The organism is Flavobacterium calami (assembly GCF_038290035.1).
In the GTDB taxonomy this organism is placed as follows: domain Bacteria; phylum Bacteroidota; class Bacteroidia; order Flavobacteriales; family Flavobacteriaceae; genus Flavobacterium; species Flavobacterium calami.
The window spans coordinates 1-57671 of sequence record NZ_JBBYHS010000002.1; the positions used below are offsets into that span (position 1 = coordinate 1).

The 57671-nt window shown below is 36.5% G+C and carries 32 protein-coding genes (1 of these 32 running past the window's edge); 30 read left to right on the forward strand and 2 right to left on the reverse strand.

The window, feature by feature from the left end; genetic code table 11:
* The coding region (locus AAEO57_RS01575; protein WP_341688841.1) for a hypothetical protein at positions 1-207 on the forward strand (207 nt) is incomplete at its 5' end.
* Entirely contained in the window at positions 208-903 is a 696-nt protein-coding gene (locus AAEO57_RS01580) for a hypothetical protein (protein ID WP_341688843.1), read from the forward strand.
* Between the two features lie 309 nt (positions 904-1212).
* On the opposite strand, the gene AAEO57_RS01585 is transcribed toward AAEO57_RS01580, so the two are convergent.
* Complete coding sequence (locus AAEO57_RS01585; RefSeq protein ID WP_341688845.1) at positions 1213-2583, reverse strand: phophatidylserine decarboxylase associated domain-containing protein; 1371 nt, start codon at positions 2581-2583, stop codon at positions 1213-1215.
* Between the two features lie 427 nt (positions 2584-3010).
* Here AAEO57_RS01585 and AAEO57_RS01590 point away from each other — a divergent pair, with 427 nt between their 5' ends.
* The 10 genes from AAEO57_RS01590 (at position 3011) to AAEO57_RS01635 (ending at position 17964) form a co-directional block, all read left to right on the forward strand.
* Positions 3011-3553 carry an RNA polymerase sigma-70 factor gene (locus AAEO57_RS01590; protein ID WP_341688847.1) on the forward strand — a complete coding sequence of 181 codons (543 nt, stop codon included), beginning with the start codon at positions 3011-3013 and terminating at the stop codon, positions 3551-3553.
* Between the two features lie 134 nt (positions 3554-3687).
* Positions 3688-4845, forward strand: a complete 1158-nt coding sequence (locus AAEO57_RS01595; RefSeq protein WP_341688849.1) for a FecR family protein — start codon at positions 3688-3690, stop codon at positions 4843-4845.
* A gap of 207 nt (positions 4846-5052) precedes the next feature.
* Complete coding sequence (locus AAEO57_RS01600) at positions 5053-8325, forward strand: SusC/RagA family TonB-linked outer membrane protein (protein WP_341688851.1); 3273 nt, start codon at positions 5053-5055, stop codon at positions 8323-8325.
* Positions 8326-8358: 33 nt separating this feature from the next.
* Positions 8359-9798: a RagB/SusD family nutrient uptake outer membrane protein gene (locus AAEO57_RS01605; RefSeq protein ID WP_341688853.1), complete on the forward strand. Its 1440-nt coding sequence runs from the start codon at positions 8359-8361 to the stop codon at positions 9796-9798.
* A gap of 22 nt (positions 9799-9820) precedes the next feature.
* Entirely contained in the window at positions 9821-10576 is a 756-nt protein-coding gene (locus AAEO57_RS01610) for a DUF4843 domain-containing protein (protein ID WP_341688855.1), read from the forward strand.
* Between the two features lie 33 nt (positions 10577-10609).
* Positions 10610-12175, forward strand: a complete 1566-nt coding sequence (locus tag AAEO57_RS01615; protein ID WP_341688857.1) for a PKD-like family lipoprotein — start codon at positions 10610-10612, stop codon at positions 12173-12175.
* A gap of 81 nt (positions 12176-12256) precedes the next feature.
* Positions 12257-13411: a peroxiredoxin family protein gene (locus AAEO57_RS01620; RefSeq protein WP_341688859.1), complete on the forward strand. Its 1155-nt coding sequence runs from the start codon at positions 12257-12259 to the stop codon at positions 13409-13411.
* Positions 13412-13417: 6 nt separating this feature from the next.
* Positions 13418-14605, forward strand: a complete 1188-nt coding sequence (locus AAEO57_RS01625; RefSeq protein ID WP_341688861.1) for a TlpA family protein disulfide reductase — start codon at positions 13418-13420, stop codon at positions 14603-14605.
* Positions 14595-16253 (forward strand): S1C family serine protease, encoded by a 1659-nt coding sequence (locus AAEO57_RS01630; protein ID WP_341688863.1) that lies wholly within the window; start codon positions 14595-14597, stop codon positions 16251-16253. The genes AAEO57_RS01625 and AAEO57_RS01630 overlap by 11 nt, the downstream gene beginning before the upstream one ends.
* Positions 16254-16452: 199 nt before the next feature.
* On the forward strand, positions 16453-17964 hold the full coding sequence (locus tag AAEO57_RS01635) for a right-handed parallel beta-helix repeat-containing protein (protein ID WP_341688865.1): 1512 nt from the start codon (positions 16453-16455) through the stop codon (positions 17962-17964).
* 134 nt (positions 17965-18098) lie between these two features.
* Here the strand turns inward: AAEO57_RS01635 and AAEO57_RS01640 are convergent, their stop codons facing one another.
* Positions 18099-19469: a phophatidylserine decarboxylase associated domain-containing protein gene (locus AAEO57_RS01640; protein WP_341688867.1), complete on the reverse strand. Its 1371-nt coding sequence runs from the start codon at positions 19467-19469 to the stop codon at positions 18099-18101.
* Between the two features lie 436 nt (positions 19470-19905).
* Between AAEO57_RS01640 and AAEO57_RS01645 the strand changes: the two genes are divergently transcribed.
* The 18 genes from AAEO57_RS01645 to AAEO57_RS01730 all read left to right on the forward strand — a co-directional run.
* Positions 19906-22089, forward strand: coding sequence for an alpha-L-rhamnosidase-related protein (locus AAEO57_RS01645; protein ID WP_341688869.1), 2184 nt, complete (start codon positions 19906-19908; stop codon positions 22087-22089).
* Positions 22090-22273: 184 nt separating this feature from the next.
* On the forward strand, positions 22274-23956 hold the full coding sequence (locus tag AAEO57_RS01650; RefSeq protein ID WP_341688871.1) for a glycoside hydrolase family protein: 1683 nt from the start codon (positions 22274-22276) through the stop codon (positions 23954-23956).
* 177 nt (positions 23957-24133) lie between these two features.
* Positions 24134-25258 carry a glycoside hydrolase family protein gene (locus AAEO57_RS01655; RefSeq protein ID WP_341688873.1) on the forward strand — a complete coding sequence of 375 codons (1125 nt, stop codon included), beginning with the start codon at positions 24134-24136 and terminating at the stop codon, positions 25256-25258.
* 38 nt (positions 25259-25296) lie between these two features.
* A complete protein-coding gene (locus AAEO57_RS01660; RefSeq protein ID WP_341688875.1) occupies positions 25297-28659 on the forward strand; it encodes a glycoside hydrolase family 2 TIM barrel-domain containing protein in 3363 nt (1120 codons plus the stop codon).
* A gap of 291 nt (positions 28660-28950) precedes the next feature.
* Complete coding sequence (locus tag AAEO57_RS01665; protein ID WP_341688877.1) at positions 28951-32337, forward strand: glycosyl hydrolase; 3387 nt, start codon at positions 28951-28953, stop codon at positions 32335-32337.
* A gap of 80 nt (positions 32338-32417) precedes the next feature.
* Positions 32418-33842 carry a sialate O-acetylesterase gene (locus AAEO57_RS01670; RefSeq protein WP_341688880.1) on the forward strand — a complete coding sequence of 475 codons (1425 nt, stop codon included), beginning with the start codon at positions 32418-32420 and terminating at the stop codon, positions 33840-33842.
* 193 nt (positions 33843-34035) lie between these two features.
* Positions 34036-36393 (forward strand): DUF5703 domain-containing protein, encoded by a 2358-nt coding sequence (locus AAEO57_RS01675; protein WP_341688883.1) that lies wholly within the window; start codon positions 34036-34038, stop codon positions 36391-36393.
* Between the two features lie 2 nt (positions 36394-36395).
* On the forward strand, positions 36396-38849 hold the full coding sequence (locus AAEO57_RS01680; protein WP_341688885.1) for a pectate lyase family protein: 2454 nt from the start codon (positions 36396-36398) through the stop codon (positions 38847-38849).
* Between the two features lie 237 nt (positions 38850-39086).
* Positions 39087-41105: an aceric acid hydrolase gene (locus tag AAEO57_RS01685; RefSeq protein ID WP_341688887.1), complete on the forward strand. Its 2019-nt coding sequence runs from the start codon at positions 39087-39089 to the stop codon at positions 41103-41105.
* 141 nt (positions 41106-41246) lie between these two features.
* The gene (locus tag AAEO57_RS01690) at positions 41247-42236 is read left to right on the forward strand and encodes a pectinesterase family protein (protein ID WP_341688889.1); all 990 of its coding nucleotides are present in this window, start codon (positions 41247-41249) and stop codon (positions 42234-42236) included.
* Between the two features lie 16 nt (positions 42237-42252).
* Positions 42253-43035: a rhamnogalacturonan acetylesterase gene (locus tag AAEO57_RS01695; RefSeq protein WP_341688891.1), complete on the forward strand. Its 783-nt coding sequence runs from the start codon at positions 42253-42255 to the stop codon at positions 43033-43035.
* A 640-nt stretch (positions 43036-43675) separates the two neighbouring features.
* On the forward strand, positions 43676-47026 hold the full coding sequence (locus tag AAEO57_RS01700) for a SusC/RagA family TonB-linked outer membrane protein (protein ID WP_341688894.1): 3351 nt from the start codon (positions 43676-43678) through the stop codon (positions 47024-47026).
* A 16-nt stretch (positions 47027-47042) separates the two neighbouring features.
* Positions 47043-49022, forward strand: a complete 1980-nt coding sequence (locus AAEO57_RS01705) for a RagB/SusD family nutrient uptake outer membrane protein (protein WP_341688897.1) — start codon at positions 47043-47045, stop codon at positions 49020-49022.
* Between the two features lie 147 nt (positions 49023-49169).
* Positions 49170-50879, forward strand: coding sequence for a pectate lyase family protein (locus AAEO57_RS01710; protein WP_341688899.1), 1710 nt, complete (start codon positions 49170-49172; stop codon positions 50877-50879).
* A gap of 79 nt (positions 50880-50958) precedes the next feature.
* On the forward strand, positions 50959-51630 hold the full coding sequence (locus tag AAEO57_RS01715; RefSeq protein ID WP_341688901.1) for a DUF3826 domain-containing protein: 672 nt from the start codon (positions 50959-50961) through the stop codon (positions 51628-51630).
* A gap of 101 nt (positions 51631-51731) precedes the next feature.
* On the forward strand, positions 51732-53432 hold the full coding sequence (locus tag AAEO57_RS01720; RefSeq protein ID WP_341688903.1) for a polysaccharide lyase: 1701 nt from the start codon (positions 51732-51734) through the stop codon (positions 53430-53432).
* 89 nt (positions 53433-53521) lie between these two features.
* Positions 53522-56677: a DUF6298 domain-containing protein gene (locus AAEO57_RS01725; protein ID WP_341688905.1), complete on the forward strand. Its 3156-nt coding sequence runs from the start codon at positions 53522-53524 to the stop codon at positions 56675-56677.
* A 141-nt stretch (positions 56678-56818) separates the two neighbouring features.
* On the forward strand, positions 56819-57671 hold the 5' portion of the coding sequence (locus tag AAEO57_RS01730) for a glycoside hydrolase family 140 protein (RefSeq protein ID WP_341688907.1). Its footprint extends 548 nt past the window's final position; 853 of the gene's 1401 nt are visible here — the first part of the coding sequence; its start codon is at positions 56819-56821; its stop codon lies beyond the right edge, outside the window.

Consider the following 57671-nt stretch of genomic DNA (forward strand, 5'->3'; position numbering starts at 1 on the left):
ATTCAAATTAATGTAGCAATTGTGACTTACTGCTTGGTCTCTATAATAGCAAAAGATTTAAAAATCAATCGCTCAACCTACGAAATTCTACAAATTTTATCCGCATCATTACTCGATAAAACATTTATAAATGAACTACTTATGAAATCAGATTACAATAATATCAATGAACATAATACTAACCAGCTGGTTTTTAACTTATTTTAAGTGGACACTAGTGAAGATTTTTATAAAAAAAGAGTTGCTGATCGTGAGATAGATGGTGAACCAGACTACTATATTCGTCATGGAAATACGGTATTTCTTTTTGAGAATAAAGATGTGTTGATTTCAAAAGCTGTAAAATCTTCAGCCAATATAGATGAAATTAATGCGGTATTGCATGAGAAGTTTGTTCATGACGGTAAAAAAGCTGTTGGTATTGGACAGTTAATAAATTCTATTGAAGAAATTGTGAATAAAAGCTTTCAGCTAGATGAATACGTAAATTCAGAAAATAATCTAAACATTTTTCCAGTTTTGATAATTCAAGACAGGATTTTTCAATCACCGGGAATAAATTATAGATTAAATAGTTGGTATTTGAATATTGTAAGGGATAAATTTAAAGACAAGTATGAGCCTAATATTATTAAAGGATTAACTGTAATTGATATTGATACTTTAATTGTTTGGACACCATATTTGAAAGAAATAAATAATCGATTTGAAGAAATTATTAGCGATCATTTATTTCGTATGCAAAATCATAAAAAGATAAATGCGTCTACTTTGGAGGAAGCCAGAAATCAAGCAAATAATAATTTATATGAACAAATTAGTCCTATTTCCACTCGAAATATTCCTTTCCAAATTTCAGTAGATTTATTAGCTCAAAAACTTAAAGAAATTATTGTAAATTAAAAGTATATTATTATTTGAAACACTTTCCATTAAAATCGAAAAAGTTTTTTTATTTTATCATAACCAAGAACTCTTGAATATTAACCTTTAAATATTTAAAAATCTCATAAAGTATTTGAATAGAAGATTGAACTTCCTTCTCAAACATAGGGCCCTGCTCGTGCGGGCTTCGAGTTCGTACTCACAAACAAATTTAAACTGTCCGTTTTAATAGACATTATTCTTAGAACTTATTCATAAAAATCAAAAAGCCGCAAATCATAAGACTTGCGGCTTTTAGCGTTAGTAATTCCAGTTTGTATTTAATGTCTAAACCACTTTCGCAATCTGTGTATTCACACGAATATTATTAGGAGCATCTAATCCCGGTGTTTCATAAGTAGTGAATTCCAAATTAACGCCCGGTCTAAAAATCAGGCAATGTGTTGAACCTCCAAAATGAAACATCCCCAGCTCGTCGCCTTTTTTCACAATGTCTCCGGATTGTACTTTTATTTCGCAGCTGGAAACCTCTGCCATCCCTACAGGCATTACACACATAAGTCCAATGGCAGGATTATCTGCCTCAATAAAGATAACCGCTCTGGTGGCAACTGCCGTTAAAAAGGGCTGCGAATTGTTAGGCGCACTCGAATCGGCTCCCTCCGGATTGTAGAAACCCTGGTATAGATTTTCTAAATAATAAGAACCGTTTACAATAGCTGTTTTTACGATTCTGCCGTTTACAGGACTGTGCCAGCGGTGGTAGCTCAAAGCGCTCAAGAAAGCCTGATAAACTGTTCCACCCTCAAATTGAGGTACTAAGGGATCAAAATTCATCATATTTTCTAACGAATAAGGCTGTCCCTTTAACCAAAACTGATCCGACAAAGCCACATTTGTAGCCACTTGCAAAGGTGCCGACTCGCAGGCGTTTACAATAATCGAATCATCATCGGGCGCCGTAACAGGACGTACATCCGGACAAAACAATCTCGTGAAAAAATCGTCCCAGCTTTTGAATCCATAATATACATCATAAGGATTGGACTGAAAAACATCAGAAAATGTAGCGTTGACAGGAATCGGATTTGGTTCTAAACCTAAAGCCCCTTTGGCAACGTCCATCATTTCAGTTTGTGCCAGTTCGCTCAGCCATGCAATTACGTTTTCCGAAGGGTCATTTTCGATTAAAACATAACGGGAATCTTCTGTAACCAAAAATTTAGACCAGTAGTTTAATATTTTTTTCAGCTGCTGATTGACCAGTGCGTTTGAAAAAACATCATACCCAAAATTGGTTGCCATTGGCCATGCCAGAAGGGCATTAATAGGAAAACCAATCATACCTGCAGCAGTTTGATTTCCGGGAGCTCCGGTTTGGTAAGCTTCGGGAGCGGTTTGCATGATTCCGTTGAGTAAAACAAGGAAATCTTCAAAGTTCACAGGTTCCGGTTCCCATTGCAAAGGTGTGTTTTGTTTTAAAAAATGTGCTTCGGCAAACATCCCTTGCACATTTGCATACAAAACGGGGTCTGAATACACCATGTTTTGAAATTCGGCGATTTCAGGAATGAGCGGTGTTGGATTTTTTTTGACAAATTCTTTGAGTTTTAGTGTCCAGTTCTCTATAATTTGTGGGTCTTGCGGTAACCAGCTTCCCAATAATTGTTTTGCTTTGTTGAATGTAGTTGCTTCCATAATCTTTTGGGTTAAATTAATAGGGAAGGTACTTTAGAAAATAACTCAAAAAATGTATTTAGGTACAGAAGCGGATTTTTTTGTTATGGAAGAGCTTTTAGTGCAATTTTTCAACTCAAAGAGCAGTATCGAAATTAATAGACAAAGCATTCGGTAACCTTTTTTTTGATTAGCTCTGAAATATCAATCACCCTATTTTGACTAGTACAGATAATCTATCAAAACAAAATGATGCCTGCGTTGTTTCCTTAAATATGGCAGTATTATCAAATTGATACATAATTTCTTGTTTATATTCGAAAAATTAACTGTTCTGTCAAATTTATTAGTCTAAAATGCCTTTATCCAATTAAAATTTTATTTATTTGGCAAATAGTTTTGTGTAAAACTAATTTTGACCAGAATTCCTAATTTTCCAAAGGCAGAAATGAAAACATTAACATTAAAAGAATATAAGCATATATTCGACACTATGTATAGTAGTTTGTGCCTGTTTGCCAATAAGTATGTTGAAAATCTTGAAGCTTCACAGGATTTAGTGCAGGATGTTTTTATCAGGATATGGGAAGAAAAAATTGCCTTTCAGCATGACCAGGCTGTTAAATCATATTTATATACAGCAGTTAAAAATCAGTGTCTCGATTATTTGAAGAGTGTTTATGTAAGAACAACACAATCCCTCTATGAGGAAGACGTATTTCAATGGGAGACGGATCCGTTTTTTCATAGAGAAGTGGTTATCTCTGAAACAAATCATATATTAGAAAAAGCTATAACAACGCTACCTGAAAAATGTGCTCAAATTATAAAATTGAGTATAAAAGGCATGAGTAATCCGGAAATTTCTGAGGAACTTGGAATTTCTTTAAATACGATTAAACTACAAAAAAAGATTGCTTACAAGCGTTTACGTCCTCTATTAAAAGACTATTTCCTCTTATTTGCTTTTATAGCCGAATTAAAAAAATAGTTATATATTTTACGGTAATATCTTGATTTTGTTGTAGATATTTAGGTGTTTTGCAGAAAACATTAAAAAAAATATTTTTTTTTCTACACCCACTTTATCTTTTTTGTCGTCTTAGTAAAAAAAAAACGATACTAATGACGACTTTAAACAAACTTTATGAACTTTCAAGGCAGATTGCGCTATCGCTTGTCAAAGAAAAAGATCCAGAAGAACTAAAAGAAACGGATCTTTTTGAGCAAACGGACAAGGATTATATTTTTGAAAACATAACCAATCCTGAAAAAAGAAGACAGCGACAGTTATTATCGCAACAAATAGATAAAAAAAGGGGTTGGGAAAATATACAAAAAGCAATCGGCGCACCTGTAGATAAAACACCTATATGGAAATATGGGAAGTATGCCGCAGCCGCAGTAATTGTATTAGGAACTTTATTCTATTTTGCCCTCGATTCCACAAACAAAATTGAAACCACCGTTGCATCCGCTAAACCTGCTATTGTGCCTGGTACAGATAAAGCGACTTTAGTTTTAGGAAATGGGCAGACTATAGTTTTAGGAAACGGGAATGCGTATAAAGGTAATGGAGTAACTACAAATGATAAATCAGTTACCTATTCCGATAATAATGCAGCTATAGAGTACAATTACTTAACCATTCCGCGTGCAGGGCAATTCTCTTTGTTGTTAGCCGATGGAACTAAAGTTAGACTTAACTCTGAAACCCAGTTAAAATTCCCTAATCATTTTATCGATGGTAAGCCTCGTTTTGTAGAATTAGTGTATGGTGAGGCTTATTTTGAAGTTTCTCCAAGTTCAGCTCATAAAGGTTCACACTTCAACGTAAAAACCAAAGGACAAAATGTTGAAGTACTCGGCACCCAATTCAATATCAAAGCATATAAAGACGAAGATAATCTAATAACCACCCTGAAAGAGGGTAAGGTTGCTATTGATTACGCTAATAAAAAAGAAGAATTACGCCCTGGAGAACAATCTGTTGTGAATTCAGTTACTTCTTCTTTAAGAATTACTCCTGCGAACTTAGATACAGAATTGGCCTGGATAAATGGTCAGTTTGTTTTTAATGATTTGACATTAAAGGATATTGTAAAAGTTTTATCCAGATGGTATGACGTCGATTTTATCATTAAAGGTGAAACAATTAAAAGTGAAAAATTTAAGGGACAATTTAGCAAAAACCAAAACCTTGAAGTGATACTGGAATTAATCAAAACAACTAACCAAATTAAATCGTATGAGATAAAAGAGAAGACTGTAATTTTTAAATAAAAGTAAAAAGAGGGAAAGCATATAAACTTTGGCCGGTGTATAACAATCCCCCTTTTTGATTCATAATGACCAATTAATTTAATAACCAATCACCAAAACAAATTTATGAAAATTAACCAAACCATTTTTCGTCCCCCTTGCTGGGATCGATATTTTATTTTTATGATTCGAACCATACTGTTATTCTGCTGTCTCACGGCTTTTAGTATGTCACCTACAACCGTTTTTTCTCAAAATGAAAAAATTGTGATAAAGGAAGACGTGACAATTAGTGTCAATGAAGTATTTGACTTAATTATTCAACAAACCAATTACAATTTTATCTATTCTCAGAATTTGTTTTTAAACGCACCCAAAGTAAATTTAAAAAAGGGATCAGTTAAAATTTCAAATTTACTTGAAAAGTGCGTTACTGCTAATAAGCTGGAATTTTCATTAGCCGGAAATAACACTATTGTAATCAAATCTATTCCTGTAGCAATTTCCCGTAATGCTAGTCAGCAGGCAGAAATTCAGATATCCGGTACTGTAACAGATGCTAAAGGTTTGGCTTTGCCGGGAGTGAGCGTAACTTCAAAAAAAACAAAAACTACTGAAATTACAGACTTGAATGGCCAGTTTACTATGAAAGTTCCTGAAGATGATATTCTTCAGTTTTCCTATATAGGATATAAAACGAAAGAAGTTCAGATTAATAGTAATAAGCAAATTAAAGTAGCTTTAGAAGAAGATGTTACAGAACTTCAGGCTGTTAAGATTGTGTCTACCGGAATCTATACCAGAAATAAGGAAAGTTTTACTGGAGCTGCCTCTACATTTACTGCAGAAGAATTGAGAACAATAGGAAATCAGAACTTAATTCAAAGTTTAAAAGTACTCGACCCTGCATTTGTTCAAATTGATAATATAGCTGCAGGTTCCAATCCAAACATGTTGCCAGACGTACAAATCAGAGGAGCAAATAGCTTACCGGGCTTAAGCGGTGAATATGCAAATAACCCAAACTCCCCTTTGTTTATTTTAGATGGGTTTGAGACTACTTTGCAGAAAATTTACGATTTAGACATGAACAGAGTAGCTGCAGTAACCATTCTTAAAGATGCTGCTGCAAAAGCTATTTATGGATCCAGAGCAGCAAACGGAGTTGTTGTAGTAGAAACGAAAAGGCCGAAAAAAGGGAAAATGAGAGTGAGCTACACCGGAGATCTAAATGTAACGACACCGGATTTGAGCAGTTATCATTTAACCAATGCTGAGCAAAAACTTCAGGTAGAATTAAATGCCGGGAGGTATAGTTCTAATTTTTATTATAGTGAACAATTACTTAAGGAGCAATATAACAGAACCTATGCTGAGGTGGCAAGAGGCGTAAATACCTATTGGCTTTCTCAACCTTTAACCACAGCTGTGGGTCATAAAAGTACATTGTCTTTGGAAGGAGGGGACGATAATTTTACTTATGGTGCAGATTTAACGTATAATTCCATACCGGGAGTTATGAAAGAATCAGGGCGCAGAACCACTTCGGGCAATCTGTTTTTATCGTATCGTGTAAGCGATTTTATTTTTAGAAATATTTTGACAATCACTGGCACTCATGCCTATGATTCTCCGTATGGTTCATTTTCGGAATACACAAGATTAAATCCGTATTGGACTCCTTATGATGATAATGGCAATATTAAAAAATTATTAGGCCAATTTGATTCCGGATCAGGAACTCCTATAAACTATTATAACCCATTATTTAATGCTACGTTAGGAACTAAAAATTTTAGTGATTACACTGATATCACCAATAATTTTCAGGCAGAGTGGTCTTTGTCCAGGGCACTTAAAATTGTTGGTCGTCTGGGTTATACGCAAATTCATGAAACCAGAGAAGATTTTTATCCCGCCAATCATACCCGCTATGCTGAATATTCGGAAGAAGATTTTTATAGGAGAGGAGATTATACAATAACTGATGGGATAAGTCATTCTATTAAAACAGATCTTACGCTAAACTATTCCAAAACGATAAATAAACACCTTTTTTACTTAAATGCCGGATGGAATTTATACGAAGTGGGAAGTGAAAGCCACGGTGTACATGCTCAGGGCTTTTTAAATGACAGAGTGGATTATATCAATTTTGCAAGACAATATGCTCAGGATGGCCGACCATCAGGCGCTGATGCTCTTACTAGAGAAACGGGAATACTTTCTGCGTTAAACTATTCCTACGATGACCGTTATTTGGCAGATCTTACCTATCGTTTACAAGGATCGAGTGTATTTGGTGCCGATAACCGTTGGGGGAGCTTCTGGTCGGTTGGTTTAGGATGGAATATCCACAAAGAAAAATTTTTCAAAGCAGACTGGATCACACAATTAAAGTTACGTACCTCTACCGGATATACTGGAAGCCAGAATTTTAACCCGTATCAGGCCATGGCTACTTACAACTATTTTACAGATAGTTATTATGACAACATAGTGGGAGCCAAATTAATAGGTTTAGCAAACAACCAGCTAAAGTGGCAACAAACCCAGGATTATAACTTTGGTCTGGATTTAGGCTTATGGAGCAAATTATCGTTGCGATTTGATTATTACATAAGTCTTACAAATAACCTGCTTACAGAGGTAGCGATGCCGGGATCAGTAGGGTTTAGTACTATTTCAGAAAATTTAGGCGAATTAAGAAATAATGGTATCGATGCCACTTTAAACTATAAAACATGGAGTGATCCTTCCAGCAATAGTTTTGTGAATTTATTTTTAACAGTTGGGTCCAATAAAAATAAATTAGTTAAAATTTCAGATGCGTTAAATTCAGTTAATGATGAATTAGAAGCTGAAAGAGGTACATCTACAAAACCTTTTGTAAGATATCAGGAAGGGAAATCTACCACTGCTATTTGGGCCGTTCGATCTATGGGAATCGATCCTGCTACGGGCAGCGAAATTTTTGTGAAAAAGAATGGGGATCTAACTTATGTCTGGGATCCAAATGATCAGGTTGCTGTAGGAGAATCTACGCCGAAGGTCAGAGGAAGTTTTGGATTTAACGCACAATATAAAGGTTTTGGTGTCAACTGTGCATTTTCGTATCGTTTTGGAGGCCAGTATTACAATCAGACATTAGTGGATAGGGTAGAAAATGTAGATATTCAATATAATGTCGATGAACGTGTATTTACAGATACCTGGAAAAACCCGGGGGATAATGCCTTCTTTAAAGCCATTGGACGTACTCCGACCCGAACCAACCCAAGTTCCCGTTTTGTTCAGGATCTGGATGAATTATTATTGAATTCTGTGAATGTTTCTTATGATTTTAGAAATAAGAACTTTTTAGAAAAATCGCATTTAAGCCGACTAAGATTGACACTATTCGGCAATGATTTAGCAAGAATCTCAACTATTAGAGCCGAACGGGGATTAGATTTTCCTTTTGCAAGAACGTTTTCTTTTTCTCTCCAGGCATCATTTTAAGCGATACAATATTAATGTATAAAGTTTTAAACCATGAAATCATATAAAATATTACCCAAAATAATAGTCTTAACTCTATCATTAGTTTTGAGTTCCTGTACAGACTGGCTCGATGTTGAACCCAAATCCCAGGTTCGCGATAGTAGTTTATTTTCATCCGAAAGCGGCTTCAAAGAAGCATTGGCGGGCGTTTACACGACTTTGACCTACGAATCATTATATGGAAGGGAAATGACCTTCGGATTAATAGGAGTTTTGGGGGCCGAATGGGATTTTCAAAGCATCTCTTATGACTTTGACAAAACCTATGATTATAAAAATAGCACTACCTCTTTAAACAGAATTGATGCTATCTGGAATCAAATGTATAATGCAATAGCCAATGACAATAAATTATTAGAAGAAATTGATGCACAAAAAGGAGTCTTTAGGGATAATAATTATGCCATTATAAAAGGAGAGGCCTTAGCATTAAGAGCATGGATTCATTTTGACCTTCTTCGTGTATTTGGGGCAAGTTACAAGGAAAACCCAAACAAATTGTCGATTCCCTATTTCACAAAAGCCAGTAAAGAAATTGCGCCACAGCTTTCCGTAGATGCCGTAATTAACAATGTTATTACTGATTTAAACCAGGCAGCGGAGTTATTGAAAAATGACCCTATAGTAACAGGAAAACAAATTACTATTGCAGATGATAATGGATATTTAATGAACCGTCAGGTGCATTTAAATTACTATGCGGTTAAAGGACTCTTAGCCAGGGTTTATCTCTACAAACATGATTATGCCCAGGCAGCTTCTAATGCTATGGAAGTAATAAACTCAACAAAATTTCCATGGATTACTCAAAATAGCCTGGTAGATGCAAATAATTCAGATCTTACATTTTCTACCGAACATTTATTCGCTCTGAATATTGTTCGAATGAATACTATTTATGAAAACTCATTTACCACGACAGGCGGTAGTAATGTTTTTTATATGTTTCCTCCAACCAGAACCGAATATTACGATAGTAACTCAGACGATTACAGATATCTGTACTGGTACAGAGCAAACAATGAAGGGAATTATTTTTTAAGAAAGTATGAACAGTTAGAAAGTACAACCTGGCCAGCTGCTTATCGAAATAAAATGCCAATTCTTAAATTGTCTGAAATGTACTTTATTGCTGCAGAAGCTCTCAAAGATACAGATATCACAAAGGCTTCAGCATTGATTAATGAGGTACGCACACACAGAGGATTAAGTACAATGACTATTGACAGCTCTGTATTTGATGCTGTTTTATTACAAGAGTTTAGAAAGGATGTTATAGGTGAAGGACAGCTTTTCTTTTTTCATAAAAGATTAAACGCAACCCGTATTCCCCGCTCACCAATTAATGATATAATCGCTATTAAAGGTTATAAATTGCCAATTCCGGTAAGTGAACTTAATAACGCACCTGGCAGAGTAGATAATCAATAATTAAAAAATACATTTCATTACTATGAAAAATATAACATTTGCAATACTAATCTGCTCCTTACTATTTATAGGATGCGAAGAAGAACCCAAATCAATATACCCTGAAGATTTTAGTGGACTAAACTTGTGGTTGGGTACTAACACTATGAAACCAGACAGTTTGGAGTACAACTATGCTTTTAAATCACTGAATCCTGTAGACAGTATAATGTTCTCTGTCAGATTAACCGGACTTGCTAGTGCTCAGGACAGGATTTTCAGGTTAAAACCTATAGGTGGTGATACCACTACAATTTTAGAAGGGGTTCATTATGAGTTAAAGGACTATGTACTAAAAGCAAATACATATCTGGACGTTTTTCCTATTTATATTTATCGTTCTTCTGATTTTAAAAATACTTCTGCTAAGATTGTTTTTGGTCTTGAAGAAGATGAAAACTTTAAAAAGGGAATTACAGAACGTTCTGATTTAAAAATTGTTTTCAGGGACAAATTTAGCAAACCGGCTCATTGGGATGTAGACCCGCTTCCTTATTATAGGTTGTCTACCTTTTTCGGCGTTTATTCGGATGTTAAATTTCAATTTATTACAACCATAATCGGTGAAGCCCCCGTATTCAAAGTTCGTTATACAGGTACACCTGTGCCTCCTAATGAAATTAGTTATACACGTGCCCAGTATTATCAAAATCGTTGCAAAAGCGAATTGATAAAGTACAATCAAGCGAACAGTCAGCCTTTGAGAGATGAAAATAATGTATTAGTTGTTTTTCCATAATCTTTGGATAGGACTAATTTAAAAATTTAAAAGATGAGAAAAACAAATATATTTAAGTTGTTAAGCTTCTTGTTTCTTATGATTACAATGGTTTCCTGTTATGATGATAAAGGAAATTATGAGTATCAAAAGTTAGATGAAGTAACTATTGATGTTTCCGGAATGGCAACCTCGTATTCTATTTTACGTTATGACATATTAACCTTAAAACCTAAAGTAATCTATAAGGGCACAGAAGTAAATCCTGAAAATCCTCAATTTAAGGAATTAAGTTTCAGTTGGGAAATGTATCCCGCTCAGATCAATAGAGACATTCTGGAAAGGCACAATCTGGCAAATACTGTACACCTTGATCAAGAGATTACAGCCAATGAATTAGTCTGGGAAGTTCTTTTTACGGTAACCAATACAAATACAGGAGTAAAAACATTTGCAAAATTTCCTGTGGCAGTCACTCCTGCCTTAGCCGAAGGCTGGATGGTACTCTACGAAAAAGATGGCAATACGGATGTTGGTTTGATAACGAATAATGAAATTTCTAAAACCGCCACTAATGAACGTGTGTATTATGACTTATATGCAAATGCCAATGGAGCTCCAATTCCCGGTAAACCAGGTTCACTAATTTATTCACTTGCTAACTTAACCGGAGCTCATGCTTTATACATACAAAGCGCTAATGATGCGGTACGTGTAGACCCCGCAACATTTAGAAGTATGGCTACTTTTAATGATAAAATGTTTTGGACACCTCCGGCAATAAAAGCTCCTGAATTTGTCACTACAACTATAGCCAGAAAGGAATTTCTAATGAATAACAATCAATTGCATGTGGTTGACTACACCATTATTGCACCTGGAGACAGAGCATTTAATGATGCCTTAGCGGGCAGCTATGGTAAATTAGCACCCTGGATGGCAACTGCAACAAGTGCTGCTTTTGATGCAATTTTATACGACCAGACCAATAAGAGGTTTGTGAAAGTGGTTTCAAGGGGTGCAGAAATTATCCCTATTGCCACTACGCAGGCTGCAACTGCTGCATTTGATGTTAAAAATGTTGGTTTAGAACTAATCGATTCCGATTTAGGATTTAGCAATTTCGAACATATGCTTATGAAAGATGATAGTGGCAATTATTTTTTACTGACCGCAAATTTTATTGGCGGAGAAACCGCTACAATTGGACGAGGAAAATACAACATGAGTTCGTGTCCCGAAATAGCTAATGTTAATGCTATTGCTGCTGGGGCGTATGGCGAAGTGTTTTACTATAGTTCTTCTAATAATTTATATCAGTTTAAATACACGCCTGGTACTACAGAAAAACTCTGGACTCCTCCGGCAGGCGAAACTATAACTACAATTTCGTTACAAAAATATTACAATCAGAACAGAGCGACGGGTGTAATATATGATCCTAAGAATTTTTGTAAAATTTTATACATCGCAACTTATAATGAAAGCACAAAAACAGGATCGGTTTATCAAATGGGTGTAAATGAAACCAATGGTGCCATCATTACAGGTACAGAAAAAAGGTACACCGGGTTTGGTAAAATAAAAGCCATGGCCTGGAAACCATTTATTGTCAGGTAATCAATTTAATCCCGATACGCCATAAAAAAGTATCGGGATAAAATAATAAGTAATTTAAAAAAAAATAATAAAATCAAGTAAATGAAAAAGTTTATAATTTCAATGATGATGTGTTCCGCTGCAATTGCAGTCAGTGCACAAGACTTTACTATTAAAGGAAAAATTAAAGGACAAGGTAACGAGCAGATAATTGTTCCCGGGCCTGAAGGAGATATTAAAGTACAAGCAAAAAATGACGTATTTGAATTGAGCGGTAAAGCCACAGATGAGCCTATTGTTACGCAATTAAGGACAACCTACGATCGTAACATTTACCTGGGTGGAGGTAAAACAGGTATGTATATGCCGGCTCCGGGTTTAGAAATTGTCCTTAGTAAAGGAGCGAATATTACTGTCAATGGTAATGTAGATGAACTACATCTGGCCGAAGTAACAGGCGATATCCATAATGACGGTTTTACAAAACTAAGAAAATTACAAGCCAAAAACATAAAAGAAATGATGGCGCTTCAGCAGCAATTCACAGAAATTCGTATGATGGGTATCAAAGAAGAGACCGAGAAGCATTTACAAAAGATGATGGCCAACCGAAAGGCTATTGAAGATGGTAAAAATGCTTTTATTAAAGAAAATCCCGATTTACTTGCCAGTATTTACTACTTAAATCAAACATCGAAAAGTTATTCTGCAAGCGAGTTAGAACAGGCATTCAATGCCTTGTCCCCAACATACAAAAATACCAGATATGGTCAGGGTATAAAATCTAAAATTGAGGCCAATAAAATAATAAGTGATGGTGGTCCGATGCCTGATTTTACCAAACCTGATGTAAATGGTAAGTTGGTAAAACTTTCTGATTTTAAAGGGAAATATGTACTGTTAGATTTTTGGGGCAGCTGGTGTGGTCCGTGTCGTGCAGCTAATCCTCATTTAAAAGAATTGTATGCGAAATACAAATCGTTAGGTTTTGAAATTTTAGGCGTTGCAAGTGAAAAAGTTCAAAGTCAGGCTATAGCTGAAAAAAATTGGAAAGGAGCTATTGAAAAAGATGGGCTAACCTGGACAAATGTTATCAACAACGAAATTAATATGAAACAAGATGTTGTTCAAATGTATAGTATAGAGGCATATCCTACCCAAATTTTATTAGATAAAGAAGGACGATTAGTGAAACGTTGGAAAGGTTCCGGGCATGAAGAACTAGATCAGACATTAAAAGAAATATTTAAACAATAAGCTATCATGATACAATTAAAAAAAATATCCCCTTTTTGTCTAAGTTTCATTTTTTTCTTTTTCGCATCATTTGCCTTACAAGCACAATCAGAGAAATCAATTCTTATTCATGGACATGTTCAAAATCTAAACCCTGAGATTTTTAAAAAATACAATAAGATCTGGTTATATGAAGGAATTGGAAGTCAAAGAAAGCTTATCGATTCAACAGTAATAAATGAGCAGGGAGATTTCAAACTAAAAACGAATAAAAAACAAACGCTATATTCTTTAGATATTTTAAAATGGCAAACCGCATCGTTTTGGGCCGATGCAGATGTAAAAGTTTCGGCTCGTGGTTATGATACGTCTAAATTTAAAATGAAAAACTCCGGTTTTGTTGAGCTGCAAAGTACTTCTAAGTCAACTAAGATTATTAATGCAGCGGATTACAATCAATATCTTGCTTCAGAAGAAATGAAAATATTGAATGAGGAATGGTTAGTAGCGAACCGTACTGCACAGCAGGATTCAACCTGGAGAAAGTATATTAAGAGTGATGGCTATATCAAAAAATCAGGTGAATTTAACAGACTTCGTTTAGAGAAATTTATTGAAGTTAACTCGGATAGTCCGGCCATCGCTTATTTACTTAGTTTGTATCCTACTGATGCCGATAGCGCTTTTTTTGAATGGAACATGCAGCAGGCACTTAAAAAATATCCACAATCCGAAAATCTGAAATATATGGATAAGGAGTACCAAACCAAGAAGAATATTAGAAATTCATTAAAAAATAAAAGTCAGATACCTTCATTTGCCTATCCTTCTCCTAATGGGGAGATCATTAGCATAGAGTCTTTTAAAGGTAAATATGTGCTAATTGACTTTTGGGCAAGCTGGTGCGGTCCTTGCCGAAAATCCATTCCTGCGGTAAAAGAACTTTACACTAAATATAAAGACAAAGGATTCGAGGTATTGAGTGTTTCCGTAGATTCTAATCAGGAAGCCTGGCGCAAAGCTATGGCACAAGAAAATATGCCTTGGCCTCAAGTGTTAAGTCCCGATAAAGAAAAGACCCTAAAAGAATTTATGGTTGTGGGGATACCAACCTTGTTTTTAATAGACAGAGAAGGAAAAATAATTCAGAAATTTACTGGTTTCAGCGAATCCTTAAAAGACCAGTTAGCTAAAGCAATTGAAAGTGAAAAATAAAAAAACAGCATTTTTTCTACTGAAAAATTTATTTGTATTCTTACTGTTAACCAACAGCGTTGTAATAGCACAGCATACAGAAATTCAGGATAAAGCCGTCAAAAATGTTTTAGAAAAATCATATCCCGCAGCTGTAAAGCTGTGGGGTATTGATAGTTTAAACTTAAAACAAAACAGCCCGCAGTTTTCGGGTGTTGTCGTGAAGCCAGAAGGAATTATTTTAACTGCTGCTCATGCCATTCATCCGGGTAATTTTTACAGAGTACATTTTCCTGATGGAAAAATAGCGAAAGCTAAAGCTTTGGGAAGAATGGGAATTAAATCTATGCAGGGAAGACCGGATATAGGAATGCTTAAAATAATGGATCCGGGAACTTACCCTTTTGCAGAAATGGGTTGGTCGGATAGCATGAATACTAACAATTTGTGTGTCAGTATAGCCTATCCAACAACACTCAATCAGGATGTTCCAACTATTCGTGTAGGCAAAATAGCAACCGCGTTAGATACATGGGGATTTATGGTTTCAACCTGCAAAATGGAACCCGGGGATTCCGGAGGCCCGCTTTTTGACAACCTGGGAAGAGTTATTGCAATTCATAGCCGTATAGCGATAGACGAAGATATTAATTACGAGTCACCTGTCAACCTGTTCAGAGAATATTGGGAAGATTTGTTACAACCAGTAAATTATGCCGAACTGCCTTCAAATAAACAACAGTTTACACCTGACCCTTTAAAGGATAAACTTATAAATCTAAGCGTTACTCCTCCTAATTTAGTGGCAAAAGGCATAGTTGAAATAGTAAGTAAGGCCGATGAGGTAAAAGTAATAGCTTTTGGTACGCTTATTAAACCCGGGAATAAATCAGGAAAGTTTACATGGATTGTTACTAAAAGCAGTCTGCTAACAAATGCTATTTTAGTTAAAATTGATGGTAAATTATACGATGCAAAAGTTGTTGCTACTAATTTGCCAAATGATTTAGCACTTCTAAAAATCAATAAAATTAATAAAGAAGCAATTTCTAAAACTAAAGCTGTTGACTCATTTGAAAATCTTGGGATACCCCTTGTTAGTTTTTTAAGTGATAATAAAAATGAATTAAGTTTTTTAGGATCTGATGTTTTTAAGTTTGAGACTAAACCTGCTAAAGGTTACTTTGGTGCCGGTGCCAATTTTATTAAAGGAAATATAACTATTACCAGTTTTGGTCCGGATAGTCCGGCTGCAAAAGCAGGTCTGCAAGTGCAGGATCAGGTCAAATTTATTAACGGTATTGCTGTCACGAAGCCCGAAGATTATGGCAGGGAATTAATGCAGTATTTGGTGGGCGATACGATTTCGATAAAAGGATTAAGAAACGGAGAAGAATTCGATTATAACGTAGTATTAGAAAAATCTCCCTTAAGTGATCATCCTTCTAATAAATTTGAAGGAGGCAGAAGTGAACGATTTGATAATTTTGAAGCCGTTTTTGCGCATGATGCAAAATTAAAACCGTATCAATGCGGAGGGCCTGTTTTTAAAACTGACGGAACTTTTATGGGAATTAATATAGCCCGATTTAGCCGTACGTGTTCTCTGGCAATACCTGCTGAGGTAATTTTTAATTTTGTAGAATCCTCTTTAAAAACTGAAATTTGATTTTCCCTTAAAAAAAGAGGCTGTCTCCCGCAATTTAATAAAATTTCAAGATTGAGGAAAGCGAAAGCTTTCCTCTTTTTATGTATATGAAAAAAGCAATTTTCAAATCAAATCCAATTTCACAACAACCATTGAATTAATTCAATGTTTTTATAAAAAACCATAAGTACCTTGTTCAGTTCAAACTAACACAAAACTTATGAAAAAAATCTACTATTTCATGCTGTCCCTTTTGGTATCGGCATCAGTTTCAGCAACAACTTATTACGTGACACCCACCGGAAACGCTACTAATTCGGGTTCGAGTTTTACGAATGCTATGAATTTTAAAACAGCTGTGGGCAAAGCCGTTGCCGGAGATGTTATTTTATTACAGGCCGGAACGTATACAATAGCCTATACTGCCGGTGCTAAAAATACTATTTCGTTTACAAAATCAGGAACTTCAGCAAGTCCTATTAAGGTAGAATGTGTAAACAATGGAAGGGCGATCATAGATTTTTCGTTTCCGGATCAGGAATGGGTACAGGATTCGTATGGTTTTAGCATTACAGGTTCCTATTGGAGTTTCAAAGGAATTGCCATTACCAGAGCAGGCTATCAGGGAGCGTATGTAACAGGTTCCAATACTATTTTCGAAAATTGTACTTTTTATAACAATCGTAATACCGGTTTAGAAATTAACAAAGGAGGTTCAAACACTACAGTAAAAAACTGTGATGCCTATAGAAATTATGATCCTAAAAAGAAGGGAAGCATGGCGGATGGCTTTGGTCCAAAACAAGAGCAGGGACCGGGAAATAAGTTCATCAACTGCCGTGCCTGGGAAAATTCAGATGACGGATACGATTGTTTTGACAGTACTCAAAAAGTAACTTTTGAAAATTGCTGGGCGATCAGAAACGGCGTTGATGTGTGGAATTACGGAGGCTTTACCGGAAATGGAAATGGTTTTAAAGTAGGAGGTAATTCTGTTCCGGCAGATAATGTACTGACCCGATGTGTTGCAATAGGACATCCCAAAAAAGGATTCGATCAGAACAACAATACCGGAAGCATAACACTATATAATTGTACAGGATTCGGAAACAACATCAACTTTGGTTTTGGAAATCCGGTGCAATCGGGAAAGAAACATATTTTCAAAAATAATATTTCATTATCCGGAACAATTTCTATTTCAAACGCTACACAGCAAAACAACTCTTGGAATCTAAGTGTCACTGTAAATACCTCCGATTTTACAAGTACCAGTACTTCACTTGCCATTGGAGCCCGACAGTCAAATGGGGATCTTCCAACTAACTTGCCTTTCAAATTAGTTCAGGGAAGCGATTTAATTGACAAAGGAACGAATGTTGGTCTTTCGTATTCCGGCAGTAATCCTGATTTAGGTTATTCCGAAAGTAACTTTACAACCGCTAAAAAAATAAATACTGATCTTGCTGTGGAAACAATAGAAAGTACTGACTCTGGTTTCACATTTAATTACTATCCAAATCCGGTAAAAAATATTTTGACGGTTGAATTTAATGAAGTTGCAAAAGGTGCTATAATTCAGTTGTTTGATTTGTCTGGTAAATTGATTGTTACTAAAACAGTAAATGGGCAGACACAAAACTTAAATTTAGGAAATCTTCCATCAGGAGCTTATATTTTGACAATAACAACACCTGGAAATAAAATTAGTAAACGTATTATCAAAGGTTAGAGTTGAAGAATTTATAATTATCCGGCGAGTATTTCATTAGAAAGACAAAAGTCGCAAGTCTTTCGATTTGCGACTTTTTAATAATTAGCTTAAGTCGTTTTTGTATTTAATATCAAAAATTGCTAGTATGTTTTCTAAACCACTTTCGCAATTTGTGTATTCACACGAATATTATTAGGAGCGTCTAAGCCTGGTGTTTCGTAATTGGTGAAATCTAAATTAACACCCGGTCTAAAAATCAGGCAATGTGTTGAACCTCCAAAATGAAACATACCCAGCTCATCGCCTTTTTTTACAACGTCTCCGGCTTGTACTTTTATTTCGCAGCTGGAAACCTCTGCCATCCCTACAAGCATTACACACATCAGTCCAATGGCAGGATTATCTGCCTCAATAAAGATAACTGCTCTGGTGGCAACTGCCGTTAAAAAGGGCTGCGAATTGTTAGGCGCACTCGAATCGGCTCCCTCCGGATTGTAGAAACCCTGGTATAGATTTTCTAAATAATAAGAACCGTTTACAATAGCCGTTTTTACGATTCTACCGTTTACAGGACTGTGCCAGCGGTGGTAGCTCAAAGCGCTCAAGAAAGCCTGATAAACTGTTCCGCCTTCAAATTGAGGTGCTAAGGGATCAAAATTCATCATGTTTTCTAACGAATAAGGTTGTCCTTTTAACCAAAACTGATCCGACAAAGCGACATTCTTAGCTACTTGCAAAGGTGCCGACTCACAGGCATTTACAATGATCGAATCATCATCGGGAGCAGTAACAGGACGCACATCCGGACAAAATAATCTCGTGAAAAAATCGTCCCAGCTTTTGAATCCGTAATAAACATCTGAAGGGTCTGACTGAAAAACATCAGAAAAAGTAGCGTTGACAGGAATCGGATTCGGTTCTAAACCTAAAGCTCCTTTGGCAACTTCCATCATTTCAGTTTGTGCCAGTTCGCTTAGCCATGCAATCACGTTTTCCGAAGGGTCATTTTCGATCAAAACATAACGAGAATCCTCTGTAACCAAAAATTTAGACCAGTAATTCAATATTTTTTTCAGCTGCTGATTGACTAATGCGTTTGAAAAAACATCGTACCCAAAATTGGTTGCCATTGGCCATGCCAAAAGGGCATTTATAGGAAATCCAATCATACCTGCAGCAGTTTGATTTCCGGGAGCTCCGGTTTGGTAAGCTTCGGGAGCAGTTTGCATGATTCCGTTGAGTAAAACAAGGAAATCTTCAAAAGTCACTGGTTCTGGTTCCCACAGTAAAGGAGTTCTTTGTTTTAAAAAATGTGCTTCAGCAAACATTCCCTGCACATTGGCATACAAAACAGGGTCAGAATATACCAGATTTTGAAATTCGGTAATTTCAGGAATGAGTGGTGTTGGATTTTTTTTGACAAACTCCTTGATTTTGAGTGTCCAGTTTTCTATAATTTGTGGGTCCTGTGGTAACCAGCTCCCCAATAATTGTTTGGCTTTGTTGAATGTAGTTGCTTCCATGAGTTTTTTTGAGTTAAGTTGATAAAACGAAGTTATTTTAGAAAATAATTTAAAAAATGTATTTGGGTATAGAAGCTTATTTTTTTGTTATGAAGAGCCCGAATTGTTAATTTAGGAGAGTTATAAGCATGAGTTTGAGTGGCAGGTAAAACTGCTAAGAATTGCAAAAAATACAATAATCGTTCAAGAATTTAAGACGTATTTGAGTTATAATGGCAATTGCTCCATTAGATATTTAAAAAGAATATAGGGCGGAATATTTTCTAATTATATTTTATACCAGTTCTGAAAAAACTATAATTAAAGGGGCATTTCAATTACAGTTTTACAATTGTATCAAAAAAGGGATATTTTGTTAATTTCAGGACGGTACAGGACAGTGCAGGTTGTGAAATGTAAAAATAACACTTATCTTTAGACCCAAAATATCTTTTTTATGCGAAATCGATTTCTAAATTTTAAAAAATTATTTGTTTTTACAGTTTTATTTTCTTCAGCACTTGTGTTTGCTCAGGAAAATAAGCCTGCCACATGGATCTGGTATCCAGGCGATTTTGAAGTTTGGTTAAGCAATAAAATGCAGGTAAGACGTACAGAACGCGAAGCGGTATTTCCACCGCTTTGGCAATATTACAGTCCTTATGCCTTAGTCACTTTTCAAACAGAAGTAGATATTGCAGAACCAGATGAGGTAAAAATCTACTCAGAAGGATCTTTTCAATTACTTTTAGATGGCGTTCAGATTTATGGACAGCCAAAATCAATAAGAATTCCTGCCGGGAAACATAAAATTTCCTTTAAAGTATATAATCAAGAAGTGCTGCCGGCTATTTATATTGCTGGTAGATATGTGAAATCGGATGCCTCTTGGAAGGTGACCAATGAAGATAAACTTTGGATTGATGAAAATGGAAAAGCACAGCAATCCGGTACGCCTTGGGTTCCTGTTGGTTCTTGGAATTTTGATTCACCAGAGAATAAACCATCCGGATTTAAACTAACAACCAAGCCTTTAAGTGCAAAGAAAACAGAGAAAATAGGGTCTGGTCAATTAGTAGATTTTGGAAAAGAAACGTTTGGATACATTAAAATCCACGGTTTAAAAGGAAAAGGCAAACTAGCACTTTATTATGGTGAATCTCGCGAAGAAGCTTTAGATTCTGCTAAATGCGAAACTTTAGATCATTTATCTTTTGACGGAAAACAATCTGAAACCTACACACATGACGGATCCAAAGCATTCCGCTATGTTCAGGTGCAAGCAGATGCAGGGGTAAAATACGATTCTATTTCGATGCTTTATGAATATTTGCCATTAGACTATCGTGGAGCATTCAAATCTTCGGATCAACAATTGAATCAAATTTGGGATGTGTCGGCGTACACGATGCATTTAACCACTCGTGAATTTTTTATAGACGGAATTAAACGCGACCGCTGGGTTTGGTCTGGCGACGCTTATCAAAGTTATTTAATGAATTATTATTTATTCTTTGATTCGGCTTCTGTAGAACGAACGCTATTAGCCCTTCGTGGTAAAGAACCTGTGACGGCTCACGTAAATATCATAATGGATTATTCGTTGTATTGGTTTGTGGGTGTTTACGATTACTATTTGCACACGGGTGATACGAAATTCATCAAAACTTTTTATCCGCGAATGAAATCATTGATGGAATTCTGTTTGGAAAGAAGAAACAAAAACGGATTCCTCGAACCATTGGAAGGCGACTGGGTTTTTATTGATTGGGCGAACGGATTACCAAAAACCGGCGAGGTTAGTTTTGAGCAAATGCTTTTAGCCAGAAGTTTAGAAGCTATGGCAGTTAGTGCTAAAATTGCTGGTAAAGATGAAGACCAAAAACAGTATCAAAAATTATCAGATGATTTAAAAACAAAATTATTTGACGTGTTTTGGGACAAGAAAGAAAACGTGATGAAGCATCAGCGTATCGATGGTAAAATGCAGGATATTGTAACCAGATACGCAAATATGTTTGGTATCTTTTTCAATTATTTTAATGAAGAACAAAAACAAAGCATAAAAAATAAGGTATTGCTTAATGATAAAGTGCTGAAAATTACAACACCATACATGCGTTTTTACGAGTTGGAAGCCTTGTGCGCTATGGGCGAACAGGATTATGTATTGAAAGAAATGAAAGACTATTGGGGCGGAATGCTAAAAGAAGGCGCTACTTCTTTCTGGGAAGAATACAATCCGACGAAAAAAGGAACGGAACATTTAGCGATGTATGGACGCCCTTATGGAAAAAGTCTTTGTCACGCCTGGGGTTCCAGTCCAATTTATTTGCTTGGAAAATATTATCTAGGTGTAAAACCAACCGCACCAGGATATTCGGAATATGAGATAAAACCAAATCTTGGCGGTTTAAAATGGATGGAAGGAAAAGTGCCAACGCCAAACGGAGAAGTGGCTTTGTATGTGAGCAAATCTGAGATCAAAGTAAAAACATCTGAAGGAGAAGGGAAATTGGTTTTCGAAAGTTCAAGCAAACCAAAAACCAATTCAGGGACAATTACAGAATTAGCAAAAAACAAATACCAATTGATCGTAAAACCGAATGTGGAATATAAAGTGAGTTATAAGGCTATTTGAGTTCTTAGTGATTAGTCCTTAGTAATTAGTTTTTAATCTACGGCTTATAACGCTCAGTTTGTCATTTCGAGGAACGAGAAATCACACTAGAAATTCCGCAACAATTGCCGACAATCTTTGTGGTTACAAGTGCGATTTCTCCCTTCGGTCGAAATGACAAAAAAATCAAAAAAATAAAAAAACAATGTTTTCAAAAAATAAAAAATACAATTTCAAATTAAAAACTGCTTTCCTAATGCTATTAGCTGTCTGCATTCAAGCCACAGCACAAACCACCGCATGGAAACCGGCATCATTTGAAATTGTAAAATCCAATTACAAAACTTTCAAAACAACCCAATACGCACACGTTTTCTCAGGAAGCAAACACAATATTGTCCGATTGGCCACTGAATTGCAAGGATTAACAGGGGTTGAACTTCCTTTGAATACTTACAAAAACAGAATAAATGGGGCATTAAAATTGAAATTTAAAGAGTCTGTAAAAGTTCTTATTGGAGTTTTTCAAGAAAAAGGAAATGATGAATATTTTCAATTTAATGATGATACAAAAGCAAAATTGATTCTTGAAAATGGAGTTACAATAACTGGTTTACCTCCAGTAAATGTATATGCTGTTTCTTGTCAGAAGGGACTTAACTATTTTAAAAATAAAGGATTATTTGTGTTTTTGGGAGTTGTGAAAGAAAGTCAAAAGCTAGAACCAAGAAATGCCAATTTCCCAGACGGAAAACTTTGGAATCCAACTTTTATAGTTGAAGGATTTTCGGATGAAAAACCGCTTTTCGAAATTATCGGCGGAGAAAATAAACCTGTTATTGATGAAGGAATGTCAGGAACAGAAGGAATCCAAGGAGGTTTTGAAGGCGGACGTGTGGTAAAAGTCGGAGATACATATCATATGTTTCCAACCGAAAGAGCTGGAGAAAAAGGCGTTGATTATTATTATGACCGTGTCAAAACCAAAATCGGTCACTGGACAAGTAAAGACGCCATTCACTGGAAAAGAGAATCTACCATTTATCAGGCCAGCGGAGTTTACGCCGTTACAGAAGATGATAATCCGATGAACGACCGTCGTTCGGCAATCTGGTCGTATATGCCTGTTTTTAACGAAAAAGCTAACAAATGGTACGGGTATTATTTGGCTTACACAGTTAGTAAGACGATAGAACCTAATCATTCTTTTGGAAGAATTTGGCGTTGCGAATCGACTGTCGAAGGAATCAACGGAATTGGCGGACCATATAAAGATATGGGAATCATTATGGAGCCGGGATTGGATTCTCAACCTTGGGAAGGACGTCAGGGAGTAGCTTCTTTTTTTCCGTATAAAGTCGGTGATAAATATTTCGGATTTTACAGCGGAGCTTATCCGTTTGAATCCTGGGCAGATTATCCGAAAAAATCAGGAAAAGGCTGGTTTGTGGCTTTGGCAGAATCCCAAAGTTTAGAAGGGCCTTGGACAAGATTAAACAAAGGTTTGGAACCGATAAAAACGATACATCCGCAATTTGTCGAAAACCCTATTGTGAGTCAGTTGCCAAACGGTTTGTATATCGCCGTTTTTGATGGAGGACCGGAAGGCTGGGGACATCATTTGCCAAATATGATTGGCTACACACTTTCAAAAGATGGAATTAATTGGGGAGAAGCACACTATCTGCCCATAGAAACCAAAGTGGATAAATGGTGGGATATTATGAGAACACCTTTGTGTTTAATCCCAGAAGGAAATGATGTGTACACAATCGTGTATAATGCAATCGATTTAAAGAGAAGATTTCATCCAACTGGAATGGTAAAAGTAAAATTAAACAAAGACGTTATGAATTCTCGTCTGGAAGAATTGAAAAAAGAAAAATAATATTTCACGCAGATTTTGCAGATTAAAGCAGATGCACGCAGATAATTCATTCTAATAATCTGCTAAAATCTTTTTAAAATCTGCGTGAAAAAGAAGAAAAAATCCGTTTTTATCCGCGTATTTACGAAGTAAATCCGCGTCATCAGCGTTCAAAACTGACCATAATTACATAAAGAAATGAAAATTAAATATCTCATAATTGGAATCACAGTTTTGCTAATAGCAAGTTGTGCAACTAAATACAAGAAAAGAGAAATCAACGAAACCGTAATGCAGGAGATTTACGAAGAAATCAAAACGCCTTACAAATACGGTTTGGTAATGGTTCCGACAGATAACTCATACAAAATGGATTGTCCTAGTGTATTTAGGAAAGATGGCAAATGGTACATGACGTATTTAATTTATGACGGAAGGGGTTACGAAACCTGGCTGGCAGAAAGCAATAATCTTTTAGACTGGAAACATTTGGGAAAAGTAATGTCTTTTTCAGAAAATGAAAAACACTGGGACGTGAACCAAAAAGCAGGATATATTTCATTGCAAGACATGACTTGGGGCGGAAGTTACGAATGGGAAAAATACGATGACAAATACTGGATGAGTTATTTTGGCGGAGACAGCAAAGGTTACGAAGCCGGAGTATTGTCAATCGGAATGGCTTATACTACAGCGTCGCCAACAAAACCTCACGAATTCCAAAGATTGGAAAATCCGGTTTTAACGCCAAAAGACAAAGACGTAAGCTGGTGGGATAACAGCACGATGTACAAAAACAGTGTCATTCGGGACAAAGAGAAAATCACCGGACATAATTTTGTGATGTATTACAACGCCCGTGGCGATAGTATAAATCCCGCTAAAGGCGCAGAGCGTATCGCGATGGCAGTATCGAACGATATGAAACAATGGAAGCGTTATGGCGATAAACCGTTAATCAATCATCATAAAGGAATCTCGGGAGATGCCTATATTCAGCGTATTAATGACACTTGGGTAATGTTCTATTTTGGTGCTTTTTGGACGGGTTGGAATCAAGGTGCATTTAACCGTTTTGCAGTTTCAAATGATTTAGTAAACTGGACCGACTGGAAAGGCGATGATTTAATTAAATCTTCTGAGCCTTATGATAATATGTTTGCGCACAAATCATTTGTGGTAAAACACGACGGTGTTGTCTATCATTTTTACTGCGCAGTGAACAAAGCAGAGCAAAGAGGAATTGCAGTAGCAACTTCGAAGGACTTAGGGAAAAGTAAAATGAATTTTGTGGCTCCGCCGGAGAAGGTTAAGAAGAATTAAGTATACAGAATCAAGTATTAAGATTTAAATAGTAAGTTTTGAAATTAAGTAAAAGAAATATAATCCATTTTGTTCAGCGTTTTGAAGGGGCTTTGAAACTATTTTTTAATTCAGATTGTCTGCGTACATCGGTCTTAATACTTAATACTTTTATCTTAATACTTCCCTTTTTAGGGAATGCACAATCCGTTACAGGAGAACCTGCTGGAATTCCAGAACTGCATAAAAAATACGAATTTGCTCCGTGGGAAGACCCAACGGTTACAAGTATTAATAGACAGCCATCCAGAGCAACAGCATATTCATACACGAGTGTTGAAGATGCTTTAAAAGGAGACAGAACCAAAAGCCGAATCCAAATGCTAAATGGCGATTGGAACTTTAAATATGCAGTTAATTTAAAAGAAGCCTCAAAAGATTTCTATAAAAATACCGTTTCAGGATGGGATAAAATCGAAGTGCCATCCAACTGGGAAATGAAAGGTTACGATAATCCAATTTACAAAAGTGCCGTTTATCCATTTCGACCAATAAATCCGCCTTATATTCCTAAAGATTATAACGGAATTGGTTCTTATCAACGCAGTTTTACTGTTCCTGAAAACTGGAAAGATATGACTGTGACTTTACATTTCGGAGCTGTAAGTTCTGGTTTTGAGGTTTGGTTAAACGGAGAATTTTTAGGATACGGAGAAGACAGTTTTCTGCCATCAGAATTTGATATTACTCCATATTTAAAAGCGGGAGAAAATGTAGTTTCGGTTCGCGTGATTCGCTGGGCAGACGGCTCCTATCTGGAAGATCAGGATCACTGGCGTATGAGCGGAATTCAGCGTGAAGTTTTTATTATGGCTGAGCCAAAATTACGCATTCAGGATTTCTTTGTTCAAACCAAATTAGACAAACAATATACAGATGCGATTTTTAAACTACGCCCAAAAGTAGAAAATCTGACTGGAGAAAAAGTCAAAGATTACACCATGAATGTTCAGTTGTACGATGCCAATAATACGGCAATGTTCAAAGAACCGCTTCAAAGACCGGTGATTGATTTGATAAACGAAAGTTATCCTCGTTTGGATAATGTTCGTTTCGGATTTTTTCAGGAAAATATCAAAAATCCAAAAAAATGGAGCTCCGAGGAACCGAATTTATACACAATGGTCATTTCGATAAAAGATAAAAACGGCAACATCACCGAAGCCAAAAGCTGTAAAGTAGGTTTCCGTTCGATAGAATTCTCCAAAGAAAACGGCAAAATGCTCATCAACGGAAAAGAAACTTATGTGTATGGCGTGAACCGTCACGATCATAATCCTGTCCGTGGAAAAGCCTTGACAAGAGACGACATCAAACAAGATATTACGACTATTAAAAAGTTTAATTTCAACTTTATTCGTACCAGCCATTATCCAAACGACCCTTATTTTTATGAATTATGCGACCAATATGGAATTATGGTGATGGACGAAGCCAATCAGGAAACCCATGGAATTGGTGGTAAATTGAGTAACGATCCAAAATGGACAAATGCTTATTTGGAGCGTATGACCCGAATGGTAGAAAGAGATAAAAATCACCCGTCGGTTGTCATGTGGAGTTTAGGAAACGAGGGTGGAAAAGGCCCAAACCATTCCGCAATGTCGGGCTGGGTTCATGATTTTGATATTACACGTCCCGTGCATTATGAGCCGGCACAGGGAAATGCAAAATTAGACGGTTATATCGATCCGCTTGATCCGGGATACCCTAAAACAATCGATCACGCCTACCGATTCGAGAATCCACAGGATGATTCGTATGTGGATATGGTGAGCCGTTTTTATCCAGGCGTTTTCACACCTAAATTTTTAGTAGATCAAAAGAAAGATACAAGACCGATTATTTTCGTTGAATATTCTCATGCCATGGGAAATTCTGTCGGAAATTTAAAAGAATTGTGGGATGAATTCCGTTCGCTTCCAAGAGTTATCGGGGGCTGTATCTGGGAATTTAAAGATCAGGGATTAGTAAAATTCGATTCAAGATCGGGTCAGAATTATTTTGCGCATGGAGGGGATTTTGGCGAAAAATATCATGATGGAAACTTTAATACAAAAGGAATTGTAGATTCTAACGGAAAACCAAAAGGTTCGATTTTTGAAAATAAATGGGTGTATCAGCCAGCAATTTCGACTTTAAATGGAAATCAATTAGAAATAAAAAATCGCTCTGCTGTAAAATCTTTAGCAGATTATACTCCGGTTTTGAAAATATTGGAAAACGGGAATGTTATCAAAACCCAGATTTTAAAACCATTTAATGTAGAAGCGGGGCAATCAAAAACTTTAAATGTAAGTCAGTATCTGCCAAAGATGAAAGCAGATGCAGAATACATTTTAAATATTGAATTCCAGCTTTCGAAGGATGAACTTTGGGCTTCAAAGGGCTACGCTGTTGCGGAAGATCAGTTTCTGCTAAAAAAGAAAGAAGTTGTTTTAGAATCTAAAAAAGGAAATGTAAATGTTTCTGAATCAGATTCAGATTTTAACATCAAAGGAAAAGCTTTTGACATTAAAATCAATAAAGTAAACGGAGCCTTGAGTTCGTATGTTTTCAACGGAGAAGAACAGGTTTTTGCACCATTGCTTCCAAATTTCGTTCGGCCATTAACTGATAATGACAAAAGAGGTTGGAAATCCCAAAAGCTTTTGAAACAATGGTACAAAGTGAAACCAAAATTGGTTAACGTGAAAATCGACAAATCAGCTTCTGAAATCAAAATCACAAGCGATTACGAAATTATAAAAGACAGCGCGACTGTAAATGTGGTGTACAACATCAAACCAGACGGAACAATCAAAGTCGATTACAGTTTAAAAGCTTCAAACAAACTGCCAAATATTCCAAAAATCGGAATGCAGATGGGAGTTCAAAGAAAGTTTGACCAAATTTCATGGTACGGAAAAGGAGAATTGGAAAATTACAGCGACAGAAGTTTTGGCTCGTTTGTTGGTAAATATTCGCTTCCAATTAATGATTTTATCGAGCATTACCCAAAACCGCAAGAAAACGGAAACCGATGTGATGTGCGATGGATGGCATTGACAACTCCACAGAAAAATCAAGGTTTTTTAATTACAAATGACACCAAAGTTTTGAGCATGAGTGCGTGGCCTTACACACAGGAAAACTTGAGTTCAGCGGGTCATACTTATGATCTAAAAGATCCAGGATTTTTGACAGTTAATATCGATTTAATTCAAATGGGAGTAGGAGGAAACGACAGTTGGACATTGGTCGCACAGCCAATAGAACAATACCAGATTAAATCAGGAGATTATCAATATAGTTTTTATTTAATGCCTTTCAGCGGTTCAAAAAATCAGCTGGAAAGCAGTTTGAAAAAGTTTAAATATTAGTTAATTGATAATTGATAATTGATAATTGATAATTGATAATTTTAAAATTAACAACTAAAATTAAAAGATACAGTTTGTCATTTCGACGTGAGGAGAAATCACACAGGTATATCGACAAAGATTGGAGAAATACGTTGTGGAGTTTCTAGTGTGATTTCTCCTTAAGTCGAAATGACAAAAAAAGAAATATCAAAAAGAAAAAAAAATAATCTGCCAAATCAGCCAAATCAGCGAGAGTAAATTTTTCCTACAGATTTTGCAGATAAAGCAGATCATCAAAAACAAACAATAATGTTTCAAAAAAAACACCTCTTTTTTATCCTTCTGTTTGCAAGCTTCGTCTCTGCACAGGAAGTCCATAAAAAAGAAACTTTTCAGCCAACACTAGAATTCTCCAAATCGTGGGTGTATTGGTATTGGATGAAATCAGCGTATTCCAAACCCGGAATCACAGCCGATTTGGAAGCGATGAAACAAGCCGGAATTGCAGGAGCTTATCTAATGACTATTAAAGGGCCAGCAAATCCACCACTGATAAATCCGTCAGTTTTACAATTGACTCCTGAATTTTGGGATATGATTCATTGGGCTTTTAAAGAAGCAGATCGTTTAGGATTAAAACTAGCCTTTCATGGAGCCGACGGATTTGCCGTTGCAGGCGGACCATGGATTACACCCGAAATGTCGATGCAGAAAGTAGTCTGGTCAACGACTGAAATTTTAGGTGGAAAAAAAGTTGCGTCGAAATTGCCAGTTCCAGTACATTACAAAGATTATTATAAAGATATTGCCACTTTTGCTATTCCGATTAAAGAATACCAAATAACTTCACAGATGCAACTGCCAAAAGTGACGACATCAAACAACACCGATGCATCGTTTTTGGCTGATCCTAAAAAAGATGAAAACTTCAAATTTGCAGATGCAGGTTGGATTCAGTACGAATTTGCACAGCCATTTACCTGCAAATCAATTGTCATTGAAACCAAAGGAAGAGATTTTCAGGCACAGCGTTTGATTGTGGAAGTAAGCGATGACGGAGTTCATTTTAAATTCCACGAAAGACTGATTGCACCCCGTCATGGTTGGCAGGATATGGATTTCCCAAACACGCATACCATTATGCCTGTTACAGCAAAATATTTCAGGTTTGTTTATAATCCGGTAGGAACTGAACCGGGTGCCGAAGATTTGGATTTTGCAAAATGGAAACAAAATCTGAAAGTAAGTAAAATTACGCTTTCGAATCAATCACTGATTAATAATTACGAAGGAAAATCAGGAGCAATTTGGCGTTTGACTCCGCAGACTACAGAAAAAGAAATACCAAATTCTGATGCATTCAAAAAATCAGAAATTATCAATATCTCCAATTTTGTGGATGCTGATGGAAATATCAATTGGAAAGCCCCAAAAGGAAAATGGAAAATTATCCGAATGGGACATACTTCGACAGGACATGAAAATGCAACTGGTGGAGCAGGAAAAGGATTAGAAGTTGACAAATTTAATCCCGAATTAATTCGTTTTCAGTTGGATCATTGGTTTGGAGAAGCTGTTCGTTCTGCTGGTCCTGAATTAGCTTCAAAAGTTTTAGAAATTCTTCATTTTGACAGCTGGGAATGTGGAAGCCAAAACTGGTCTTCGGTTTTTCAGGCAGAGTTTAAAAAGAGACGTGGTTACGATATTGTAGAATATCTGCCTGTAATGGCCGGAATTCCAGTAGAAAGTGCCGATTTTTCAGAGAAAGTTTTATACGATGTTAGAAAAACAATTGCTGACTTAGTGGCGGATAATTTCTATGGAACTGTCGCCCAAATTGCCAAGGAATATAAAGTTAAATTGAGTTCAGAAAATGTAGCTCCGGTTGTAACGAGTGATGCGTTACTTCATTATAAATTTGTCGATTTTCCAAGTGGTGAATTTTGGCTGAAAAGCCCCACACACGATAAACCTTTTGATATGGTTGATGCCATTTCAGGAGGACATATTTACGGAAAAGATATTATTCAGGCAGAAGCTTTTACGGCTTTGCGAATGGATTGGGACGAACATCCCGGAAATCTAAAAACAACGGCAGACCACAATTACGCTTTAGGAATTAACCGTTTATTCTACCATGTTTTTGTGCATAATCCGTGGACGGATAGAAAACCGGGAATGACTTTGGATGATATTGGAACTTTTTTCCAAAGAGACCAAACCTGGTGGAAACCCGGGAAAGCGTGGTTTGATTATTGTCAAAGAGTTCAGTTTCAATTGCAAAAAGGAAAACCTGTAATTGATTTGGCGGTTTTTATTGGTGAAGATTTTCCTTCTCGTTCTTTTGTTCCGGATCGATTGGTACCGTTTATTCCGAATGTATTTGGCTCAGCAAGATTGGAAAGCGAGAAAATCCGATTGGAAAATGAAGGCCAGCCAACAGCAAAAATGCCGAAAGAAGTGACTTATTCTAAAAATATTACGGATTTGTCACAATGGATTAATCCGCTAAACGGTTATCAATACGATTCATTCAATGCCGATGTTTTAATCAACAGGGCAAAAGTTCAGAACGGGAAAGTAACTTTTGAAGGTGGAATCGAGTATGGAGCTTTGCTGTTTCCGGGAAGTCATAAAATGGCGCCAAATAAAATGTTGTCTTTGGCTTCCGCCGAAAAAATATTGCAATTGCTAAAAGACGGAGCGACAATTTTTGTAGATGAAAAACCAACGATTCAGCCGGGAATTCAATCAGAAGCCAATCAAAAGAAATGGCAGAATATAATTGATGAAATTTGGAATAACGCCAATTCAACTTCATGGAAAATCGGAAAAGGAATCGTTATCAAATTGCCTTATTTAGGAAATGATTTTGCTTCGATCGGAATTACGCAAGATGTTTATTTTCCAAATCTAAACAGAGCCGATTCAGAAACAATTGCCTGGACACACAGAAAAGCGGATAGTGAAGAAGTATATTTTCTTTCTAATCAAAAAGAGCAAAAAAGAACGTTTGATGCTTCATTCAGGATAGCTGGAAAAATTCCGCAATGGTACAATCCCGTTACAGATAAAACATCGGCAGTAACCAATTGGAAAATAGAAAACGGAAGAACAATTGTTTTGATAACTTTAGATGCCAACGAATCTGGTTTTGTTATTTTTAAAGAAGAAACCAAAGAAGTTTTAGCTAATGGAAAAGTATCTGAATTTGAGAAAGTTCAGACTTTAGATGAAAACTGGGAATTGCAATTCGATCCAACTTTTAAAGGTCCGAAAGAAATTGTGAAAACAAATAAATTGTTTGACTGGAGTACTTCTGAAAATAATCAGATTAAGTATTATGCTGGAACTGTGGTTTACAAAAAAGAGTTTATCTGGAAAGGAAAAGATGCTAATAAAATATGGCTTGATTTAGGCGAAATCGCCAATATGGCCGAAGTTTCAATCAACGGAAAAGATTGTGGAACACTTTGGACTTTTCCATTCAAAACAGATATTTCGCAGGCATTACAAAAAGGGAAAAATACAATCGTAATAAAAGTGACAAATACGTGGGCAAATCGTTTAATCGGTGATCAAAAATTATCAAAAGAAGAAAGATTAACCTGGACAACAGCGCCATTTAGATTGGAAGGGAATCCGTTGTTGAAAGCGGGATTATTAGGGCCAGTTATAATTTTAAAGGAGAAATAAATGTTAGCCACGAATTCACGAATTTTTTATTAATCTGAATTTGAAAATAATTTGTGAATTCGTGGCGAAAATAATATAATATGAAAAAATCAATTATCACATTATTAATGATTTTAGCAAGCCTTCAAATCAATGCAAAAATCAAATTGCCAGCTTTGTTTACCGATAACATGATGTTGCAGCAAAAGTCGAATGCGCCGATTTGGGGCTGGGCAGAAAAGAATGCAAATGTTACTATCAAAACATCGTGGAATTCTAAAATCTACAAAACAAAAGCCGACACTTCTGGTAAATGGAAAACAGAATTACAAACACCATCATTTGGCGGACCTTTTACAATTGAAGTAACAGAAGGAAAGGAAAAAGTAACCATTAAGAATATTTTAATTGGCGAAGTCTGGCTTTGTTCAGGACAATCGAATATGGAAATGCCTTTGAAAGGATTTCAGGGTCAGCCTGTAAAAAACGGAAACGAAATTATTGTAAGATCCACGAATAAAAACATTCGATTGATTACGATTCCGCGTGCTACAGTTTTAGAACCAAAAGACGATTTTGAAGGAAAATGGGAAGAAGCTTCTCCAAAATCGACTTCAAATTTTAGTGCAACGGCTTGGTATTTTGGATCACTTTTACAGGAAGTTTTAAATGTTCCAGTTGGGTTGATTCACGTTTCGTACGGAGGTTCAAGCATGGAAGCCTGGATGAATCAGGAAATGCTGAAGGATTTCGCCAGTGCTAAAATTCCGACTACAAAAGAAGAATTGGCAAAAGATCCCAATCGCGTTCCGACCACTTTATTCAACGGAATGCTTTCGCCAGTAATCGGCTACGGAATCAAAGGCTGTATCTGGTATCAGGGCGAATCGAATTACGAACGCGCTTCTGAATATACGGCTTTGATGAAAAAGATGGTCAGCAGTTGGAGAGGCTTGTGGAATCAAGGCGAATTTCCTTTTTACTACGCCCAAATCGCTCCGTTTAACTATGCGCAATTTCATCCAAAAGATAATAAACCTGAATACAATTCGGCTTATTTGAGAGAAGCGCAATTGAAGGCTTCAAAGGAAATTCAGAATTCGGGAATGGCAGTTCTGATGGATGTTGGCGAAGAAAACAATATTCATCCAATGGATAAAGAAAAAGGAGGAAACCGACTGGCTTTTCAGGCTTTGGCCAAAACCTACGGAATCGAAGGCTTCGAATTTGAAAGCCCGAAATACAAATCGATGGAAATAAAAGACGGTTCAGTTACCGTTTCTTTTGATAATGTTGAAAACGGAATAACGTCTTACGACAAAGAGGTTACAGGTTTTGAATTGGCTGGAGAAGATAAAATTTTCTATCCTGCAAAAACAGTTGTTCGTAGAAAATCTGTGGTTTTGACTTCGGATAAAGTTGCTAAGCCAGTTGCGATTCGTTATTTGTTTAAAGATTTTGTAAAAGCAGAGTTGTTTAGTGGAGGCGGATTGCCGCTTTCTTCGTTTAGAACAGATGAGTGGTAGTTTTTGAGTTATGAGTTATGGGTTTGGCGCCTAGTTTGTCATCCCGAGGAACGAGGGATCTCCGCGCAAGTAGCTCGACAAAGATTTAGAAATATTTAATTTATAGCTCTCGCAGATTTGGCAGATTTTGGAGATAAAAATAAATCTGCAAAATCTGCGAGAGAAAATTAAAAAAATAAATACCTACAAGGTTTTGAAAAACCTTGTAGGAGAGAAAACGATGAAAAATACTACATTAATAATGCTTCTCTTCACAACGCTTTGCCTTAAAGCGCAAATCCCTGCGCTCGATAATTACAATCAGGTTTGGACAACGCAAAGTCAGAATTCATCCGAGTCGATGCCTTTGGGAGGCGGTGATATCGGTATGAATGTCTGGGTCGAGAAAGGAGATTTGTATTTCTATTTTTCCAGAAGCGGGACTTTTGACGAGCATAATACTTTACTGAAATTAGGACGTGTAAAAATTACTTTAAGTCCGAATCCGTTTGAAGGAGCAGCAGGTTTTCATCAGGAATTAAAACTGAAAGACGGTTATATTTTCGTTGAGCAGAATGATACTAAAATCAAACTTTGGGTTGATGTTTTTAAACCAATAATCCATTTAGATTTAGAAAGTAAAACTCCTTTGAAAATGACGGCTTCTTATGAATGCTGGCGTTATCAAAATCATAATTCAAAAGGAAAAGAAAACAATGCCAATTCTTATAAATGGGCGCCACAGGGAGATGTTGTGATTTTTAAAGATTCAATAGCTTTTGAAAATAATGGACTTAAATTCTATCACCGAAACCGTGAACAAACCGTTTTTGATGTTGCAGTCAAACAGCAGAAAATGGAATCGGTTAAAGACCAGATGATGAATCCGATTGCCAATTTAACTTTCGGCGGATTCATGAAAGGAGATAACTTAAAACCTGATGGAACTTATTTAGGAAAATATCAAAATACCGATTTCAAGGGTTTTAATCTAACCAGCGTAAAACCATCCAAAAAGCATTCATTAGAAATTTATCTGAATACCAGTCAGTCTGATTTTGAAACTTGGAATAACGGATTGAAAACTTTTGTTGATGCAAATAAAAGCACAGCAAAACAAGCAGAAAAAAACACTATAAAATGGTGGAATAATTTCTGGAACCGCTCTTTTATTTATACGCAGAAAAATCAATCGATTGAGAAAGATTCGGTATATCAGATTGGGCAGAATTATCAGTTGTTCCGTTATATGCTGGGGTGTAATGCCTTCGGAAAATATCCAACAAAATTTAACGGCGGACTGTTTACGGTTGATCCTGTTCATACAAATAAAGATCTGAATTTTACTCCCGATTTCAGAAACTGGGGAGGAGGAACGATGACTGCTCAGAACCAGCGATTGGTTTATTTTCCGATGGTCAAAAGCGGTGATTTTGATATGATGAAATCGCAGTTGGATTATTATTTATCTCTTCAGAAAAATGCTGAATTGCGAAGTAAAGTCTATTGGAAACATAACGGTGCCTCTTTTACAGAACAATTAGAAAACTTCGGATTACCCAATCCAGCGGAATACGAATGGAAACGTCCAGCAGATTACGATCCGGGAATGGAATACAATGCTTGGCTGGAATACGAATGGGATACCGTTTTTGAGTTTTGCCAGATGATGTTACAGCAAAAAGAATATGCCAAAGAAGACATTCAGAAATACAATCCGTTTATCATCAGCTGTCTTCGTTTTTTTGATGAACATTATCAATATTTAGCCAAACAAAGAGGTAGAAAAATATTGGACGGGAATGGTCATTTGATTCTTTTTCCGGGTTCAGGAGCAGAAACCTATAAAATGGCAAACAATGCCAACAGCACTATTTCGGCATTGAAAGTAATTACTGAACAGCTTTTAAAACTTTCAGAAAATGAATTATCCAAAGAAGATTTAGAATATTTGAAAGCATTTCAAACCAGAATTCCGCCTTTGAATTTTAGAACTTTTGACGGGCATCAAACATTGGCTCCAGCCAAAACTTGGGAACGTATCAATAATTCCGAAGTGCCCCAATTGTATCCGGTTTATCCGTGGGGAATTTACGGCGTTGGAAAACCAGATTTACAAACCGCTTTGAATACATGGAAATATGATCCGGAAGCTAAAAAATTCAGAAGCCACATCGGCTGGAAACAGGATAATATTTTTTCGGCTCGTTTGGGATTAACTGAGGAAACAAAAAAGTATAATTTATTGAAAATGGCCAATTCAGAAAGAAGATTTCCTGCTTTTTGGGGTCCAGGATATGACTGGGTTCCGGATCATAATTGGGGAGGTTCAGGAATGATTGGTATGCAGGAAATGCTTTTGCAGGAAGCCGATGGAAAGATTTATCTTTTTCCGGCCTGGCCAAAAGAATGGAATGTGCATTTTAAATTATACGCTAAACAAAATACAACAATTGAAGCAGAACTCCTTAATGGAGAATTAAAGGTTTTAAAAGTAATTCCGGAAGAAAGAAAAAAAGATGTAATCAGTCTGCTGGGGAAATCAGAAGCAGAAAAAATAAAATTAAAATAAAAATGATAAAGAAATTAGCGGGTGCTTTTGCTTTGGCAACACTTTTGACGGCAAATGGAAAAGCACAAAATACCGATAAGCAAATAGTAAAAGTAGATTTTGATTTTGCAGGAAGAAGATTGGAAGAAGTCCACGATCCAGGTTACGATTCGTGGGTTATAAGTGAACAAAAAGAAGTTGAGAAAGCATTTAATGGACTAACCGTGAGATTAAAAGGAAACTTTAATTCTAAATGGTATAAAGTAGGAATGAGTGCGCCTTATTACAGCAAATTAGCTAGTGATGGATTGGTGACTTCTGAAAATTTGGAATTGAAAATCAGCGGTTTGAAAGAAGGGAAACATACACTTTTGACTTTTCACAATGCCTTTGATGTGATTACAGGGAAAACCTTTTCTCCAATCAAAATCTACGTAAACGGAAAACTTCAGGAAACGGTAAATGCGAGCCAGAGAGCCAATGTCAAAATCGATGCTTCGATGGCATATATTACTTTTAATGCTGAAAAAGGAAAGGATGTAATCGTTCGTTTTGAAATAGATCCGACGACGAATCCGGATGTTGTAAAGCAAATTGTCATCAATGGTTTTGAAATTGACACGCCCAATTTGATGAATCAGGCGCGTACGCCAAAGCCGGAAAACAGAAACGAGCATATTGTAGCTGTTGATAAAAAAATAGTATTGGAATGGGAAGCTTCCAAAAAGGCTGTGGCTCATAAACTGTATTTCGGGGAAGATACCAATGCGGTAGCCAATGCTAATGAATCATCAAAAGAGTTTAAAGGAAAGTTAACCACAACTCAATTTCCACTTACCGATTTGCACAGCGGGTCAACCTATTACTGGCGTGTGGATGAAGTAGACAGTAACGGAGAAGTTACTTTAGGAAATGTCTGGTCGTTCAAACCAGCACAATTGGCTTTCCCTGGAGCAGAAGGTTACGGCCGTTTCGCTGTGGGTGGACGTGGCGGAAAAGTAGTAGAAGTTACCAATTTGAATGACGATGGACCGGGAAGTTTACGTTATGCTGTCAATCAGCCAATCGGACCAAGAACCATTGTTTTTAATGTTTCGGGAAATATCAAACTGGCTTCGAGATTAGTAGTCAATCAGCCATATATTACCATTGCAGGTCAGACTGCTCCTGGCGAAGGAATCACAATCAGCCGTGCACCAATTGGATTAACAGGTAACGACGGAGTTGTCCGGTTTTTGAAAGTTAGAATCGGTGGCGGAACAACTTTTGATGGTATGGGATTGACGGGTGCCAATTATAGTATTATTGATCACTGTTCCATCAGCTGGACAATCGACGAATCTTTTAGTTCCCGCGGAGCGCATCATATTACGTTACAGCGAACCCTGATTTCAGAAGCTTTAAACGTTGCGGGACACGATAAATATCCAGCCGGAAAAATGCACGGTTATGCGGCTACAATTGGTGGCGATATCGGAAGTTTTCACCATAATTTATTGGCACACAATGAAGGCAGAAACTGGAGTATTGGCGGAGGGTTAAATGGTGACGGATATTACGGAGGACGATTGGATATCAGAAATAATGTGGTCTACAACTGGGGACACCGCGCAACAGATGGAGGTGCGAGTGAAGTAAATTTTGTCAATAATTATTACAAACCGGGAGTTTCAACTAAAATATTTGTGGCATTAAATGCACAAATTGAAGGTGTTGGAAAAGGGAAACAGCAATATTATTTTGACGGAAACGTAATGCCGGGCTATTTTGATGAAAAAAATCAGGATAAAGGAAGAAAGTTTACATTATCAAATAAGGCAACTGCAGATTATGATGTGTTTTTGCCAAAACCATTTTTTGAATCTTTTGTAAATACGCAGTCGGCGAAAGCGGCTTATAAAAATGTCCTTTCAGATGTGGGAGCGAATCAGCCGTTTTTTGATAAGCATGATAAAAGAATTGTAGACGAAACTTTAAAAGGAACTTTTACTTATAAAGGAAGTAAAAGCGGTTTAGGCGGTATGATTGACAACGAAGCAGATGCTGGCGGATGGCCAAATTTTGCATCAGAAACACGTCCAGCAGATTGGGACACCGATCATGACGGACTGCCAAATTGGTGGGAAAAAGCTTTTGGCTTAAACGAAAATTCGAAAGCCGGAGATTTCTCAGATGCGAATTCAGATACCGATAAAGACGGATTTACACAATTAGATAATTATTTAGACTGGCTGGCACAGCCTCATTATTTTGTAAAAACCGGTGATAAGACAAGTTTGACTGTGGCAGATTTTTTCAAAGGATATGAGAAAAAACCAGTTTATACTTTCTCGGAAGTTAAAAATGGAAAAGCAGTTTTAAAAGGAAAAGAAATTCAGTTCACGGCTGTAGAAAAAGGATTTGCTTCTTTCGTCCTAACGGTAAAAGATGCAGACGGAGATTCAATGAGCAGAACAATTAATTTCTTTGTAAACTAGAAAAGTTTCACGCAGATTTTAGCGGATTTAGGCAGATCTGCGCAGATTTTATTTTAAAGAGTAAAAATCAAAAAAATAATCTGCTAAAATCTGCTAAATCTGCGTGAAAAAAAAGCCTCAGATTAGGAGATTATAATAGATTAAAAGAGAAAAATAAATCAGCACAATCTGCTAAATCTGCGAGAAAATTTAAACTCTCGCAGATTTAGCAGATCAAGCAGATAAAATTAATTCAAAATGAAAAAGAACATCATCATATCATCTTTATTTCTTTCAACAGTAATCTTTGCGCAGAACAAAGGTTTGGTCGCGAATTCAGAAAGCCCGTATTCTAAATTGCAGAGTGTGAATTTACAGGATGTAAAGTGGACCAATGGTTTTTGGAAAGAACAATTTGATGTAGAAACCAAAAATACATTGCCGTATATGTGGGATTTGTATCATAACGATTCGATTTCGCACGCTTATAAAAACTTCGAAATTGCAGCGGGAGAAAGCAAAGGAACTTTCAAAGGGCCATCTTTTCATGACGGTGATTTTTACAAGATTTTTGAAGGAATGGCAGCTACGTATGCCGTTACAAAAGACAAAAAACTCGATGTAGAAATGGATAAAGCCATTGCGCTTTTTGCCAAAGCACAGCGTAAAGACGGGTATTTGCATACTCCAGTATTAATCGATGAACGCTGGGGGACTTTGGGACCTGAAGAAGTGAAAAAACAACTGGGTTTCGAGAAATATAATATGGGGCATTTGATGACCGCAGCTTGTATCCATTATCGCGCCACCGGAAAAGAGAACTTTTTAAATATTGCCAAAGGTGTTGCCAATTTTTTATATGATTTCTATAAAAAAGCTTCTCCTGAATTAGCCCGAAACGCCATCTGTCCTTCGCATTATATGGGAATTGTCGAAATGTACCGCACGACTAAAAATCCAAAATATCTGGAATTGGCCAATAATCTAATCGATATCAGAGGGACGACCAATGATGGAACCGATGATAATCAGGACAGAATTCCATTCAGACAGCAGACCACTGCAATGGGTCACGCCGTAAGAGCGAATTACCTGTACGCCGGTGTTGCCGATTTATATGCTGAAACAGGAGAAAAAAAATTACTGGATAATCTGGAATCGATTTGGGATGATGTGACGTACCGAAAAATGTACATCACAGGAGCATGCGGTTCTTTGTATGATGGTGTTTCGCCAGACGGAACTTCTTATAATCCAGCCGATGTGCAGAAAATCCATCAGGCGTATGGAAGACCTTTTCAATTGCCAAATGCAACAGCTCATACCGAAACCTGTGCCAATATTGGAAATGTTTTGTGGAACTGGAGAATGCTTCAGATTACGGGCGATGCCAAATATGCTGATATTGTAGAATTGGCTTTATATAATAGTGTGTTATCAGGAATAAGTTTGGAAGGAAAGGAATTTTTTTATAACAACCCGCTGAATGTTTCTAAGGATTTACCTTTTAAACAGCGCTGGAGCAAAGAACGTGAAGGTTATATCGCTTTGTCGAACTGCTGTGCGCCGAACGTGACCAGAACCATAGCTGAGGTAAGCAATTATGCTTACAGCTTTTCGAAAGAAGGATTGTATGTGAATTTATACGGAAGTAATAATTTGAATTCAAAGACGCTTTCGGGAGAAAAAATAGAAATAGAACAGCAGACAAATTATCCTTGGGATGGAAAAATAACACTGAAAATTATAAAAGCTCCAAAAGATGATTATGCTTTTCTTTTAAGAATTCCAGGCTGGGGCACAGGTGCTAAGGTTTTTGTAAACAATTCTCAAATTATGGGTAAAATCTTTTCGGGTACTTATTTCGAAGTAAGTCAAAAATGGAAAAAAGGAGATGTCATCGAATTGAATCTTCCAATGCAGGTGGAGTTGATGCAGGCGAATCCATTGGTAGAAGAAGTGAAAAATCAGGTAGCTGTAAAAAGAGGACCGATTGTGTATTGCTTGGAATCAAATGAACTTCCTGCGAATGTAAAAGTGAATGATGTGGTTTTAGATTTGAATTCTAAATTCACTACCAATTTTATCAAAATTGACAACAGAGAATTATTGAGTATAACTGCAAGTTCGTCAATTACGCCGGATAATTCCTGGGATAAACGATTATACAAACCTATTTCGACAAAAGAAAGCAAAGAGTTTACCGTGAAATTAATTCCTTATTTTGCATGGGGAAATCACGGAAAAGGCGAAATGTCTGTTTGGCTTTCGCATTAAATGGGTTTACTAAATAAGCCATATAAGTTTCGTTTCAAAGCTTATATGGCTTATTTGATTTTAAAAAACATCAAAACCTATTCGTATTTTGCTTTTGGGCATTATTGTTGATGAGAACAGGAAACCAATTATTTTAAACCTATGAAATACATTACAGTTTTATTTTTTTCTTTGAGTTCTCTTTTATTAGGAGCGCAAACTACCGATAACCGATTTGAACTGACCGTAGCTCAGGATGGTTCCGGTGATTTCAAAACCATCCAGGAGGCCATCAACAAAGTGAGAGATCACGCCGAAAAGAGAGTGGTTATTACTATCAAATCTGGAATTTACAATGAAAAAGTAGTAATTCCTTCTTTTAAAAGAAATATTACTTTGAAAGGTTTGGATAGAGAAAAAACGGTTATTTCATTTAATGATTATTCCGGAAAACCTTTTCGTGGAATTGATGTTACTGGTGATACAAAATTTAGCACCTATACTTCTTACACCTTATTGGTTCAGGGAAATGACTGTTCGGTAGAAAACTTAACTGTAGAAAACACAGCCGGAAGAGTAGGTCAGGCAGTGGCTTTACATACAGAAGGCGACAGGGTTTCGGTGAAAAATTGTTCCATTTTAGGAAATCAGGACACTTTATATTTAGCCAAAGGCGGAACCCGAAATTATTTCGAAAACTGTTATATCAACGGTACAGTAGATTTTATTTTTGGTGCCGCAACCGCTTATTTTTCAAATTGTACGATTGAAAGTTTAAGTAATTCATACGTAACAGCAGCATCCACCACTCAGGAAGAAGTTTACGGATTTGTATTTGCAGATTGTAAATTGACTGCAAAAGACAATACAGTAGACAAGGTTTTTCTTGGACGTCCGTGGAGACCTTACGCAAAAACGGTTTTCATTAATACAGAAATGGGTCCGCACATTCTTCCAGAAGGCTGGAATCCATGGAAAGGCGATAAAAATTTTCCGGACAAAGAAAAAACGGTTTATTATGCAGAATTTGGAAGTAAAGGCGAAGGAGCAAAAGATTTATCTAAAAGAGTTTCCTGGTCGCACCAATTGAAAAAATCTGATCTTAAAAAATATGATTTAGTTAAAGTGTTAAAAGGCTGGAATCCAAAATAATAAAAATATAAAAGGAATGAAAAATTATAAAATAGCAGCAATTGCTTTTCTTGTGGTACTTGTTCTAAGTGCTTTTAGTCTCAAATCAAAAGTAACTACCATTTACTTAATAGGCGATTCAACCGTTGCAGATTATTCACTGGAAAAAGATTATGAAAGTAAAAGATTTCCTCAGGTAGGCTGGGGACAGGTTTTTCAGCCATTTTTTCAGAAAGACAGCTTAAAATTGGTTAAAAATATTCTTGGAAATGCCAAAGAAGTAAAAATCGATGACAGGGCTAAGGGAGGCAGAAGCACACGGACTTTTTTTCAGGAAGGACGCTGGGCAGCGGTTTATAAAACGTTACAGAAAGGGGATGTTGTAATGATGCAATTCGGACATAACGATTCATCTGAAGAAAAAACAGAACGTTATGTAAATATCGAAGGATATAAAGAATTCCTGCGTCTTTTTATAAATCAGACCAGAGAAAAAGGGGCGACTCCAATAGTGCTCACTCCGGTTGCCCGTAATTATCCATGGAAAGACGGAAAGTTATCAAATGTTCACGGAGAATATCCACAGGCCGCTAGAGACGTTGCCAAAGAATTAAATGTTAAACTGATTGACCTGAACGAATTATCTATGGAGTTTTTTAGTGCAAAAGGGAAGGACTTTGTTACTCAAAATTATTTTATGAACTTCGAAGGAAATTTATATCCAGGATTTCCGACAGGACAAAAAGACAATACACATTTTCAAACTGCAGGAGGTAAGGAAGTAGCCCGATTGGTATTTAATGCCATGAAAAAAATATAAATACAGGATTTTTTTATGATATAAAACAGCACATGTGTTATGATTGAAGAATAACACCTGTGCTGTTAATTTTTTGAAGATTTTAATTCTTAAAATTATTCAGTTTTTTCTTGTTTTTAGAAATAAATTGTTATTTTTTTCTTTTTTTTTCTTTTTTTTTCTTTTGTGAATTGAAAACGATTTCGTAAGGTTTTTAATTCATTTCAAAACGTTTTACTATAACGATATAGTGAGTAAGAATATTTTTTTGTACTTTTATTTTTGTTTATTATTTAACAAATAACCTCTTTATTTAGAACTATTTTGTCAATTTTATAGATTTTTAGCTGTTTTTACTTACTTTATTGAGGTTGAAATTTATTTTATACAAAATAATGTTGTCTTTTTTTGAGTTGTTGTATTTTGTTTTACTTTTTTTTGATGATATAATTTTTTTTATTGATTTTTTTTGATGATAATTTTGAAGCAGGATGCCACAGGACAGTTGTCATATTCAATCGTTCTATTTTTGGGACTAAATAATAAATGTATTTTTAACGTTTAATTTTTGCGTACATGAAAAAAGTGTTAAAATGTAGCTTTTCTTTAACAATTAAAAATGCTTTTAAACTAACTAACTATTAATCTAACTAAATCATTTATGAAACAAACACTTTTAAAAAGATGTAGTTTTATTTTGTTTGCGCTAATGAGTATGGTCACTTATGCCCAAACCTCAGGCGGTCAAATTAAAATCACAGGTACTGTTACGGATCAGACTGGGTTACTTTTACCAGGGGTTAACGTTACCGAAAAATCTACCAAAAACTCTGTAAGTACAGATTTCAGTGGTAGATATGAAATTAATGTAAAGCCCGGTGCAACATTAGTTTTTTCATTTATTGGAATGAAGAAAACCGAAATCCCTTTAAATGGTCGTACAACTCTAAGTGCTAAGCTACAGGAAGATTCTAATGTTTTGAACGAAATCGTTGTTGTGGGTTATGGATCTCAGAAGAAAGATAAGATAACAGGTGCGGTAGCAACTATTAAACCTGATGATGTTCAGGATTTACCAGTAACAAACTTATCAGAAGCTTTGAGAGGTTTGGTGCCTGGATTAACTGTTGATGGTGGATCACGAAGACCAGGAGAGGCTGCTTCAATTGAGATTCGTCAAACTTTTAGTTTTTCCAAAGATGGTGGTTATAAGCATCCCTTAATTGTTATCGATGATATGGTTCAGGTGGACCCTATAAGTGGACAACCAACTTTGGAGACATTTAATCGTTTGGATCCAACGGAAATCGAAAGTATTACAGTCTTAAAAGATGCTTCTGCTGCGATTTATGGTTCACGAGCTTCCCAGGGGGCTGTAATCGTTAAAACCAAAAGAGGTAAAGTTGGGCAGGCAAAATTTTCATATCAACAACAATTCGCTGTTAATGATGCTGTTAGTCATAGTAAAGTGATGAATGCTCACGAATTTGGTGTTTTTAATAATCGTTTCTTAACTGACAAGAATTTGATAAACGGTGGAGCCAACCTTTATTCAGAAGCAGAGTTGAACGAGATGAAAGGTTTGGGTTATAATTGGCTGGATAAAGCATGGAAGCCAGCTACACAGATAAAACATGCATTAAATGTTACTGGAGGTACGGAAAAAGCAACTTATTTTGCCGGTGCTACTTATTTAACTCAAGGTGCTAACTTAGGTAATCAGGATTATAATAAATGGACCTTCCGTACTGGTATTACGGCTAAAATCTCCAGTTCATTAGATTTTGCAGCAACTGTTTCTGCTAACACTGGAAGTGTAGAAAAATCATACGTGAAGTCTGTTACTTTAAATGACGGAAGTTATGGTGCACAAGCGGGTAATCAGCTATTAGATTATGGTGTATTATTGCATATGCCTCAATATATTCCTTGGGAAACTACAGTAAACGGACAAAATTATTATATGTCTCCAATCCCACGTACAGACCGTAACCTAGGTAGTGCAAATGCTAATAATAGCATAGTTGGATGGAATTATTTTGCTACATTGGAAAATGGTTCTAAAGCTATTAATGAAGATTTTTCATACAATGTAAATTTGTCATTAAATTATAAAGTTCCTTTTGTAAAAGGATTATCACTAAAAGGTTCGTATGCCAGAGTGCAATATTCTGATAATTCCGAGCAAGTTCAATTGCCATATACTTTAGCCAGAATTAAAAATTACAATAGTCAGGATAATCACTTAGCAAGCGCTGCGGAAGATTCAGATTATACTATTGAAACGAATACTCGTAACACAAGAGTTCTTTATGATAATAATATGAGTACTACGGTTCAGTCTAACTTTTTTGCAAATTATGAGAGAACATTTGATAATCATGAGATTGGAGCAATGTTTTCTGTAGAACGTTCTGAAAGTGACTCAAAACAAACTCGTTTGTATTATGAGAATACAGGAGCAGATTATGCTGGAACGCATCATACAGCAGGGACATTGACTCCTGCACATTCATACTCTACAAGAGGAGAACTTGGTACAATGTCGTATTTGGGACGTGTGAATTATTCATTTAAATCTAAGTACTTGGTGACATTATTATTTAGAAGTGATGCATCAACTAAATTTGCACCTGAAAATTATTGGGGATTTTTCCCATCGGCTCAATTGGGATGGGTCGCTTCAAAAGAAGATTGGTTTACTAAAGCACTTCCAGGCGTTGATTTCTTTAAAATTAGATATTCTATCGGAAAGACAGGAAAAGATAATGTAACTGCATGGAGATGGCAAAAATTGTATGATATTAAAACGGATCAGGGCTGGCAGTTTGGACCAAACGGTGGTACTGTAGGATCAGGTATTACACCAAAGGTTGAGCCAAATCGTAATGTTGGGTGGGATACTACTATCAAACACAATTTAGGTTTTGATGTAAATGTATTGAGAAACAGATTGCAAATGAATTTTGATTTTTACTATGATAGAACGACAGATATGTTAACTGGAATTGGAGAGACCCTTGGAGTTCCATATTCTGTAGGAGGAGGATTTGCAGAAGTAAATTATGCAGCAGTTGATGCCTGGGGAACTGAAGTAAGTTTAAATTGGAGTGATAAAATTAAAAACGATTTCCAGTATAATGTCGGCGTGAACTTTGGATTTTCTGATAATGAACTGAAAAAATATCCTCAACTGGCATTAGAACACCCGTCTGAAAATCAAAACATTGCAGGAAGATCGCTTTACTTTCCTGAATGGGGATACAAAACATGGAAAGGAACTTCTACTGGGGATGGTATTTTAAGAACTGATGCAGATATACAAAATTATTGGAATTATTTAACAGAGCGCGCAAATGCTGTGGGTGGTAGTCCTAGCTATATGACAATTACTGATATGTCAGCTATGCGTAAAGGTATGTTAGCTTATCAGGATTTAGGAGGCGCTTTTGATTCAACTACAGGAACTCAGGCTGGACCTGACGGAAAGATTGATAAAGACCAAGGTTTAGATTATGCTAAATTAGCTAAATCAAGCAGAACTTACGGATTTACAACTAATTTAGGTGTAAAATACAAAGGATTTTATGCACGTACACAAATAGCTACGTCATGGGGAGGAATTCGTATGGTTGATTTGATTAATCAAAATACAGGTTCGACACATAACATGTGGGCACGTGAAACTTTTTGGAATGATATGTATGCTGAAGATAACGTTGATGGTAAGTATCCAAGTGTTGCTTTTTTTGAGAATAATGGTAGACCTTCTGACTTCTGGATGTTAGATACATTTCGTTGTACCGTTAGAAATTTAACTGTTGGCTATGGTTTACCAACAGATGTGTTAAAGAGTTTAAATATTTCAAGTTTGACAATTGGTATAACAGGTAATAATTTGTGGGATTTGTATAATCCATACCCGGATAAATACCGAAATATGTATGATAATTCATATACTCCTTACCCAACATTAAGAACTTGGGCTGTTAACTTCAATATTGCATTCTAATTTAACTATTGTAATTATGAAATTTAAAATAAAATCAATTTTAGCACTGGTATCGGTGTTAATTATAAGTATATCGTGTAGTGATAACTTTTTAGAGGAAAAAAAGAATTATGGAAACGTAGATGATACTTTTTATGAGAGCCAGGAAAGAGTACTGTGGTACGTAAATAACTTATACAATGACTACTTCAGGGCCTACAATTCGCCATTGAAATCAGTTGTTGGTTTGTATAATGACACCCGTACTCGCATGACTGAAGAAATAGGTGGAATGCAAAGTTTAATTAACCCAACAATCACTTACGTTAACGCTTCTGATGGAGATTCTTATTATGGAAATAAGATCGAAGATAAAATAACGAATAACCCTTACACTCGTATTCGTGATTGTAATGCACTTATTGAAAAAATTGATGTTAAAGGAGCTAATCTGGATGAAAAATTCCGAAGAGAAGTTAAAGGGCAGGCATATTATTTAAGAGCAATTCAATATTTTGATTTGATGCGTGTGTATGGAGGTGTTCCAATTGTAACAACTGAACAGGCAGCAGAATTTGATGACCCAAGCATTCAGGCACCGCGTGCATCAGTAGCTGAGGTGGTTGCACAAATTACTGCTGATTTAGATATGGCTGCAACTTTATTACCTCCGCAGTGGGATGCAGCCAATTATGGACGTTTTACAAGAGGAGCTGCTTTGGCTCAAAAATCCAGAGTATTATTGACTTATGCCAGCCCATTATTCAATAAAAACTGGGATAGTTCTACAGAGCGTTGGGACAAAGCTTTAGCAGCAGGACTGGCTGCAGAAACTCAATTAACTACTGATGGTTTTGGATTATTTGGAACAAATGCTAAACAATGGTCAGATATGTTTTTAGTTAATAATGCATTTTGTAAAGAAGCAATTGTAGTACAATTATTAGGAAGCGGTAGTAGTGCAGTAACTATTAATAACGGATGGGAACGAAGCATGCGTTTGGTAAGTCAGGGAGGTGCTGGTGGAACTGAGATACCTAAGGAAATGATTGATTTGTTTCCAATGGCAGACGGTTCAAGACCTACAGTTTCTAATGGTTACGATGAATTTTTGTTTTTTAAAGGACGTGACCCTCGTTTTTACAGAACTTTTGCTTTTTCCGGAAGTTACTGGCCTTACACTAACACTTTAACTTCTGCAGCGCAGCCTACTATTTGGGCTTATCGTTGGGTAGATAACAGTAATAAATTCTATTTCAGCGGTAATAATAATGAAAATAGCCCTGCTTTTGTTAGAAAAATGTCTAATCCTACGGAAAGCAATACATCATCTTTCCAATTCTCAGGGACTGATATTTTTGAATATCGTTATGCAGAGTTATTGTTAAATATTGCTGAATGTTATGCTGCTAAAGGTGATATACCAAATACTTTATCTTACTTAGGGAAAATTAGAAACAGAGTTGGTATTTCATCAGCAAATAATTATGGAATAGGAACTTTAACTAGTAAGTATGCGGCAATTGAAGCTTGTTTATATGAGCGTCGTGTTGAACTTGCATATGAAGGAAAACGTTATTGGGATGTGCAGCGTTGGATGCTTTATAGTGATGATGCGCCTACAGGAATAGTAAACAATACTTGTGCTAAATTAGGGGTAACTCCCCTGAACGGAACGCAGCGTACGGGATATTATTTAGAATATAAAAATAAAACATCTTCTAATGCAGACCCACTTATTGCTGCACGTACCGGTATTTCTGTTGATCCAGATGCATCTAATTTTGCAGCTCAAATAGATTTATTAGCCGCTTTTTATACTAATAATTTAAAACGTACAGAGTTGAATACTCCACTGGATAATGTTAATAATCAGCCTGTTAAGATTGATTTTAAGCCAAATTACTATATAATGGGACTTAAACAAGATTTGCTGGCATCGAATCTTTGGTTAACACAAACCGTGGGTTGGAATGGGGCTTCAGGTTCACAAGGAACATTTAATTACCAAGAATAACTTATAAACTAAAAATGCCTGATATTTTCAGGCATTTTTCTTAATATCTTAATAAAACGTTAACATTAAAATTTAGGCTTTTCACCTGTATTCTCTCAAAAAGATACAGGTGATTTGTTTAAACCGAATTACCAAATTAAAATTAACATGAAAAATTCAGCATTATTTGTATTACCCCTTTTGCTTTTGGGAAGCATTAAATGTTTTGCCCAATACCCAAAAATAAGCCCTGAAATAAAGGCACAGCAGGACGCCATTATCAAAGAAGCGAACAGACTTTCTGACGAGGCCTGGGAAAAAGCATTAGTTGTAATTGAAGAAGAAGCGAAACACGGTAAACCTTTTATTCCATGGGCATCAAGACCAACAGATTTACCACAGGCGTCTATACCTGCTTTTCCAGGAGCTGAAGGAGGAGGTATGTACGCTTTTGGAGGACGTGGCGGAAATGTATATGTGGTAACAAGCTTAGAAGACCGCGGACCAGGAACTTTACGTGAAGCCTGTGAACAGGGTGGAGCCAGAATCGTAGTATTCAATGTATCAGGGATTATCAGAATCAAGAGTCCATTAATAATTCGTGCTCCTTACATTACCATTGCAGGGCAGACCGCTCCGGGTGATGGAATTTGCGTTGCAGGAGAATCAGTTTGGATTGACACGCATGATGTTGTTATCAGGCACATGCGTTTCCGTAGAGGAGAAACTTTCGTAGGTCGTCGTGATGATGCTATTGGAGGAAATCCTGTTGGAAATATCATGATTGACCACGTTTCTGCAACCTGGGGATTAGATGAAAATATGTCTATGTACAGACACATGTACAATCCTGGCGCAGGTTATCCTGAGGTTAAAGTGGGTACGGTGAACATTACCATTCAAAATAGTTTATTCGGAGAAGCTTTGGATACGTACAATCATGCTTTCGGAAGCACTTTAGGGGGAGAAAACTGCTCTTTCATGAGAAATATGTGGGCTAACAATGCAGGTAGAAACCCGTCTATCGGCTGGAACGGAATTTTCAATTTTGTAAATAACGTTGTTTTCAACTGGTATAACAGATCAACAGATGGTGGTGATTACACAGCGAACTATAATATCATCAACAACTTTTACAAACCGGGACCTGTAACGAACTTAAATGAGCCTATCAGCTACAGAATCTTAAAACCGGAATCAGGACGTAGCAAACTGCCTTATATGGTTTTTGGTAGAGCGTACGTAACAGGAAACATAGTAAATGGTAACGAAAAAGTAACCAAAGATAACTGGGATGGTGGTATTCAGATCGAAAACAAAAAAGGGGAATTAATGGGTTATGATGAAGCCAAAACCTATTTCGATAAAATGAAAAGTGACAAACCTTTCCCAATGCCTTGGTTTTCTAAAATTATGAAAGCTGACGAAGCTTATGAATTCGTTCTTAAAAATGTAGGTGCCACTTTGCCAATCAGAGATAAAGTAGACGAAAGAATCGTAAGAACCGTGAAAACCGGAGTTCCGGAATACGCAAAAGGATTAGAGAAAAAAGAATTCTACCAGTTTGAACACAGACGTTTACCTGCTGATTCATACAAACAAGGAATCATCACAGATATTTCGCAAGTAGGAGGATATCCTGAATACAAAGGAAAACCTTATGTAGATACTGACAAAGATGGTATGCCGGATGCTTGGGAGAAAAAATACGGTTTAGATCCAAAAGATCCATCTGATGCTAAAAAAGATTTAAACGGTGATGGATATTCTAATATTGAAGATTATATCAACGGTGTAAACCCAGCAATCAAAGTAGACTGGACAGATTTAGCCAATAACAAAGAAACTTTGGTGAGACCTTTGCTAGATTTAAATTAAAAATGAAGTTAGGTCATAAAGTCTGAGATAAAACTTTTGACTTTATGACCTTTGACTTTAGATTAAAATAATAAATAAGATGAAAACAATAAAAAAATTAAGTCTGCTATTTTTACTTTTTGCTTTTTGTAAGCTAAGTGCACAACAATACGCAGATCCGGAATATGTCAAGGTTACCAATGAAAGAGCAGCTAAAATTGTCGAAAATTTAGCCTTGAATGATAAACAAAAAGAAACCGCAGTAACCAATATTATTGCACAGCAGTTCCGAGATTTGAGCAAAATTCATGACGGAAGAGACGCTGAAATCAAAAAGGTAAAAGTTGACAGTAGTTTATCGAAAGAAAAACAAAATGAAAAAATTGATAAGCTGAAGACGGATGCTGATAAATCAATTGACAAACTGCATAAATCTTATTTGAAAAAATTAGGAACACAATTAAGTGAAGCAAAAATTACCGAGGTAAAAGATGGAATGACTTATGGGGTACTTCCAATTACAGTAACGGCTTATAATGATATGATTCCTACTTTGACTGAAGCTCAAAAAAAATATATTTATGATGCTTTAGTTGAAGCAAGAGAGCACGCCATGGATGGTGGTTCATCAAAAGAAAAGCATGCTTGGTTTGGTAAATACAAAGGAAGAATCAATAATTATTTGTCTAAAGAAGGTTATGATTTGACCAAAGAACGTGAAGGCTGGAATAAACGTATTGCAGAAAAAGAAAAGAATAAAAAGAAGGAATAACTGCTATTTTAAATAATAAGTGTAATTTTAACATTTTTAAGTTAAACCTTTTGTCAACAATAGTATCAAACTAGTCTAACTTATAAATTTCAGACTAACTCATGCAAAACAATTTCCAAAAGACCGCCCTCAGAAGAACAATTATAATAGCTTCCTTTTGTTCTCTTTTTTCATCAGCTTATGCTCAGTATCCTGATATTCCAAAACCGCTTCAGGAAAAAACGGATGCCATGATGAAGGCCGAAAGTGAGCGTCTGGATCAGATTTGGAAAGCCAACGAATACATCATCAAAGCCGAATCCTTGCAAGGACGTCCTTATGTGCCTTGGGCGGCATTGCCAACTGATTTGGTTCATTCTGATATCCCTGCTTTTCCGGGAGCAATGGGTGGAGGAGCGCAAACTCCAGGAGGTCGTGGCGGAAAAATTTTCGTTGTGACGAGTTTGGAAGATAGCGGAAAAGGAACTTTGCGTGAAGCACTCGAAGCGGTTGGAGCTCGTACCGTGGTGTTTAACGTTTCGGGAATCATTCGTCTGAAAAAACCAATTACTGTTCGTGCACCTTATATTACGATTGCAGGTCAAACTGCTCCGGGTGACGGAATTTGCGTAGCGGGAGAATCGGTGTTGTTGGATACCCACGATATTATCATCCGCTATATGCGTTTTCGCCGTGGAGAAACCGAAGTGACCCGTCGCGATGATGCTTTGGGTGGAAATGTAATCGGAAATGTAATTATTGACCATTGTTCGATGAGTTGGGGATTGGATGAAAATATTTCATTATACCGTCATCAATTTCAAGCAAATGAAAAATCAAAATTAGAGAAACTGCCTGCGGTGAATGTTACCATTCAAAACACGATTTCTGCTGAAGGATTGGATACTTATAATCACGCTTTCGGAAGTACTATTGGCGGTTTAAATAGTATGTTTATCCGCAATTTATGGGCCGATAATATTTCACGTAATGCTTCAGTTGGAATGTATGGAAGTTTTAATTTTGTGAATAATGTGGTTTTCAATTGGTGGAATCGTACTTTAGACGGTGGTGATTATCGTTCGCAATACAACATTATCAATAATTATTTCAAACCGGGACCAATTACACCAACCGATCAGCCGATTCGCTATAGAATCATCAAACCGGAATCAGGTTATATCAGTCCAAAACAGTATGGAAAAGCTTTTGTCGATGGAAATTATATAGTAGGTTCTCCTGAAGTAACGGCCGATAACTGGAACGGAGGAGTACAATTGGAAGATCAATCAGCAGAAGCAACCAAAGATTTTTTGGCACAAATTAAACAAAATAAAGCTTTCGCAACGCCACCAATTACCATTATGAAAGCGGAACAAGCTTACGATTTTGTTTTAGAAAATGCAGGAGCGACTTTGCCGAAACGTGATGCAGTTGATGAAAGAGTGATTAAACAGGTTCGCACGGGTAAAATCGAGGTGAAAGACGGTTTGGAAAATACAATCGGTAAAGAGTTTATTAAAAGAAGATTACCTGCCGATTCGTATAAAAAAGGAATCATAACGCATCCGAATCAGGTTGGCGGTTATCCTGAATACAAAGGAAAAGCTTATAAAGATTCAGACAGTGACGGAATTCCTGATGTTTGGGAAAAGAAATATGGTTTGAATCCAAACGATGCTTCCGATGCTAATAAAGATTTGAATGGCGACGGATATACTAATTTGGAGAAATATTTCAACGGAATCGACCCAAACAGTAAAACAGACTGGACAAAATCTGAAAATAATACAGATACTTTATCGAAAGTTTTATTGCAGTAAGTATAGAGAATAGAGGTAAGAAGCAAGATATTTGATGTAAATTTAAACTCTTGCTTCTTGTCTCTTTCTTCTAAAAAAATAAAAATAGAATGAACTTCAATCAGCTAAAAAACACGATTTCCTTTCAAAGAGATAAAATCATTTTGTCTGGTTTCGTTCTGCTTTTCAATATTAATATCAGCACCGCACAAAACACATTTCCCGATATTGCAAAATCCAAAGAAGGAAAACTGGAACGTACCGCTGATGCAAAAGGAAACCAAATTCCCGATTTTTCTTTTGCAGGTTATAAAGCTTCTTCGGTGGGGATTCCAAATGTAGCGATCAAAGTTTTTGTGCCACATATTGAAGGCGATGCAACCCAAACAATCCAATCTGCTGTAGATTATGTTGCCAAACTAAAAGCGGATAAAAACGGTTTTAAAGGAACGGTACTTTTAGACAAAGGAATCTTTAAAGTTTCGGGCGAAATCAATATTAAGGAAAGCGGAATTGTACTAAGAGGAAGCGGTTCAGGAAATAGCGGAACGGTATTTTTAGGAACTACAATCAACAGAAAAGCGATTGTCAATATTAGCGGAATAAACAATCGTGTTTTTAAGGAAACTACCGAATTAGAAACTAATTACACGCCACTTGGAACCACTGTTTTAGCAGTAAAAAATGCCACTAATTTCAAAAAAGGAGATCATGTTTTAATCAACACACCTATCTCTAAAAAATGGATTGATCTTTTGTCAATGAATGATTTTGGTGGAGAAAGCGGATGGATTGGCTGGAAAGCCGATGATTTCGTGATTCGTGCCGACAGGGAAATTACAGCTATAAACGGAAATAAAATCACAATCGATGCCCCTTTAACCAATGCTTTGGATGAAGAATTATCAAAATCAACTGTCGTAAATTATGTCTGGTCAGGAAGAATCAATAATGTGGGAGTTGAAAACCTGACTTTGAAATCAGATTACGATACTACAAATCCAAAAGACGAACAGCACAGATGGACAGGAGTTTCTATTGAAAATGCGGAAGATATTTGGGTGCGACAAGTCAATTTTGAACAGTTTGCAGGCGGCGCGGTTTCTATTTTAAAAACGGCCAAAAGAATCACTGTTGAAGATTGTCTGGCTTTAAATCCAATTTCGGAAATAGCAGCACACAGAAGAAATACGTTTTATACCGAAGGACAGCAGACTTTGTTTCAAAGATGTTATTCTGAATTCGGATACAATGATTTTGTAGTTGGAGGTTACGCGACAGCAGGACCCAATGTTTTTTTACAATGCGAATCACATCAACCTTATAGTTTCAGCGGATCTGTCGGAAGCTGGGCAACCGGAATACTTTTCGATGTTTCCTTAATTGACGGAAATGCTATCAGTTTCAAAAACAAAGAACAGGACGGAAGAGGTTTAGGCTGGAATGTTGCCAATAGCGTCATCTGGGAAACTTCGGCATCTAAAATAGAAAATTACAGTCCGCCAACAGCCAACAACTGGGCATTTGGAGTCTGGGCGCAATGGGCAGGAAACGGACATTGGAAAGACGTAAACAATCACATCAGCCCAAGAAGTTTATTCTATGCTTTATTGGAACAGCGTCTTGGTAAATTACCGATGAATGCTCAGATTATGGACTTAGGTTCAGAACCTTCTTCAAGTCCGACGATAGAACAAGCTACAGCTTTAACGGCCGAAGCTTATAAATTAAACGAAACTTTAAAAGAGTTTATCACTAAAGCATCAGCAAGAAATCCAATTGCGATTGATTATGCCAAAGCAAAACGAATTGACGAAGTAAAAACCGATGCACTTACGAATACAAACACTGATAAAATTACTTTAACAAATGGATTACTAACCACTTCAAAAGGAGTCATTACCGGAGAAGTTGTTGATGTACCGTGGTGGAGAGGCAGTTTGCGTGAATCAGAAATCGCAAAATCAAGACCGCACATTACCCGATTTGTTCCGGGACATTATGGAGTTGGTTATACCGATAATCTGGAAAAAACCGTAAACTATTTAGTAGAAAACAATAAATCGGCAATCGACCATAATTACGGGCTTTGGTACGAACAAAGAATGGCCGATCACGAACGCATCCGAAGAATCGATGCCGATGTTTGGGCACCTTTCTACGAACAGCCTTTCGACAGAAGCGGTCAGGGAATTTCCTGGGATCATTTGAGCAAATACGATTTGACCAGATACAACGCTTGGTATTGGAACAGATTAAAAACCTTTGCAGAATTAGCAGGGCAAAAAAACAAGATACTTTTAAACGAAGCTTATTTTCAGCATAATATTTTAGAAGCCGGAGCACATTGGGCAAGTTCACCTTGGCGTCCAGCAAATAATATCAACACCACAGGATTACCTGAACCACCACCGTATGCAGGAGACAAAAGGATTTTCCTTGCCGAACAATTTTATGATGTAAAAAATGCAGACATTCGAAAACTGCACGTTGCATTCATCGAAAAAAATCTGGAAAACTTTAAAGATAACGCTAACGTATTACAACTCACAAGTGCCGAATATACAGGTCCGTTAAGCTTTATGCAATTTTGGATTGATGTGATAGCTAATTATGAAAAGTCGAATCAAAATGAATCCAAAATAGTTCTAAGTGCAACAAAAGATGTTCAGGATGCTATTTTAAATGATGGTGCTAGAGCCAAAACCGTTGACGTAATTGATATCAGATATTGGTATTACAAAGAAGATGGAACGTTGTATGCGCCGGAAGGCGGAAAAAATTTGGCCCCACGCCAGCACGCACGTAAAATCAAAACCGGAAAAGAAACAGACGATCAGGTTTACAGAGCCGTTCGCGAGTATCGTGAAAAATATCCGGAAAAAGCAGTTTTATATTCAACTATGGGAGCACCGCGATTTGGCTGGCCGGCACTAATGGCTGGAGCTTCATTGGCAAATGTTCCAAAAATTGAACTTTCTGCCTTTCATTCTGCCCTTGCTGGTATGAAGTTTGCAGAAGGAACTACTTTTTCAGACAAGTTATGGACACTGGAAAATAAAGGCAATGCCTATCTTTTTTATCTGAAAAACGATCAGGATGTTTCAATTGATTTATCAAATTATAAAGGAACTTTCGAAGTGTATACAATCAATGCTTCCAATGGAACTATCACTAAAAAAGCAAATATCAGCGGAGGAAAACAAGTGGTAATTCCACAGGCTGAAATCAAAGAAAAAGTATTATTTGTAGTGAAGAAAAATTAGCCACAGATTAAAAGGATTACACGGATTTAAAAATCTGCTCAATCTGCGTGCAAAAAATAAATACACAGACCAGAAAGAAATCATTTTAATCGTTCTAATCTGTGGCAAAAAAACAAAAACACAATTCAAAATAAAAATAAAATGAACCTGAAAAACTTATTTGCCCTGAGCATAAGCCTGATGTTGACAGCACAAAGCGGATTTTCTCAATCTGCCAAATCAAAAGCTTTACCAAAAATCAAAGTTTCCGAAAACAAACATTATTTTGTTACCGAAGATGGAAAACCTTTCTTTTGGTTAGGCGATACAGGCTGGCTGACATTCGGAAAACTGGACAGAGAAGGTGTTGTTAAATATTTAGAAGACCGAAAAGCAAAAGGATTCAATGTCGTTCAGGTAATGGTTTTGCATAATGTGAATGCTGTAAATGCTTATGGCGATCAGGCATTAATGAATGATAATTTGTCACATCAGATTACTTCACCGGGCAACGATCCAAACAATGCTCCCGAATACGATTATTGGGACCACATAGATTACACCTTGGAAGTAGCACAAAAAAACGGAATCTATCTGGCAATGGTTCCGGTTTGGGGAACTAATATTAGCAGTGCTAAAAGCAAAGTAACGAAAGCTGATGTTGAAAAATACGCCAAGTTTTTAGCCGACCGATATAAAAACAAAACGAATGTAATCTGGCTGAACGGTGGCGATACCTACGGAGATAAATTTCAGGACATCTGGAACGCACTCGGAAGTATTTTAAAAACCAGTAACCCGGATCAGTTAGTGACTTTTCACCCATTCGGAAGAACCGATTCATCAGAGAATTTTCATAATGCAAGCTGGCTGGATTTCAATATGTTCCAATCAGGGCACAGAAGATACGATCAGGATACTTTGAAAAATTCATTCAAAGAAGACAATTTCAAATTCGTTCAGAGAGACTGGGATTTAAAACCAACAAAGCCAACCCTTGACGGAGAACCATCAT

What these genes read in the sequence shown, in the direction of transcription:
- AAEO57_RS01710 (WP_341688899.1), top strand. Translation starts at nt 49,170, where the DNA reads ATGAAAAATTCAGCATTATTTGTATTACCCCTTTTGCTTTTGGGAAGC.
- AAEO57_RS01600 (WP_341688851.1), top strand. Translation starts at nt 5,053, where the DNA reads ATGTCACCTACAACCGTTTTTTCTCAAAATGAAAAAATTGTGATAAAG.
- AAEO57_RS01680 (WP_341688885.1), top strand. Translation starts at nt 36,396, where the DNA reads ATGATAAAGAAATTAGCGGGTGCTTTTGCTTTGGCAACACTTTTGACG.
- AAEO57_RS01650 (WP_341688871.1), top strand. Translation starts at nt 22,274, where the DNA reads ATGTTTTCAAAAAATAAAAAATACAATTTCAAATTAAAAACTGCTTTC.
- AAEO57_RS01615 (WP_341688857.1), top strand. Translation starts at nt 10,610, where the DNA reads ATGAGAAAAACAAATATATTTAAGTTGTTAAGCTTCTTGTTTCTTATG.
- AAEO57_RS01720 (WP_341688903.1), top strand. Translation starts at nt 51,732, where the DNA reads ATGCAAAACAATTTCCAAAAGACCGCCCTCAGAAGAACAATTATAATA.
- AAEO57_RS01605 (WP_341688853.1), top strand. Translation starts at nt 8,359, where the DNA reads ATGAAATCATATAAAATATTACCCAAAATAATAGTCTTAACTCTATCA.
- AAEO57_RS01645 (WP_341688869.1), top strand. Translation starts at nt 19,906, where the DNA reads ATGCGAAATCGATTTCTAAATTTTAAAAAATTATTTGTTTTTACAGTT.
- AAEO57_RS01610 (WP_341688855.1), top strand. Translation starts at nt 9,821, where the DNA reads ATGAAAAATATAACATTTGCAATACTAATCTGCTCCTTACTATTTATA.
- AAEO57_RS01690 (WP_341688889.1), top strand. Translation starts at nt 41,247, where the DNA reads ATGAAATACATTACAGTTTTATTTTTTTCTTTGAGTTCTCTTTTATTA.
- AAEO57_RS01665 (WP_341688877.1), top strand. Translation starts at nt 28,951, where the DNA reads ATGTTTCAAAAAAAACACCTCTTTTTTATCCTTCTGTTTGCAAGCTTC.
- AAEO57_RS01585 (WP_341688845.1), bottom strand. Translation starts at nt 2,583, where the DNA reads ATGGAAGCAACTACATTCAACAAAGCAAAACAATTATTGGGAAGCTGG.
- AAEO57_RS01620 (WP_341688859.1), top strand. Translation starts at nt 12,257, where the DNA reads ATGAAAAAGTTTATAATTTCAATGATGATGTGTTCCGCTGCAATTGCA.
- AAEO57_RS01655 (WP_341688873.1), top strand. Translation starts at nt 24,134, where the DNA reads ATGAAAATTAAATATCTCATAATTGGAATCACAGTTTTGCTAATAGCA.
- AAEO57_RS01705 (WP_341688897.1), top strand. Translation starts at nt 47,043, where the DNA reads ATGAAATTTAAAATAAAATCAATTTTAGCACTGGTATCGGTGTTAATT.
- AAEO57_RS01725 (WP_341688905.1), top strand. Translation starts at nt 53,522, where the DNA reads ATGAACTTCAATCAGCTAAAAAACACGATTTCCTTTCAAAGAGATAAA.
- AAEO57_RS01625 (WP_341688861.1), top strand. Translation starts at nt 13,418, where the DNA reads ATGATACAATTAAAAAAAATATCCCCTTTTTGTCTAAGTTTCATTTTT.
- AAEO57_RS01685 (WP_341688887.1), top strand. Translation starts at nt 39,087, where the DNA reads ATGAAAAAGAACATCATCATATCATCTTTATTTCTTTCAACAGTAATC.
- AAEO57_RS01635 (WP_341688865.1), top strand. Translation starts at nt 16,453, where the DNA reads ATGAAAAAAATCTACTATTTCATGCTGTCCCTTTTGGTATCGGCATCA.
- AAEO57_RS01715 (WP_341688901.1), top strand. Translation starts at nt 50,959, where the DNA reads ATGAAAACAATAAAAAAATTAAGTCTGCTATTTTTACTTTTTGCTTTT.
- AAEO57_RS01670 (WP_341688880.1), top strand. Translation starts at nt 32,418, where the DNA reads ATGAAAAAATCAATTATCACATTATTAATGATTTTAGCAAGCCTTCAA.
- AAEO57_RS01595 (WP_341688849.1), top strand. Translation starts at nt 3,688, where the DNA reads ATGACGACTTTAAACAAACTTTATGAACTTTCAAGGCAGATTGCGCTA.
- AAEO57_RS01700 (WP_341688894.1), top strand. Translation starts at nt 43,676, where the DNA reads ATGAAACAAACACTTTTAAAAAGATGTAGTTTTATTTTGTTTGCGCTA.
- AAEO57_RS01695 (WP_341688891.1), top strand. Translation starts at nt 42,253, where the DNA reads ATGAAAAATTATAAAATAGCAGCAATTGCTTTTCTTGTGGTACTTGTT.
- AAEO57_RS01640 (WP_341688867.1), bottom strand. Translation starts at nt 19,469, where the DNA reads ATGGAAGCAACTACATTCAACAAAGCCAAACAATTATTGGGGAGCTGG.
- AAEO57_RS01590 (WP_341688847.1), top strand. Translation starts at nt 3,011, where the DNA reads ATGAAAACATTAACATTAAAAGAATATAAGCATATATTCGACACTATG.